The sequence below is a fragment of the Streptomyces sp. FIT100 genome, assembly GCF_024584805.1.
Taxonomy (GTDB): domain Bacteria; phylum Actinomycetota; class Actinomycetes; order Streptomycetales; family Streptomycetaceae; genus Streptomyces.
Map to the genome: position 1 here is coordinate 6,151,824 of NZ_CP075715.1, position 56,210 is coordinate 6,208,033.

Here is a 56,210-nt window from a genome sequence, read left to right on the forward strand (position 1 = left end):
GGCACGGAGATGCGGGCACAGTCGGCCAGCCGGTCACGGACCGGCGTCCTGGGGCGGTGGAGCGCCTTGGCGGATGTGCCCGTGAGCGCGGCCAGTTCGAACAAGTCGAGCCATTCTGCCGCCGCGCTCTCGTCGGCGAGGGTCCTGGGGGAGAGGTTCTGCACCAGGCGCACGAACGCCTCGTGTGCCGGCGGGAGCCGGACGCCCGTCTTCGCGCAGGCGTTCTCGGCCCGTGCCAGCGCCTCGCCGACCGGATCGGGACGGCCACGGGTCGCGGCCAGTACCGCGCCGCTCGCCAGGTGTGGATCGGTGAGGAGCAACTCCTGCACGGCCAGGGCCCCGAGAGAGTGGCCGACCAGTGGACACGGCGGCAGCCCCAGGGCGGTGACGAGATGCCGCACCGTGTCGGCGAGTTCCACGGCAGCGGCCCCGGCGGGGCCCTGGTCGAAGGTGATCACCTGACGGCCCGCCGCTGTCAGCGCGGGTACCTGGTGGTGTTCCCAGACCCGGCCCGTGCCTCCCGCGCCGGCGACCAGGAGCACGGGCTCCCCGGCGCCGTGCACGGTGTACGCCGGACCGCCGGGTGTCCGTCCCGTCTTCCGCGAGGTGTCAGCCGCGTCCGCCGTCCCTGCCGTCCCTGCCGTATCTGTCGCGTCCGCCGCGTCCGCCGCGTCCGCCGTATCTGTCGCGTCCGTCGGGCCCGTCGGGCCCGTCGGGCCCGTCACGAGGCCATCCTGCCCAGCGCCGTCTCCACCCAGGCCGGGCGGCCGGTGTCCAGGCCGCGCAGCGCCACGTGGATCCAGATGAAGGAGGCACGGGCCAGGATGTGCGACCGCATGCCGTGGCGGACCTCGCCGCCCGCCGACCGGTAGGCGTCCAGGAGCCGGTCGAGCACATCGGGGCCCCCGGCGTAGAGCATGTCGGTGAAGTCGGCGGCGGGATCCCCCACACCCGCGTTCGCCCAGTCCAGCAACCCCGACAGGACCGGCGGCCCGGTCCGCGGGCTCATGACGAGGGTGTGCCCGGGATGCACGTCGCCGTGGACGAGTACCAGCCGGCCGGGCCACATGCCGTCGTCGTCCAGCCAGGCCCGCCAGCGCCGCAGCCGGCTAGCGGGCAGCCGCAGCTCGGTCCGGGCCCGGGCCAGCTTCTCCGCGATACCGGTGCGCACCGTCTCTGGATCGGTCGGCTCCGCCATGCCGTCCAGGGGAGTGGAGTGCACCGCGACCAGGGTCCGGGCCAGCGGCTCCAGATAGTGGTCCGGACGGGTCAGGGGGTTGATCCACCAGTTGTATTCCAGGGTGTCCGGATCCTCGCTGCCCGCCGGTTCCCCAGGAAGGCGGGGATACGCGACCAGGTACGGGGTGTGCAGCCGCCAGTCCGGCACCGGCACCGGAATCCGGTCGCGTACGGCGGCCAGCACGACGCCCTCCGCGGCCAGTAGCTCCGAGGCCTCGGGCCGTCGCGGCTGCCGCAGGATCCACGGGGTGCCGTCGGTAGCACGGACATGCGTGACGTGGAAGTCCCAGCCGGTGTCGTCGGCTCGTGCCGACGCCGGCTCGAGTGTCACGCCCAGCCGCCGCGAGGCGTACGCGGCCAGCGCCGCGAGCCCGGCGCCAGGCGTACCGACCGGCGTTCGGCCGGAGGCCGCGGCGCTCATCGGGGCGCCGCCGTGGCGTCCAGGTTCCGGTCCCGGGTCGCGTTCCGGTCCACCTTGCCGGTACGGGTCTGCTCCAGCGCCTCGACCGGAACGATCAGGCTCGGTATCAGATGCGGCGGCGCGGTCCGCGCCAGTCCTTCCCGGATCCCCGTGGCGATCTCGTCGGGCTCGCGGTGCGGCAGGGCTACGAAGAACGCTGCCAGTACGCCGTGTTCGGTACGGTCCACCCTGGCGGCCGCGACCGCCGCCACCCCCTCGCACCGCCCGATCAGCGCCTCGACATCCAGCAGGTCCACCCGGAAGCCGCGGATCTTGACCTGGTGGTCGGAGCGTCCCCGGAACACCAGGATGCCGCCCGGCGCCTCGGTGACGAGGTCCCCGGTGCGGTACCAGCGGGTGCCGTCCCGTTCCGCGAAACGGGCGGACGTCGCTCCGGGGTTGCCGTGGTAGCCCAGCGCCAGCCCCGGTCCGGCTATGGACAACTCACCTCTGTCGTCCACCCGTTGGCGGACATGTGGCAGAGGATGCCCGATGGGCAGGTCCAGGCCCGTGCCCGGCAGCGCGGGTGCGCCCGGACCGGCCAGCTGTGCGGCGTGCGTGACCAGCGCGGTCTCCGTCGAGCCGTAGGTGTTGAGCAGCCGCACCCCGTCCGTGCCGGGCAGCCGGCGCCACCGCTCCAGCATGTCGGCGCGCACCGCCTCCCCACCGATCACCACGGTCCGCAGGGACTCGGGGAGCCGGGCGCCCTGGTGCAGCAGATCCCCCGTCAGACTGCTCCAGAACCCGGTCGGCAATACCGCGACCGAGACCTGCTGTTCCTCCGCGACCCGCGCGAACCCCTCCGGCGCCGCGTCGTCGATGACGAGGGTGGCGCCGCCCGTCAGGGCCGGCAGGATCTCCTCCAGACTGGTGTCGCCTCCCGCCCCGTGGAAGTGCAGCACCGTTTCCTCCGGGTCGATGCCGTACAGGTCGCGCAGCAGCGGTACCACGGCGGCCGGTGCCCTGTGCGGCACCACGACCCCCTTGGGCTCTCCCGTGGAGCCCGAGGTGAACAGCATGTACGCCGGGTCCTCGGGCCGGGCACCGGACTCCGGGAGCGTGCCTTGCAGCACCGTTGTCACCGGGGTCTGCGCCCAGCGAGGCCGGATCACCGTCTCGACGGGTGGCTGCCACCCGGTCTCGGCGGTCGCCACGGCCTCTCGGCAGCCGGCCAGCGCCAGGACCGACTCAAGCCGGGCCTCGGGGTGGCCGGCCTCCAGCGGCACGTACGCCCGCCCGGTGGCCAGCACGCCCAGGATCGCCGCCACGTCCCGGGCCGTGTGGTGCACGACGATCCCCACGGGCGGCTGCGGGTCCACCGTGCGCGGCGCGACGGCCCCGGCCACGGCCAGCGCCCAGGCGGCGAGGGTGCCGTAGCCGATGACGAGCCCGTTGTCGACCACGGCGGGGCGGGCCGGGTCGGCGCGTGCTGTCTCGAAAAAGGGGTCCAAGAAACGGACTTCGGGATACTGCATTGTGAATTTCCTCGTCCTGATGGAATATTGGCGGGTGCGTATTGTTGTGGAACACGATCTGAAAATACCCGTACGTGACGGCGTGTTATTGAGTGCCGATCTCTATCGCCCGGAGACCGCCGAAGCGGTGCCTGTGCTCATCCGCCGTACGCCCTACGGGAAATCGGGGAGCCCGGGCGGAGCGTCCGTCGACGGCCTGCGGCTGGTGCGGTCCGGATACGCCCTGCTGGTGCAGGACGTGCGCGGCCGGTTTTCCTCCGGCGGCACCTTCGAGCCGTACTGGAACGAGGCCGCGGACGGCGCGGACACCGTCGCCTGGGCGGTGCGACAGCCGTGGTGCGACGGCTCGGCGGGCCTGTTCGGCCGCTCCTACGAGGCCATGGCCGCGCTGCTCGCGGCGGCCGAGCGGCCGCCCGGCCTGGCCGCCGTCGCGCCTCACGTGGGCGGTTCCGGATTCGACGAGGGCTGGACGCGCCAGGGCGGCGCATTCCAACTGGGCTTCGTCCTCTACTGGGTGCTCTACGACCTGCTGCTCGGCGGGGCCGGGCTGGCCGGTCCCGACCTCGCCGACGTGTCCGCGGCGGTCGACCGGATCGACGACCTCTACCGGAACCCCGACGCCGCCGCGGACCTCCTGGACCGGCACGCCCCGTACTACCGGGAATGGCGCGAGCACCCCGGCGGCGACCCGTACTGGCGGCGCGCCGCTCCCCGCGAGTCGTATCCGGCGATAAACGTTCCGGTGCTCAATCTGACGGGCTGGTACGACATATTCCTCGCCGGTGCCCTGGAGAATTACCGGGGAATCAGGGAACAAGGCGTGGAGACTGCTCTGGTGGTCGGCCCCTGGTCCCATTGCGTCACCGGCGGGGTATTTCCCCAGCGCCACTACGGGCTGGCCGCCGACGAACAGCACCTCGATGTGACCGGACTGCACTTGGGCCATTTCGACCGCCATGTGCGCCGACGGGGGAGTGGTGCGGCCCCCGATCCGGTGAAGCTCTTTCTCACCGGCACCGACGAGTGGCGCACCTTCCCCGACTGGCCGGTTCCCGGCACCGTGGAGTACGTCCTCCAGCTGGACGGCCGCGGCCTGACGCCCGGTCCGGCCGGTCCGCCCGGCACGGCCCCAACGGCGTCCGGCAGCGCGCGGATCCACCACGACCCGGCCGACCCGGTGCCCTCCACCGGCGGCGCGACCGCTCTGCCCGGCCAGTTCACCGGCGGCGACTGCGGCCCGCTCGACCAGCGCGATGTGGAGCGGCGCGCCGACGTGCTGTGCTTCACCGGCGCCCCGCTCACCAGCCCGCTGACCATCATCGGCGACACGGCCTTGACGGTGTTCGTCACCCCGGACCCCGCTGGAGCCGATGTGACGGGCAAACTCGTCGACGTCCACCCGGACGGCCGGGCGGAGTTGCTGTGCGACGGCATCCTCCGGCTGGAGCCCGCAGAGCCCGCAGAGCCCGCAGAGCCCGCAGAGCCCGCAGAGCCCGCAGGGGGCGCGGTGGACGCGGCGGGCCCGCGAGGCACCGGCGGGCCGAGGGCCGGCACGGCACCGGCCCCCGGCGCGCCGGTCGAGGTCACGGTCCGGCTCGGCGCGATCGGCCATGTGTTCCGCTCGGGCCACCGGATCCGGCTGGAGATCGCGGGCAGCAACACGCCGCGCTTCGACGTCCATCCCCCGGTGGTCGCGCATCACACAGTCCACTACGGCGGTGACCACCCCTCACGCCTGCTGCTGCCGAGACTCGTCGGCGGCTGACCTGACGTCCGGGCCGGCGGCATCCGGGTGGAAGACCGACAGATCGGCCACCCTTTCGATCCGCCGGCCCGCCTCCCAGTGCGCCCGCCGCAGCCGCCGCATCTGGGCCTTGGTCAGGCGGGTGCTGTGCTGCGGGATCGACCGCACCATCCGGGTCCGCTTCGCCGAGACCGGGTAGCGGTCGCGCACCTCGTACGGGTCGTTCAGCAGGTGGTGCACGGTGCCCGTGTGGAAGGCGGCCTTCAGCAGTCCGTAATAGGCGGCCGCGCCCACGCCCTTCACGCGGGCGCACTGAGCCAGTGTCCTGGACGCCTCGAACAGCCGCCACACCACCGGTACTGCCGGCGTGGTGAACACGCCCGTCTCCTGGGCGATGCCCTCACCGACGCCGTAGCGGAAGTAGCTGCGCATGTTCGCGAAGCCGTGCTGCGCGTCGTGGAAGATCCGGGCCTCGGGCAGGTACACCACGGGGATACCGGCCAGCTGGAGCCGGAAGTCGAACTCCCGGTCCTCGCACCAGTGGATGAGCTCGTCGAAGTGGTAGCCGCCGATGTGGCCGACGATCTCGCGGTTGTAGATCAGCGGCGGGGACAGGGCGCTGATGTAGTCCCCCTCGTCGAACTCCCTTACGCGAGCGGTCAGCTTGCTGAGAACACCGTCCGACTCGCCGTACACCACCTGCCCCTTGACCACCGGGGCGGTGAGGACCGCACGGACCATGGCCCGGACCACGCCCGGGGCGAAGACGCAGTCGGAGTCCATCAGCAGCAGGTACTGCCGGTCGGTGGCAGCGGCCCCCGCGTTGTAGGCCGCGCCCAGGTTGCCCACGTCGTCGATCTCGGTGACCGTCAGCGGCCGCGGGTGGTCGGCGATCAGTTTCAGCACCGCGTCGCTGGGTCCGTTGAGCGCCAGGACGATCTCGACGTCCTCGTCGATCGACGCGATGCAGTCGGCGATCCGCAGGTCGTCGCGCAGAGCGATGACCACGCTGGTCCGGGCGACGCCCTTGTCGACCACGGCCTCGTCCACCGGGTCGTTCGCCATTCCGTTCTCCCTCGTCTCGGTCGTGTCACTGCGGTGTGCGCCCTCCGCGCGGGCCGTATGGCCCGCGCGGAGGGACTGGTGTGACCAGTGCGCTCGGCGCGATGGTGCCGCCCGGCGCGGTGGGTGGATCGCGGTCAGCCGGCCGCGTCCTTGAACCGCAGCGGCAGCGCTCGCAGCGTGCGCTCGGCGATCGCCTCGGCCGCCGCCTGCTCCGTGGCGTACGCGATCACGCCTGCGAGGACGTCGGACCCGCCGCGGTACGGCGGCACCACGGTGCCGGGCGCCAGCTCGGTGCCCCAGAACACGTCGTGCACCCCGGGCCGGCGGGTGACGTGCCATGGGTCGCCGACCCACTCCACCACCCCGCCGTCAGCCGGCAGGAAACGCTGGACCGCCGCCCGGCTGCGCGTCGGCTCCAGCTCGGCCAGTTCCAAGGGCCGGCCCAGCGCCAGCCGGACCACGTTGGGCAGCGGGTCCACTCCCGTGGCCAGCCGCATCACCTCGGTGGCGATCCGGGAGCCGGTGAGCCGGCAGGTGATCTCCAGGAGCACCACCCGGCCGTCGTGCGTGCGCAGGATGTCGGTGTTGATCACCGCCGGGTCCAGGCGCAGGGCGCGCGCCCCGCGCCGTACCGTGTCGGTGATCTCCTCGATCTGCTCGGCGGTGAGCCGGCTGGGAAGCGTGTCGCCGCCCTCGAAGAAGTGCGGGGCGAACTCCTCCTTGCGCCCGTACTCCCGGTCGGCGAAACCGAACCGGCGCAGCTCGCCGTCGACCATGAACGCCGCCAGCGTGTGCTCGGTGCCCTCCAGGAACTCCTCGATCACGATCCGCCCGGCAGGGCTGAGCCGCAGCGCCTCCTCGGCCAGCTCGCGCACCCGGTCGGGAGACTCCACCTTCAGCACGCCCAGCGACCCGGTCTGGTCACAGGGTTTGATCACCGCCGGAAGCCCGATCTGAGCCACCGCCTGGACCGCCTCGCCCACGCTCTCCGCGGTGGCGAAGGTGGGCACATCGAGCCATGCCCTGCGCAGGATCGCCAGCCGACGGTCCTTGAGCGTGCAGTTGAGCGCCGTCTCCATGGGCAGACCCGGGCAGCCGAACCGGTGCGCGAGTGCGCTGATGACCGGGGGGTTGTCGGCGCCCAGTGAGAACACCCCGTCGATGCGGTCGATGCCTGCCGCCGACAGCTCCGCGAGGACCGCCACGGCGTCGTCCGGGTCGCACACCAGCAGGACGTCCGCGGCCGCCCGCGCCCGCTCCGTAGGGGTGTCCGTCACCACGATCAGCTCCAGCCGGGGCGAGCGCAGTTCGGCGAGCGAGCGGTCCATGCCGGTGCCGACCCCGCAGACCAGTAGCCGGTCAGCCACGGCGGCCTCCCTCCGGGCCGGAGGCGGGCGGGAGGCGCAGGCTCAGCACCTGGAAGACCTCCGCGTCCCCCGAACCGGCCGACACAGCGCCTCGGTAGCGGGCCAGCCCTCGGATGCCCTCGTCCCAGGCGGCGTGCCGCAGCTGGGAGACGTACGCGCGCATCGCCTCCACCTTCGTATGGATGTGTTCGCCTATGTCCTCGGCGTACTGGTACCGGGCCATCGGCGACCACACCTCGTAACCGAGCACCAGCCGGGGCGCCGGCATCGGACACTCGCCGGCCTCCTGGAAGAACTCCGACTGCGCCATCCACAGCGCCTCGGTGGTCAGCCGGTGCACCATGCGGTGCTCGACGTCGTCGTCGTTGTCGTGCGGCAGATAGACCACCTGCGGCCGCACCTCGCGCAGCACCCGTACGAGGTCCAGGTGGATCCGGCGGGACAGAGCGAAGTCCCGGGAGGACTCGTCGAACCGGACACAGCGGTGCACACCCAGGATCTTGGCGGCGTTCTCCGTCTCCGCGGCGAACTCGGCTTCGGTGACGGCGTCGTCGAGGGCGCTGCGCTCGCGCCCGATGACGACGACCACCGTCACTCGGGCGCCTTCGCGGACGTGCTTGGCCATGGACCCGCCGCAGCCGATGACGTCGTCGTCGGGGTGCGGTGCCACCACCAGCACATCGGTGACCCCGGTCATGCCCCCGCCTTCGGAAGGTGCCCGGCCCAGTCGGCCCACTGCCTGGTCAGTGCGATGCCCTCCGCGAAGGACGTGCGCGCGGTGAAGCCGAGCATGTGCCGGGCCTTGTCGTACTGGGCGCGGGCGGCCGAGCGGTACAGCTCCAGCTCCCAGTCCGGCACCGGGTCTCCGGCGGACTGCGCACGCGGCCCGCCCAGGCCGCGCAGGGAGCGGATCGCGTCGAAGTAGCCGCCCCAGCCGAGCGGTTCGCCGTTGCCGACGAGGAAGCGCTGGCCGGCGGCCGCTTCGGCCTCGATGGCCAGGAGGACCGCGTCCGTCAGGTCGTCGACGTACACGGCGTTGCACACGCCGGTCCCACCGCCCGCCGGGAGTGCGGCGAAGTCCCCCTCCGGACGCTGCAGCTGGGCGGTGGTCCACTGTCCGCCCCACGGGCCGTAGACCACGCCGGGCTGGAGCACAACGGTCTCCAGGCCGAGGCCGTGGGCATCGAGGACCAGCCGCTCGGCCGCCAGCTTCTGCTGCTCGTACTCGCGGTCGGCGGGGTCCGCCGGACGGGCCGGTGACTCCTCGGTCAGCTCACCGGTGACGGTGGGGTCGTAGACGTCGACGGTGCTCAGGTGCACCACCCTCCGGACTCCGGCGGCGCGGGCGGCGGCCAGCACGCCGGCGGTGCCCTCGACGGACATCGCCCAGCGTTCCGCTTCGGTGCCTGTGTTGCCGAAGGCGCAGTGCACGACGGTGTCGCAGCCCTCGAAGGCCGCTCGCAGTCCGTTGGTGTCCAGCAGGTCCGCCTGGCGGAACTCCAGCCGCTCCTGGGGCAGTACGGACAGCCGCGCGGCCCGGCCGAATCCGCGGACCACCGGCCGGACGCGGGCCTGGGTGCCGAGGATCAGCCGCTCGACGAGCCGGCCGCCTATGAAGCCGCTCGCGCCGGTGACGGCCACGGTACGGCCGGCGAGCGCGGGGCCGGCCTTCGCATCGTCGCCGCGCGTGGTCCACGGCTGCGGTGCGGAGCGCTCGTCGGCGGTGCCGCCGCCGTAGCAGTCCTGGATCAGTTCGACGACGCGTACGCCGTCCTCGGGGCCGGAGTGCACCGGGGCGCTGCCGCGGATGGCGGCGGCGAAGTTGACGAGCTGCTCCGTGAACAGCAGCTCCCACTCGTCCTGCGCAGGGGCCACCCCGTCCACGTCGCCGCGGTGCAGCTCCACGCCGTCCGCGGTGATCAGGCTGCACTCACCGGCCGGGAAGTCGGTGCCGATGGTGGCGGTCGCCTTGGTGCCGGTGACCTTGCAGGAGATGCCGAGATCACGCAGTCGGCTGAACTCGCAGTGCACGTCGACGGAGCCGAAGCGCAGGTGTGAGGAGGCGTCCGTCTCCACACCGCCCAGGGAGTTGTCCTCGTAGCGGACGACTTCCACATCGGGGCCGAGCCACCACAGCAGGGTGTCGAAGACGTGCGAGCCGGTGTCGGTGAGCACGCCGCCGCCCGCGAGCCGCCGGTCGAACATCGACCAGGTCACCGGCTCCCACGCGTACGGGTGGCCCTCCGCCCAGTCGACGCGCACCACTTCGCCGAGGTCGCCGCCGTCGATGAGCCGCTTGACCCAGGCGTAGGCGGGGAAGAGCCGCCGGGGGTGTGCCATGGCGAGCACCGGCGTGACGGCTCGGGCGGCGAGCCGCCGGGCATCCTCGGCGGAGGTGCTCATCGGCTTCTCCAGCAGCACGTGCTTGCCGGCGGCGAGGAGCGGCTCGACGGTCTGTGCGTGCAGGGTGTGCGGGACGACGACCACGGCGGCGTCAAAGGCGTCGGCGACCTCGGCCGGGTCGGTGGCGATCACCACCCGGTCGGCATCGGCGCCGCCGAGCTCGCGGTAGAGGTCGAGGGCGGCCCGGGCCTGGCGCGGGTCGCGGTCGATGAGCGCGGTCAGCTGCAGGTCCCCCACCAGCGGGGGCAGGGCGGGCACATGGCAGCCCCGGGCGGCTGCGCCGCACCCGACGATCGCGAGGCGTATGGGAGTCATGGTTCTCTCCAAGGGGTCGGAGAAGCGGATGGCCGTGACCGGGACGGTCAGGGCCCGTCCCGGTCACGGCGCGTGGTCGGCAGTGGCGGGGTGATGGACCCAGACGTTGGGCTCGGCGTATGTGCCGTATCCGTCCTCGGCGACGCGCAGCGGCACCAGGGCGCCGAGCAGCGGGTAGTCGCCCGGCCCGGGCAGCGGGTGGCCGAGGTATTCCTCCCAGCGGGCGACCGGCTGGCGGATCACCAGGGACCGCTCGGCGATGCCCAGCCGGCGGGCCCCCAGCCGCAGATGGGTGCGCAGCCACGGATCGAAGCTGCGGCCGTCGGGGAGGCGCCAGGCGGCGTACTCCTCCATGGGGATCAGCGGGTAGTGCGGTTTGCGGGTGGGCCGCACCGGGATGATCACGCCGCGAGGGGCGTGCTGCGCGGCCCGTCGCAGGGACTCGGTCAGCAGCCGTTCGGCGTGGCCGGCCGCCCGGTGTGCGGGATCGACGGACACCGACAGCATGCACACGGCGTCCGGGCGGTCCGGTGGGCCGTGGTCGACGGCCTCCACCAGGACCTCGTCGCTGCCGGACGGCAGCGACGAAGCGGCGCCGTCCCAGGCGACCGGCAGTCCGTTGGCCGCCGCCACCAACCGCCCGTTCCCGTCCAACAGGCAGAGCTGGTGGGCTGGATAGCGGTCGTACATGCCGTGCCAGCGCCAGTTGCCGGGGGACTCCCAGCTCATGAACTCAGGCATGTTGGCGCTGATCAGGTCATCCACCTCGGCCAGCAGCCACGGGTCCCGGGACAGATCGGTGAGGGTGAGGGACATGGTGCGCTCAGCCCAGCAGCCGGGTCGCGGCCGTGGCCCGCATCTCGCGGGAGCGCCGCAGATCGGCCGTCACACACACCCGCTTGAGCCAGCGGTCGGTGCCGTCGTAATGGGCCTTGAACGGGAGACGTCCGTGCACCGCGCGGTGGTTGTCGATGAACAGGACGTCGCCCTGGTCCGCGACGACCTCCCGCATCCCCGCGTCCACGAGCTTGTACAGCGCGTCGTAGGCGCGCCGGGCGTCGGTGTCGCCCTCCGGCACCGAGGTGAAGTACGGGTCGAGGCGCATGTACGGGTCCAGCCGCGAGCCGTAGAGCAGTGGGCCGAGCGGCCGCTCGTCGATCATCCGCTGGATGGTGGCGAACCGGGCCTCCTCTTCCTCGCCGGTGATCGTGTTGTTCTTCGGCAGATGGGACTCGTCGGGCGCGATGGAGAAGCGCGGTTCGAAGAGGATGTCGATGTCCTCGGCGGACAGCGAGGCCACGTCCAGCCCGCCGAGGGTGGTCGGCACACGGTCGGGATTGCGCAGCGCGCCGAGGATCAGGTAGTCGCTGCGGTAGGGGTGGAAGGCGTCCTCGGTGTGCCAGGTCAGCAGCTCTTTGCTGCCCATCCCGAGCTGGTCGTTCTCGTGCTGGCGGATGGGGAAGATGTCGTGCACGAGGTGGCCGTCCTGCTGGGTGGCCCACCCGAAGGGTTCGCCGAGCAGCGCCGCGTACAGCATCAGCAGAAGCTCCTCGGGGAACTCCGGGCCGGGCCGCTGACGCCCGCGCCAGTGGTCGGGGGTGGGGCCGATGCGCTGCTGGTCGAACTCGTGCCCCCGGATCACGGCGTGGCCCTCGTGGTCGGTCAGCTTGAACTCGCGCAGGAACCGCTGAACGCCCTCCGGCAGCCGTGCCGCGAGCCGCGGCGCGTCGCGCAGCAGTACGGGGTCGTTGAAGGACGGGTAGGAGTCAGTCAGTTCGAGGCTGAGCGCCGCGATCGCGGAGGCCTCTTCGGCCGTCAGGCTGTAGTCGGACGTGGACTGGTCGGTGAGGTTCGACATGCCAACTCTCGCTGAGTGGTTCGGGATGGTTGCTGCCCGCGGATGGGTGGAACGGGACCGCGGGCCCTCGGATGGTGCTGGGTGTGCGGTGGTCCGGGATGCGTGTTGCGTGGGGCGTCCCGGAGCCGGCCGGTGGACTCGGAGGCCGGGACGGCTCAGCGCTCGGCGGCCTCGCGGTCGCTGAGGACCTCGGCCAGCAGGCGCGGTGTGGGGTGGGCGAGCAGCGCGCTCGCCCGCAGCCCGGCCGCCGCGGGGAAGGTCTCCCGCAGCCGCGCGAACAGGCGCATGGCGAGCAGGGAGTGTCCGCCGTGGTCGAAGAAGTTGTCGTCGGCGCCGAGCTCCGGGGCGCTCAGGACCTCGCGGAACAGGCCGAGCACGGTGCGCAGTGGCTCACCGGGGTCCGGTCCCGCCGCACCCCCGGAGGGGTTCGGCGTCGCGGATTGCGTCGCGGCCGCCGGCCAGGTCGCCAGCCGTCGCTTGTCGATCTTTCCGTGGAGGTTCTTCGGCAGGACGGAAACGCGGTACAGCACCCGGGGCACCGCCCAATCGGGCAGCCGCGCCTCCAAGGGCGCCACCAGCGCGTCCCGTTCGGCGCCCGTCAGACGGACCGCCTCGCCGGGCGGCGGGGCGGTTCCGGGGCCGGCCGGGACGGTGAACGCCCACAGCACGGTGCCGGTCTCCGGGTCGGGAAAGACCACGGCCTGGTCCACACCCGGGGCCTCGCACAAGGCTCGCTCCACCGGCCCGGGGTGCAGCCGGTGACCGCGGATCTTCACCTGGTCGTCGGTCCGCCCGAGGAAGACCAACTGCCCGTCGGTGTCGATCCGCCCCAGATCGCCCGTCGCGTACAGGCGCGCTCCGGGGCCGGCGGCCGGGTCGGGCACGAAGCGAAGCGCGGTGGCGGCCTCGTCGTTGAGGAAGCCGCGGGCCAGCAGAGGCCCGCCGATGTGGATCTCCCCCGTCTCGCCGTCGGACACCGGCCGCCCGTCGCGCCGGACGCTGATCTCGACGTCCCGCAGCGGCGTGCCGAGCGGCACCTCCTCGGCATCGGCCGGGAGCAGTCCGGTGTAGAAGGTGGAGCTGACGGTGCATTCGGTCAGCCCGTACACATGGGCGAGGGCGGCGGGATGGCGGGCCTGCCATTCCCGGTAGGGCCGGGGGTCCATCCGCTCGCCGCCGACCACCACCATGCGCAGCTCCGCCGGTGTGGTCAGGCCGCTGGTGTCGAGCCAGTGGGCATACTCCAGCCAGTACTGGGTGGACAGCTCCACCACGGTGGTCCCGGTGCGCACCATCGTGGTGTGCAGTTCCTCGGCGTCCAGGGCGTGGGTGTTCGCCCGGCACACCACGGCCGCCCCGGCGGTGAGGGCCGGGAACACCTCTTCGATGAGGACGTCGAAGCCGAGCGAGGCGACCTGGAGCCAACGGTCCCGCGACGTCAGCTCCAGCCGTTCGGAGACCGCGGCCGCGAACCGGCGCAGCGCGTCCCGCTCGATGACCGTGCCCTTGGGCTGCCCGGTGGATCCGGAGGTGAACAGCACGTACGCCACGTCCGCACCGCGGGCCCGCCGCGCGGGACGGGCGGGGCGTCCGCCGTCCGCCGAGGCGGCCGGCACATACACCCCCTCGGGTGCGTGGCCGCCGTCGCCGAGCCACACCGTCGCCTCTGTCCGGCGTACCATCGCGGCCCGGGCGGCGGCGGGCAGCCGGTCGTCAAGGACGGTGAATCCCGCCCCGGCCTTCAGTGCGGCGAGCATTCCCAGCACGGTGCGGGCGGGGTCGGCGAAGGCCAGGCCGACCAGCCGTCCCGGGCCGGCGCCACGCCCGGCGAGGGAGGCCGACCAGACGTCGGTGAGCCGGTCCACGTCCCGGTACGTCAGCACCCGGTGCGGGGTCACCAGGGCCGGCGCGTCGGCGTGGTCGCGGACCGAGCGTTCCCAGAGGTCGAGCACGTCGGGTCCGGTCACCGCGGTCACCGGGCGGCCTTGTGCGTACGCAGGAAAGCCGACAGCTCCGCGAGCCCTGCGCGGAAGCACGCCGCGGGACCGCCGAAGCCGAGCCGGGCACCGTGCGGCGCGCCGAAGGCCGTACCCGGCACCAGCAGGGTGCGATGGCGGGCGAGCAGCTCCCGGCAGAACGCTTCCACCGCCTGCGGCCCGGCCTCGGCCCGCTCCAGCTCGCGGAAGACGGGCAGCGCGCACACGCCGCCCTCCGGCGGCGTCCAGCGCACCACGTCCTCATGCTCAGCCACCCAGTCGTTCAGATGCGCGAGGTTGTCCCGTGCCTCGGCGGCCCGCATTCCGATCAGCACGTCGGCGCTGCGCATCGCACGCTCGGCGATCAGCTCCACCAGCGGGGACAGGAACAGCGTGGTCCGGTCGCGCAGCGGGAAGGTCGCGGTGAGCAGCTCCTTCGGCGCGACGGCCCAGCCCACCCGCAGCCCGGGGAGGCCGAAGGTCTTGGAGAAGGTCCCGTAGGAGATCGTGTGGGCTCCGGCGACGCCGGGGTCCGGCAGCACCTCCCAGCGATGGGCGATCTCGGCGGTGGCCGCGTCCCACACGAGGACGGCCCCGGTGGCCGCGGTCCGCTCGGTCAGCGCGTCGAGGCCCCGCGGGGACAGCGTGATCCCCGTCGGGTTGTGCGGGAAGTTGACGATCACGGCCGCGGTGCGGGGCGTGATCAGGGCCTCCAGCACCTCCGGGTCGATCTCGCCGTCGCGGACGGCCGCGGCCGGGAGCCCGGTGACCTCGCAGCCCGTCGCCACGGGGTAGTGGCCCAGCGAGTGGTAGATGCCCTCCTGGACGACCACCCGGTCGCCGGGGCGCAGCAGTGTGCTCAGGGTGAGCGCGATGGCCTCGCTTGAGCCGTGGGTGACCAGCACTCGCTCGGCGTCGCCCCCCGCGTAGCGGTCGGCGATCGCCTGGCGGATCCCCGCCCCGCCCTGGGAGACGCTGTCGTCCATGACGATCTTGTCGAGGTCCTCGGCCGGAATCCGGCACAGGTCGCGTATCTCGGCGAAGGTGTACGGATGGACGCCGCTGGAGCTGATGTCATGGACGTCGGGGGCGAGATGCCGGCGGTACCACTCCTCCAGTACCGGAGGGTCTTCACGCCGCGGACGGAGAATGTTCATGGCTTGCAACTGTCCCTTTCTCTATCCCTGACGGATGTCCCGCCACCACCGCTGCCCGTCGAGCGGGAGCGTGTCGATGGGGTCGTAGTAGTGGTAGGTGCCGTCGTGGGCGTCCCGGTCCGCCGCTTCCAGCGGGGTGAGATAGCTCTTGCTCCAGTGCGATACGCCGAGTTCGCGGTCGTAGGAGTCCGTCTGGTCCACCCAGCGCTTTCCGGCCATCGGCACGTCGCACACGATGCGGGGGGTGGCGAAGCCGGGGAGGTAGCCCATGATCTGACGCTGGATCAGCTGCGCCCGGTGCAGCGGTACCCGCCAGTGCTCGGCGTTCGGGATCATGTCGCACATGTAGAAGTAGTACGGAGTGATGCCCGCGTGGTCGGCGAGCGCGAAGCACAGGTCGAGCAGGTCGTGTGCGCTGTCGTTGACCCCGCGCATCAGCACGCCCTGGTTGCGCACGTCGTGCAGGCCGGCGTCCAGCAGCGCCCACGCCGCCCGCGCCACTGCCGGCGTCACCTGCTGGGCCGCGTTGGCGTGGGTGTGCAGCGCGATCCGCACCCCCCGGGACCGGGCCTTCCGGGCGATCCGCGCGACACCCTCCAGCAGCGGACCGGAGTTCCAGTGCTGGGGCAGCCCGATCAGGGCCTTGCTGGCCAGCCGGATGTCCCGGATCGAGTCGATCTCCAGGAGGTCGTCGAGGAATTGCTCCAGTCGCGGCCAGGGCATGTTGGCCAGGTCGCCGCCGGAGACCACCACGTCCCGGATTCCGGGAGAGACGCGCAGGTGCGCCAGTATGCGGTCGGCCCGGTCGACCGACTTGAGCTGGAGCCTGCTCTTCGTGACCTGCGGAGTGGAGTTGCCCACGAGGTCCATCCGCGTGCAGTGCCCGCAGTACTGGGGGCAGGTCGACAGCAGCTCGGCCAGGACCTTCGTGGGGTAGCGGTGTGTCAGCCCCTCCACCACCCACATGTCCTGCTCGTGCAGTGAGTCCCGGCTGGCCATCGGGTGGGAGGGCCAGTGCGGGTGGCGGTCGGACATCACCGGAATCATGTAGCGGCGTACGGGATCGTCGTAGAAGGCCTTGGTCAGCTCTCCAGGACGGGCGGCCGCCACCTCGGGGGCCATGGTGTTGATCATCTGGGGCGGCAGCAGCACCGACATGGTGGCGTAGTGCGACCGGTCCCACTCCCAGTCCTCGTAGAAGCCCTCGTCGAGCAGGTCGCCCATGACGGCACGCAGCCCTTTTTCGTCCTTCACACAGTGCGCGCGCTGCCACTGGGGGTCCGCCCACTCGGCTTCGGTGGTCTCGCGCCATCCCGGGAAACGCCGCCAGTCCGGCTCCATGAGCGGACGGCTGCGGTACTCGTAGACGCCCTCGAGCGCTGCTGAATCCGTCTGGTTGCGTGCTGTCTCCACCAACCGCCACCCAATCCCGTCCGTTTCGGCCGTATCGCCTGACAGCAACCGATCTTGCAGAGTGCATGGGTTGTACACGAGGGGAGGCCGTTGTACGGGGTGCGCTCCCGGTGCGCTCCTGTACAACCAGTGCAGGTCCGGTGGGAAGCGGAAGCGGCGCGAGTGGCGCTGACGTGCTGCGCTGGGCCGCGAGTTGAAACCGGTCGAGTATTTCTGGAAGTGGCCGGAACCATGAGAGAGCGACTTGATAGGTATGTCAGAGGCATGTACCAATTTTCAGGAGATCCGGTGCGGAGGCCCTTTCTGCCGGTTCCGGCAGCCTTCGGCTGGTGGCGCCGCCGGGCCTTGCACCGCAGACCACGGTTGTACGGCTCACGGAACGTGCGCTCCGTCGGGACAATCGATTACCCAGGGGGGAATGTGCCCAGGCCAGAGCGGTTGTTGGACCCCACAGCCGGACCGCTGGAGAAATTCGCCCATGATCTGCGCAGTCTGCGGAGGCAGGCCGGGAACCCCGCCTATCGCACCATGGCGAAAAGTGCCCACTACTCGGTGGCCACGCTTTCGGAGGCCGCCCGGGGACTGCACAAACCTTCGCTGAAAGTGACTCTCGCCTATGTAGGCGTGTGCGGTGGTGACTTGCAGCTGTGGACGCGTCGTTGGTACCGGGTCAGCAGTGAACTGGAAGCCCGCGGCGTACCTGCGCCTCGCCGACCGGAGAGGTCGGACCCGGAGCCCGCACGGTCGCTTCGCGGGCACCGCCGTTCCCCGCAGCGTGTCCCGGGCGGACCTCCGGACCGGGACACCGGTGCGGCCGCCCCGCCCGCCGCCGCGAGCGGCGCCGGCGCGGGTGCCCTGACCGACGGCGAGCGCGCCGAACTGCACCGGCTGCGCTCCGAGGTCGAGGAACTGCGGGAAGCGAACGCGGTGCTCAAGGCCGCGTCGGCGATCTTCGCCGCGGATCTCCGCACAACGTCGCAGGTCGTGTACAACTCGGCGGGCAGGAAAGATCGGTTGGCGTGACCGGACGCCGAGCGGCCCCTGGCCCGAGGCGGAACCGGACGATCCAGACCGACCTTTGAGGACTGACCATGCGTGTGCTCGGAGTCAACGGCTGGCCCGGGGCCAGCCACGACGGGGCCGCCTGCCTCGTCGCGGACGGCGAAGTCATCGCCCTGGCCGAGGAGGAGCGCTTCACCCGCAACAAGCACGCCTACGGGGAAGCACCACTCAACGCCGCTGCCTACTGCCTCGCGGAGGGCGGTCTCACCCTGGACGACATCGATGTCGTCGCGCACGGCTGGGACCTGCCCACCCTCTTCAAGGACCGCGATCTGGACTGGTTCGCGGATGACGCGGCGGCCCTGGAGCACCTGCTGCCCAGGGCGCTGTTCCCCCGTACCCGGGACCCCCGGCTGACCTTCGTCGACCACCACATCGCCCACGCCGCCAGCGCCTACCACCTCTCCGGACGGGACCACGGCGCCATCCTCGTCCTGGACGGTCAGGGCGAGAACGAGAGCACCACCCTCGCCGTCGGCATCGAGGGCGAGATCAAGATCCTGCGGGCGTACACTCCCGGCTGGTCGCTCGGCTACTTCTACGCGGCGGTCTGCGAGTACGCCGGCCTCGGAGCCGACGCCGCAGGCAAGATGATGGGCCTGGCCTCGTACGGCACCCCCCAGGACGTCACCTTCGGGGGCGCGTTCGGCTTCACGGACGAGGACTTCACCGTGGGCGTGGTCCCGCCCGGCCTGCGCTCCACCGGCAGCACCGACGAGGAGACCGCCACCATCCGGTGCTGGCTGGAGCACCTGGAGAAGACCCTTCCGGACGCCCCGAACCACTCGGTCCGCCGCTTCGATCCCCGCGCCGGCCGCTACACCAGGGTCACCGACCGCGACCCGTACGAGTACCGGGACGTCGCGGCCACCGCCCAGGCGGCCCTGGAACGCGCGGTCATGGGCCTGGTCCGTGGTCTGCTCCGGGACACCGGCGAGACCACGCTGCTGATCGCGGGCGGTGTCGGCTTCAACGCCACCCTCAACGGCAAGCTGATGCGCATGCCCGAGGTCCACGACCTCTTCGTCCAGCCCCTTGCCGGCGACCAGGGCGTCTCGCTCGGTGCCGCGGTCTGGGTCGCCGCCCAGGAGGGCGACCGGATCCGGCCGATGCAGGGGTCAGTGGCCTGGGGCCCGCAGTGGAGCCCGGACGAGATCCGGCGCGTACTGGACGCCTCCGGCACCGCCTACACCGAGCCCGCGGACATTGCCGTCGCGACCGCCGAGATCCTCGCCGCCGGTGGGGTCTCCGGCTGGTTCCAGGGCCGGGCCGAGGGCGGACCCCGAGCCCTGGGCAACCGCAGCATGGTGGCCGTGCCGAACCCGCGGACCACCCGCGACTGGGTCAACGTCCGTATCAAGCACCGCGAGGCATGGCGGCCGTTCGCCCCGAGCATGCAGGAAGAGGCGGCCGAGGCCCTGATCGGCACCGCCACCCCGCTCCCGTACATGATCGTCACCACTCCGGTCACCGAGGCCGGCGCCGAGGCCATGCCCGCCGTGGTCCACAGCGACCGCACCACCCGGCCGCAGACCGTCTCCGCCTCCGTCGACCCCCTCTACCACCGGCTCATCGGAGAGGTCGGCAAGCACACCGGCACCGCGGCCGTCCTCAATACCTCCTTCAACGGCCGTGACGAACCGGTCGTGTGCAGCCCGGGCGACGCCCTCGCCACCTTCCACCGGCTGCCCATGGACGCCCTCGCCCTCGGGCCGTTCCTGGTCCGCCGTCCCGTCGGCGACCCCGCGGACGGCGGCGCGTGACCGCCCCGGCCCGGCCGGACGGCCCGGCGGACCAGGCCCTCACGCCGGACGTCCCGGTCGTCGAGGAGATCCGCACCCCGGACGTCCCGGTCGTCGAGGAGGTCCGCACCCCGGACGTCCCGGTCGTCGAGGAGGCCCCCGCCCCGGACGTCCCGGTCGTCGAGGAGATCCGCACCCGGCTCGCCGACTGGCTCGCCGAGGCGGTGCTCACCCCGGCTGCCGACGCGTCGGCACCACTGCGCGACCTCGGCGTGGACTCCCTGGACCTGATCCGCACCGCCCGTCGCATCGAGGCCGCCTTCGGCGTCCAGGTGCACCTGCGCGAGCTGTTCGCACCGGAGCTGACCACGGGCCGCCTGGCCGAGCTCGTCGCCGAGCGGGCCGCGCGACGTGCCACCGCCGATTCCGCCCCGCCCGGCGCCGCCCACGGTCCGGTCGTCCTGACCCCGTCCCAGGAACAGGCCTGGGAGGAACAGAGCGGCGACCGCGGGCACTGGAACCAGGCGATGCTCTTCACCACCCGGCGTGGCCTCGACGCGGGGCTGTTCGCCGAGGCCGTCCGGCGTCTGGTCGCCGGTCACGCCTCGCTGCGCCTGGCTGTTGAGGCCCGCCCCGCACGCCGGCCCCGGCAGCTGGTGGCGGCCATGGTCCCCGACGGCCCGCCCGGCGCGGCCCTCGGTGCCGTGCTCGACACCGTGGACGTCTCCGAACTCGCCGACGCCGAGCTGTCGGCCGCGGTCAGCCTGCGCAGCGCGGTCGAACAGCGTTCACTCGATCCGCAGGCCGGTCCCGTGGTCCGGTTCGTCCGGTTCGACGCGGGCCCGGCCCGCCCGGGCCGGCTGCTGATCGTCGTCCACCAGCTCGCGTTCGACATGGTCTCGTGGTCCATCCTCCTCGCAGACCTGGAGGAGCTGTACACGGCGCTCGGAGCCGGCCGCTGGGATGTGTGGTGTACGGAGGGCACTCCGTACACGGGGTGGGCCGAGGCCCTCGCCGCCCACGCACGGACCCCCGAGGCGGAGGCGGAGGCCGAGTGGTGGACGGAGGTGGCCCTCACCCCCGCAACCGTCCCACTGGACCACGCCGCCGCCGACCCGCGAGCGGCCAACACCGCAGGCACCGCCGCCACCCACTGTGAGGAGTTCCCGGCCGACCTCACCGCCCGACTTCGCACGGTGGCCCGCACCCATCCCGGCGACCTGGTCCTGCACGCCCTCGGCGAGGTGCTGGCCGGCTGGCTCGACGAGCCGGCCGTCCGGGTGGACATCCTGCGGCACGGCCGCGAGGAGACCGTCGGCGGCACCCATCTCGCCCGGACCACGGGCTGGTTCACCACGACCGTGCCCGTCCGCCTGGACCTCGCCCCCGGCACCCCGTCCGAACGGCTCGCCCGGACCGTGGACCACCTCAGGGCCCTGCCCGGGGGAGGGGTTGGCTACGGCGCGCTCGCCCGCCACGGCCGTCCGCGGATCTCGGCCGCACTGCGGTCCGCCCCGCCCAGCGATGTCTCCTTCGACTTCGAGGGCGACGACGCGGACACCCTGCCGCTGGGCGCCCTGCTGCCGGAGGTGGCCCCGGAACCGGTCGGCGACATCACCGCTCCGCACTGGACGCGTCCGCACCTTCTCGAGGTCATCGCCACCACCGACGACGGAACGCTGCGCGTCGAGTGGTGGTACTCCACGGCCCTGCACGACGCGGCGACCGTACGGGAACTCGCCGCCCGCCACCGGGCCGCCCTCACCGCCCTCGTCGACGCCGGTGCCGACCTCGGCGTGACCGCGACCCGCAGTCGCTGAACGACCCACGGAAGGACGGAAGAAAGACGTCTGCCATGTACCTGCCCAGCGTGCTGGACCCCCTCTTCGCCGTCGCCCGCTCGGAACCCGCCCGGCCCGCGGTCATCGACAACGGAGTCACGGTCGGATACGGCCAACTCGCCCGCTGGGCGGGGGCGGTGGCCGAACTCCTCGCCACCCCCCGGGCCCTCGGGCCGCACCCACCCGTGGGCATCGCCACCCACCACAGCGTCCGCGACATCGCCGCGATACTCGGCACCCTCGCCGCCGGCCGCGGCTTCGTCCCGGTCGCCGACGGACCCGCAGGCACCACCGACGAAGCCCTGCGCACCCTCGGCTGCCGGGAGCTGATCGCCACCGCCGAGACCGGCCGGCTGCCCGCCGTGGACCGTGTCCTGCACCCCAACTGGGGCAGCTCCCGTGCCGCGGTCCGCTCCGGTGGCGAGCCCGTGCGCGCCGAGGACCCCGCGTACGTGCTGTTCACCTCCGGCTCGACGGGCGCCGCCAAGGCGGCCGTGGTCCCGCACCGCGCACTGCACGCTGTCCTGCCCCAGCTGCGCGAGCTGTACGGAACCGGCCCGGACACCGTGGCCCTCAACTTCCATCGCGCGGACGGTGACACCTGCCTGGAGGAGATCCTGCCCACCCTCCTGGCCGGCGGACTCGTCGTCCTCGACGAGGACAGCGAACCGGAACTCGACCGCGTTCTCACCGAGCACGAAGTCACCCTCGTCAACCTGCCTGTCGACTACTGGCACCTCTACACCGGCCACCTGCTGGAGACCGGCCGGAGACTTCCCGGCACCGTCAGGACCGTCGTCATCGGTGGCGAGGCCGTTCGCCAGGACATGCTGGACCGCTGGCACCGGCTCGGAGCCGAGGACGTCCGGCTGCTCAACACCTACGGAGCCACCGAGACCGCCCTCGTGACCCACAGCGCCGTCCTCGCCGGCCCTGGGGCCACCGGCCCCTTCCCCGAGGGCGTCCCGATCGGCCGTCCACTGCCGTCCGTGCGGCAGGCCGTGGTGCCCCGCCCCGACGCGCCCGACGGCCCCGGCGAACTGTGCGTGGCCGGTCCCCAGCTTGCCACCGGCTACATCGACGACCCCGCACGCACCGCCTCCCGCTTCGTCGAGGCCGATCTCGGCGACGGCACCACCCGCTGGTACCGCACCGGGGACCTTGTCCACGAGGCCGCCGACGGCACGCTCGTCTTCCGCGGCCGCATCGACCACCAGGTGAAAATCCGCGGCCACCGGGTGGACCTGCCGGACGTCGAGGAGGCACTCGGCCGCCTCCCGGGCGTGACGGCGACCGCCGCCGCCGCGCACCTCAAGGGCGAGCACACCGTCCTGGTCGCCTTCGTGGTACTCGCCCCCGGCACCACGAGCCCGGGCGAGGGCGCGGCGGACGAGGACGCCGATACCCCGGCCGACCCCACCGCGCTGCGCGGGCGGCTGCGGGCCGTACTCCCCGGCCACATGGTCCCCGACCGGATCGTCGCGGTCCCCGAGCTGGTGCGCACCCGCACCGGCAAGGTCGACCGCTCGGCCACCCGGGACCGGTACCTGTGACCAACCGGCTCTTCGACGCATCGACAGCACCCGCCGCCGTACCCGAAGCGGACGCCCGGGGCCCCTGGCGCTATCTGTGGTGGCTGGCGCGGATCAGGCCCTGGCCGCTGGTCCTCAGCGCCCTGCTCGGCACCGTCTGGATGCTCCCCCTCGCCCTCATCCCACTCGTCATCGGGCATGCCATCGACGAAGCGGGGCAGGGCGCCGGCCAGGCCGGCCTCTACGGGTGGTCACTGCTCGCACTCGGCCTCGGCATCCTCCAGGCGCTCGCCGGCGCCGGCCTGATCCAGGCCGCCGTCGGCGCCGAAGCGCACGCCCTGTCGTACACCCACCGGGTGCTGCTTCGCCACGTCGTCCGACTCGGCGCCACCCTGCGCGGCAAGGCCCGCAACGGAGACGTGGCCGCGTCCGCCGCCGCCGACGTCGAGAGCATCGGCAACGCCTTCGAGGTCGTCGGCCGCACGGTCGGCGCGGTGATCGCCGCCGTCCTCGTGGCCGTGGCGCTCACCGCCACCTCACCCCTGCTGGGGCTCGCCGTGCTCATCGGCGTCCCCGCCGCCGTTCTCGGCATCGGCCCCCTGCTGCGGCCACTCCAGGAGCGCGACGAGGCCCAGAGGGAACAGATGGGCATCGCCACGGCGCAGGCCGGCGACATCGTCGCCGGACTGCGCATCCTTCGAGGAATCGGCGGAGAGGCCGGCTTCGCCGAGCGCTTCCGCCGCACGAGTCAGCAGGTGCGCCGCGCCGGGGAGTCGGCCGGCCGGATGGAGGCATGGCTCCAGGCGGCGGGCGTCTTCCTGCCCGGACTCGTCACCGTCGGCATCGTCTGGTTCGGTGCCCGCCTGGCCCTGAGCGGCACCATCACCGCCGGTGAACTGGTCGCGTTCTACGGTGCCTCGGCCTTCCTCACCCTGCCGGTGAGCACCGCCACCGAAGCCGCGGAGACGTTGAGCCTGGCCAGGGTCGCCGCCGCCAGGATCTGCGCCCTGCTGCGCCTCACGCCCGAGACCACCCAGCCCGGGAACCCCGAGCCCCTGCCCCGCGGTGCCCTCACCCTGGCCGATCCCGACACCGGTATCACCGCCGAGGCCGGCCGGCTCACCGTCGTCACCGCCCACGCCGACCGCACCGGGGACCTTGCCGGCCGGCTCACCCGCTCGGGCGGATCCGGCGGCACTTCGGCCGTCCTCCTCGGCGGCGTCCCGCTGGACCGGGTGGACCTCACCGAACTGCGCTCCCGGGTGCTTCGGTCCGGGCCCGCCGACACCCTGTTCAGCGGCACGGTACGGGAGGAACTGACCGCCGGGTCCGCCCGGACCCGGGAGGCGCTGGACCGCGCGCTGTTCGCCGCCGATGCCACCGATGTGATCGACGCGCTGCCCGGCGGCCTGGACGCGCACCTCGACGAGGGCGGCCGGAGCCTGTCCGGCGGCCAGCGCCAGCGCCTGGTCCTCGCCCGGGCCCTGCTCGCGGCCCCCGAGGTCCTGATCCTGGAGGACCCGACCGCCTCGGTCGACGCCCACACCGAGGCTCGTATCGTCGAACGCGTGGCCGCGCTCCGCGCCGGCCGGACCACCGTGGTGTTCAGCGACAGCCCGCTGTGGCGCGGGGTCGCCGACCACGAGGTCCGGCTCGACTCGGACGGTGTCCCCGGCAGTCCCGACCGCGCCGCAGGAGTGCCCTCATGACGACGCCCCCCACCCCTGTCCCCGCGGATCCGGGCGCCACCCCGGTCGGCCCACTCGGCCCACTCGGCCCGCTCGGCCCGCTCGGCCCGGTTGGCCCGGTTGGCCCGGTCGGCCCGCTCGGGCCGCCCGGACGACTGCCGCTCGCCGACCGGGCCGAAGTCCGCGCCTGGACGGGCGCCTTCGTCCGCGGCGAGGCCGCCCGTCTGTCCCTCACCTTCGCGCTGTTCGCCGCCGCACTGGTGACCGGCCTCATCGGCCCCCGGCTGCTGGGCCACCTGGTCGAGTCCGTCAAGACCGGCACCTCGGCGAGCCGGGTCGACGTGCTCGCCCTGATCTTCGTCGGCATTCTCGCCGGACACGCGCTCCTCGCCCGGGCGGCCCGGACCCAGGCCACCCTGCTCGGGGAACGCGTCCTGGCCCGTACCCGCGAGAACTTCGTCCGCCGGGTACTCGGGCTGCCGCTGTCGGAGGTGGAGAGCGTCGGCACCGGCGACCTCCTCAGCCGTGCGACCACCGACGCGGACCGGCTCAACGAGAGCATCCGGCAGGCCGTCCCGCGCATCGCGCTGGCCGCCGTCACCCTGGTGTTCACCGTCGCGGCGGTCCTGGTGACATCGCCGCTCCTCGCCCTCAGCCTCCTCGCCGGCGTTCCGTTCGCGGTCCTGTCCACCTGGTGGTACCGGCCGCGGGCGACCCGCGCGTACGAACGGCTGCTCGCCCACGAGTCCGACGTCCTGGCCATCACGCACGAGACGGCCCGGGGAGCCGCCACCGTCGAGGCCCTGGGCCTCGGTCCTCGCCAAGCGGCGCGCCACGGTACGGCCGTCGACCGGGTGGTCCGCACCCGGCAGCGGACCACCTGGCTGCAGACCGTCTGGTTCCCGAGCCTGGATCTCGCCACCATGATTCCGATGGCGCTCACCCTGCTCGTCGGCGGACTCGCCTACCAGCGCGGTGCGGTGGGCCTGGCGGAGCTGACCGCGGTGGTCCTGTACGTGCAGGCGCTCGGCGAACCCCTCAACGACCTACTGACATGGACCGACGAACTCCAGATCGGCAACGCGGCGCTGCGCCGGATCCTTGGTGTCGAGCGCCTGCCGCGCGAGCAGCCGCGGCCCCCCGTGCCCACCGAAGGCCGAGCCATCCGCCTCGAAGGCGTCGGCTTCGGCTACGGACCCGGCCGCGAGGTCATTTCCGGAGTCGACCTCGACATCGCCCCCGGTGAACGCCTGGTCGTGGTCGGTGCCTCCGGCGCGGGCAAGTCCACTCTCGGCAAGCTGCTGGCGGGCGTTCACCACCCCACCCGCGGGGTCGTGCGCATCGGCGGCGCCGATCTCACCACCCTGCCCGTGGGCCAGCTGCGGCGCGAGATTGTGCTCGTGACCCAGGAACAGCACGTGTTCACCGGCACGGTGCGCGACAACCTCACGCTGGCCCGCGACGGCGACGGCGACGGCGACGGGGACAGCGGGAAGGCCCTTCCGGACGAGCAGCTGTGGCGCGCGCTCGATTCCGTACTCCTGGCGGACTGGGTGCGGTCCCTGCCCGACGGTCTGCACAGCGAGATCGGCCCGGGCCGCGCCCCCATATCCCCCTCCGCGGCACAGCAGTTGGCGCTCGCCCGGCTGCTGCTGTCCGACCCGCACGCACTGGTCCTCGACGAGGCCACGGCGCTGCTGGACTCCACCGCGTCGCGCCGTGTCGAGCGGTCCCTCGCGGCGCTGATCGAGGGCCGTACGGTGATCTCGATCGTGCATCGCCTCGAACCCGCCCGTGACGCCGACCGCATCGCTGTCATGGATCGCGGCCGGATCGTCGAACTCGGCAGCCACGAGCAACTCCTGGCCGCCGACGGCGCCTACGCGGCCCTGTGGCGTTCCTGGGACGAGGCCCGGCGCGCAGACGCCCGGCGGGAAGCGCCGCCTGGCGGATGACAGCGTTCCGCTCCGGCGCTCCGGGCGGTTGCTGAGGGTGGTCGACCGGAGTGGCGCCTCGGGGCGAGCGAGCCGTTCCGGTCTCGGCCCTCAAGGTCACGACCCTGCTGCGGTGGAGCAGCGACCTGCTCCCTGTGAACCGCCTGGTTCATCGTCGAACGCGTGGCCGCGCTCCGCGCCGGCAGCGTGCCGGTGGTGTCTACGACACGGGCAGGGAGTCGTCCGGGGCGGCCCGGCCGCGCCCTCCTCCAGGACAGTGGAGAACACCCCGGGGGAGGACGTGCCGCGCTTGGTCCGTGGGACGGCTGGTCCGTCAGAGCCTGGTGGCCCAGAGTGCGAACGCGGCCCTGGTGCCGCTGCCGGCGATGCCGTCGATCGCGCCGTTGTAGTAGCCGTTCTTCTGCAGCAGGCGCTGCACGGCCTTGATCGTGTCGGGGCCGGCGATGCCGTCGATCGCGCCGTCGTAGCCATGGTGCTTGTCCAGGCAGCGCTGGAACGCCTTCCAGCTGTTGGTTCCGAGGTACCCGTCGATCGCACCGTTGTACTCCCAGTGCGTCGCCAGCCAGCGCTGGACGTTCCTGGCCTGCGCCCGGGTCAGACCCAGGTTGTTCACCGCGAGCGGCGCGACCTCGGCGCTCGCCGTCTGCTGCTGGGCCGGGGCGGGCGCCGCCATGGCCGGACCGGCGGTCGCCACGCCGCCGGCGGCGATCCCGACGGCGGTGGTGGCACCGAGGAGTGCCTTCGTGAGAGCTCGCATGCTGTTTCCTCCGTTGACGTGCGATGTGCGGAGCCGAGTGCCGCCTGCGAGGGCCGGGACCCGATGCGCCTGATCTGCGGCATCGGCCCTGACACCCTCACCACGTACCGCACCGCCACCGGCACCCATGTGGAGCTGCGCTACAGCCCGAAGTGCGGTGCGAGCTGGGCCCGGACCTGGGGGACCCGGATCGGCGACCGGGTGGAGGTCACTGCGGGCGGCCCGACCCACGGCGTGCGCATCGGGACCGAGGACGACACGGAGACCTACGTCTACACCGGCATGGCCGCGGCCCGCCCCGGCAGCACCGTCCGGGCCTGCTTCCGGCCCGCGTCGGCCGAGGGCGAACGGGAGTGCGTCGAGGCGCGCGTGGCCGAGGCCGCCACCACGGCCCGGCCGCCGTCACCCACGTAGCCTCAGGCCCTCGGGCACGCCGACACCGAAGCCCTCCGCCGACACCCGGCGGTGTCCGCGTACGCCGCCGTTGTCGTCAGCCCTCGGGGCGGAGCAACCCGCGCTCGTACGCCTTTGCCAGGCGCTGCGGCACGAGGTACGAGACGCCGTCGACGGTGATCGGTACGAGTTGGGGCGTGGTGGCCTTGCGGGGGGTCGCGGCGGACTCTGGCGGCATGAGCCATTCACTGCGTGACGCGGTCGCGTTGGGGGCCGCTCTGATCGGTCCGCCGGCGGTGGCGGCCGCGCTGGTGCCGTTGCGGGCGGAGCTGGCGAACGCGACGCTCGCGCTGGCCCTCCTGCTCCTGGTCGTGGGCCTTGTCGTGTCGCAGCTGGCCGCTCGCGCGCGGCGGCTTCAGGTGATCACGGTGACCGACGCCGGCCATCTCGCCCGTATCCATGAGACGGCCCGGCTCGTCCAGGCCGCCGGTTCGCCCGACAAGGTCGTCGAGCAGGAACCGGTGACCGAACTCGGGATCGTCACGGTGAGCGTCGAACAGGGCGTTGGCCCGGTACGCCCCGGCCAGTTCGGCATCGGTGACCGGGCAGGCCAGCTGCGGCGGAGGGTTAGGAGTTGTCGTTGAAGTGTCGGGCCCGCATCAGGAGTGATGCGAGGGTGGCTGCCATGGAGGACCGGGCGGTCTTGTCGTAGCGGGTGGCGATGCCTCGCCATGGCCCGGCCCGATTCGGGCACCCGTACCGACTCCATCACGGCAGTGAACCGGGTGCGGCCGTTGGTGTTGCCGCCGGTCAGGACGAACGCGAACGGGCGGCCGACCGCGTCGCAGCGAGGTCGATCTTGCCCATCTACGAAAGTGCCGACGGCAGCCGATGTGTTGACGGTGCTGGACCGGTTATGCGCCACGAACCGTCCTCGCGGGTTCGGAGCGGAAGTCAGTCGACCCGGCAGGAGTTCCTGGTCGTACCCCTGAGTCGCGACCGTCAGTCCTCCAGCGGCAGGAAGTCTCTTTCTTGGTAGAAGGAAGCTGCGAGCATGGCGGTTGTGGTGATCACAGCCTCCAGGCGACCGGTCGCGGTGACAGCGCGTCGGCTCAGTTGTTCGCAACGTGTCAGGCGATGGTTGAGCTGCTGCTGGATGGTCTGCCGGGCGGTTCGCAGGGCGGCAGACGGAGGCATTCCGCGGGCGAGCGCTGCTTGTTCGAGAATGACCACGGCGTTCACCGCGCCCTCTCTGGCCTCTTTGGCCTCGCTGCGCAGATCATTGGCGAGCCGGACAACCAGGCCGGCCTCCTTTTCCAGGCGGACCAGGAAAGGCACATGCTGCGGGGTGCTGGCCTCACCGAGAGTAACGAGCACGGTTCGCACGTGAGGGAGGACTCCAATGGAGCGGTACGCGGAGCGCAGGTAGCGGTTGAGACCAGGCAGGGCGGGGACGCCGCGGCAGCGATACTCATGGGCCCACCGGGCTTCATCAACCATGCCCTTCAACATGTGGACGATGCCTTCGCTCCACAGATCAGCCAACGATGCGAAGAGTTGATAGCGGGCCACTTCGGCATGGATCTCGGTCAGAGCGTCGAGAAGTGCGGTGGAACGGTCGGCACCATGGTGTCGACTGAGGACGGTTGAGCAGGATGTGGCGAAGTCTCGGAGTTCCGACACGGTCGCGGTGCCGCTGTCGAAGAAGTCGTCGACAGCGAATACCCACGACGTCGCGCGGACTTGCGTGGTGAGCGCTGCCGCGTCGGCGAACGGTGCCGCGGTCGCGAACAGGCTGACCAGCGGAGCGATACGAGGAGCCTGGATAAAGGGTCGGGTGGCAGCCCACTCGAGTGCGGTGGCTGTGACCCGGTCACAGCGCTCATCCAAGGCGAGCCTCCGCTCCGGTGAGCTGCTGGGCAGCACGAATGCAAGCGTCGACCACACGGGTGGGGCAGTAGAGGTCCTTGTCGTGCCACAGAGGTGGAGGCGTGGCCGTCATGTCGTTCGACAGAAGGCGGATCCGAGCATTCTCCGCATCCCTTCGCTGCAGCGCGCCGCAGCGGGCCAAGGCGAGGAGGGCGTAGGCAGTCTCCTCGGCGGTTCCGCCCCAGCGCCCCCAGGAGCCGTCTTCTCGCTGGGTGGCGCGTAGCCATGCCAAGGCCTGGCGCACCGCTGCGCTCGCCGTTGCGCCCGTGCCGTACCGGTGCAAGGCCGCAGCGCAGCAGTAGACAGCGTAGTAAGGGGAGGCATGCCACTTGTCGGACCATGAACCATCGGGATGCTGGCTGGCCGACAGCCAGTCGCTGATCTTGCGGCGAGTGGTGTGGTCGCTGGGTGAGGCTTCCCCCAGTGCCTCAAGCACGTGAGCGTTGGCTGATGGGGATGGGGTGTCCTCTCCCAGATAGCAGGCAAAGTGACTGGGCGTCTCGAATCTGCGTAGCACCTGCGTATCCACCGGTCGGCCAAGTCTGGCGAGCAAGTAGATCGCGGTGGCTGTGTCATCGGCATCGGGTGCCAGCCCGGGGGCACCGCTCACACCATCCGGACCCAGCAGGGAAGCGAGTTCGGTGGCGGCTTGTGAACGGTCTTGAAGCTGCCCGGCGCCCTCCTCGGCGTAGCGGATCCACAATCGCTCGAAAGTGCTGATGGGGGTGGGGCAAGACACCGGACCACCACCGTGCTCCGCCGTGGATGCCTCCAGACGCCGAACGAGCGGGAGGTTGCGACTCGGACCGCCGGAGGCGGCGATCCATGCCGCCGTGGCGGCCGGAGAACTGCCCACCAGAGAGTTGCCGCCTCCCAGGTGCGTACCGAGCGGCGGGCAGTAGGGGGCGATGGACTCGTACGAGTGCAGCAGCTTGCCGGGGATGGAGCCGCGGCGCCGGACCCGTTCGGCCGTCCTCCGGTGCATGACGGGATCGATGCCATGGGGTAATGCAAGGTCCACACCCACACGCTGCCCCAGGCTCTCCCTCAGCGAGGGGACAAGGAGCTCGGCAGCGACAGTGTCGGGCAAGGCACCACGCGGGGCTCTCATGGCGAGATAGCGCAGCCCCGCAGCGGCTGCCTCGGCGGCGCACGGCCAACCGCGGTCGGCGGCGGAAAGGAGAGCGTCGACCGCGCTCAGCGTCGGCACCCACGCGTATGCCCCTTGGGCTCCGCCCCAAGACCCGTCGCGTTCTTGGGCCGCCATGAGGAAATTGATCCGTGCGGCATCGCCGCCGAGCCATGGAGCCAGCGCCACCAGCCGTGCGGTCTCGTAGACCGAGGGAGTCGACGCAGGCGCGGCAGCGCCCGGCACGGCGCCGTCGCCGGGGCGAGTCATGAGGTCCACCGGGTAGCGGCCAGCCGGTGCGGAGGGACAGCGGCCGTCATGGCGGGAGCCTTCGCGGCGATGCTGCTCGACTCCTGACAATCAGGGCCGGGCTTTCTGTCGAGGCCTCCCTGGTGTGAGCGGCGTTGCGGGTATGTCTCTCGTCGTCCCGGTTCACCATGCACCTCCCAGTGCGATGATGCTCCTTGGCCCAGGGCGATGGAAGCGCGTTCGAGCCAGGGTGCAACGCTTTCAACAGCTTCGCGAGCGAGTGCGGAGAGTCGGCCCGGGCATGTCAGCCTTCGCGACGGGGCTCTTCAGCCGGTGGAATGTGGCCGGCTCGTGGCTCGTCGTGGCTCCCCGCGGGGCTGCGGCGCAGCGGTGCAGGGTTTCCGTGGTTGCCCCTTCGTCGGCGTGACCGAGGCGACCGGGCACTCGGCATCCGTCGGATGCACGCTGCGCCCACCAGGGCATCCATGATGCGCGACTATGGCACCGTCGCGATGCCCTCGCCGTAACGGAAGAAGGACGCGGAACGCGCGGAGGTCTTCTGGCGGGAGGACTCCATTGTGGGCACATGCAAGGTGATGTCGTCAGGGAGTCCCGTTACGACGGTGACGATCTCTGCCGCTGCTCTGGCAGCAAGCGGTTGGAACTTCGTGGATGTCGGGCTCCGCGCTGCAGGCGGGTCGGTTTGTGGGGGATGTATCCGCAGATGCCGCTCGAATGGCCGTCAGTGGTCGCGAGGTCAGACTCTGTCGACTCGGCGGGAGGTGAGGGTGTACGCGAGGGTCAACTGGACGCTCCGGGCGGACACTTGGCGAACGCCGGGCAGTTCGTCAGACGTGGCGTCCCACCGCAGTGAGCGCCTTTCGTTACAGCGCGGACACGCCGCCGTTGTCGTCAGCCCTCGGGGCGGAGCAATCCGCGCTCGTACGCCTTTGCCAGGCGCTGCGGCACGAGGTACGAGACGCCGTCGACGGTGATCGGTACGAGTTGGGGCGTGGTGGCCTTCCACTGGGCGCGGCGGTGGCGGGTGTTGCTGCGGGACATCTTCCGCTTGGGTACGGCCATGGTTCCGGGTCCTTTCCGAGGTGGTGCGACACCAAGGCTATATGAAAATGGATCCCATTTCTAATTAGTGATGAAAGGCAGACCGCCGGGCAGTCGCGCCGCGGGACGCCTTCCTGTCAGGGAGTCGTCAAGGTCTTCGGGTTCGGTGGCCTTGCGGGGGGTCGCGGCGGACTCTGGCGGCATGAGCCATTCACTGCGTGACGCGGTCGCGTTGGGGGCCGCTCTGATCGGTCCGCCGGCGGTGGCGGCCGCACTGGTGCCGTTGCGGGCGGAGCCGGCGAACGTGACGCTGGCGCTGGCCCTCGTCGTGGTCGTCGTGGCTGTCGCCGCGTTCGGGAACCGCGTGGCGGGCGTGCTGGCGGCGTTGTCGTCGGCCGTCTGGTTCGACTTCTTCCTCACGCGGCCGTACCAGCGGTTCACCATCGACGGCGCCGACGACATCGAGTCGGCCCTCCTGCTCCTGGTCGTGGGCCTTGTCGTGGCGCAGCTGGCCGCTCGCGCGCGGCGGCTTCAGGTGATCACGGTGACCGACGCCGGTCATCTCGCCCGTATCCATGAGACGGCCCGGCTCGTCCAGGCCGCCGGTTCGCCCGACAAGGTCGTCGAGCAGGTGCGGCGGCAGCTCATCGACGTACTCGGGCTGTGGGACTGCCGGTTCGAGTACGGGGCTCTGCTGGGGCATCCGCCGCAGCTGAAGCAGGACGGCGGCGTGGCCGTGGGGCGGGGGAAGTGGGACATCGAGCGGCACGGCTGGCCGGAGGGCGAGATCGAGCTCCGCGTCATGGGCAACGGCCGCTACGCCGGCCGGTTCATGCTTCGACCGGGCCCCGGTGCCGTCCCTCCGCTCCGGACGAGGCTGGTCGCGGTGACCCTCGCCGACCATGCCGGCGCGGCCCTGGATACGGACGGACAGGTTCTGGAGCGCTGACCCCCGGCCGCGGCGTGCCGGCGCGGCGAGCGTGAACAGGCCCACCGCCCAGGGCCGCCGACCGGGGAACCGCCAACTGGCTCAGCGTCCCGGAACCGGGGCCGGTCGAGGCCGGTCTGACGACGCTTCGGCGGGAGCGCGCCACCAGGGGCGCGACGCCAGCGCGGCCAGCCCGGCGCCGGCGGCGTTGAGCAGTACGTCGTCCACGGAGGACACCCGGTCCAGCCGCAGGACGTACTGCGCGGTCTCGACCAGGACCGAGCAGCCCGCCGCGAGCGCCAGAATCCGCGATACCGAGGCCAGCGCCGCGAACCGCAGCGGGGCGAGGAGCCCCAGCGCCGCGAACAGCAGCAGGTTGCCGAGGATCTGGAACGTCGCCCCGGCTTCGAAGACCGTGTGAAGGTCCCGCAGCGGTGCCAGGCTCACGACGGCGCCGGACTCGTCGCCCGGCAGCATGGTGATCCAGACACACGGCACCGTGCCGTAGGCGATGCCGACCTCTGCCAGCGACATCCGCCACGCCGATGTGACGCCCGTGGCGAGCCGACGGCGTGCCAGGGCCCATACCGCCAGTGCGGCCAACGGCAGTGCGGCCACCGTGATGAGTGCCACGCCGTTGAACGTACCGACCCAGACGTGCCACCCCGGCCTGCGCAGCGGCATGGACAGGATTCTCAGTACGCCGTGGCCGGGGCCGAACGCCACGACCGCCGCAGCGAGGATCGCCAGACCGATCACGATCCTGCGCGTACGACGGGTCGGGGCTGACGGTGATTCGCTGTGGTCCATGCCGCCATTGAAGGCGGAAGGCCATATCGCGGGCGTATCGGTTTCTCGATGTGCCCGCGAACCGCTGCCGCGTCCCTGGCGGAGGACCAAGTGGGGCAAACGGTAACGTAACCACAAGGGCCAGGCCGGTCGGCCAGTCGGCCAGTCGGTCGGCCGGTCGGCCGGCGGGCCACGAAGGAGAAGCTGATGGTGCGGCTCACCGACAAGGTGCGCGAGCTGTTCGACGGCAAGAACTTCGCCGTGCTGTCGACGCTCGAACCGGACGGCGGACCGCATTCGACCGTCGTCCGGGTGAAGCGCGAGGGCGATGACATCCTGTTCGCACTGCCCAGGAGCCGCCGCAAGACGGCCAACCTGATGCGGGACCCGCGTGCGGCCGTGGTGGTCTTCGATGCCGCCCGCCCTTACGAGAGCGTCCAGGTGCAGGGCACCGCGACCCTCCAGGACGACCCGGAGGGCGTCCTGGTGGATGAGCTCTCGCGCACGTACACGGGCGGGCCGTACCCCGGCTTCGCGGGACCGCATCCGCAATGGGTGATCGCGAGGATCACGGCGGACAAGGTCACCACCAGCTGGCCGGATTGACGAGCCGTCGGCCGGTGGCGGTCGCGGCACGAGGAGCGTGGTCAGTCGTCCGTGGTGGAGAACCTCGTGGCGAGGCCCCGATGCCGGTCCGCGACCAGCCGTGCCTGGCCGACGGTGAGGGTCGACCCGGGCATGCTCCCCAACCGCTCGACCTCCTCCGCGGTGCGCAGGTGCTGACGGCGGGCGTGCTCCCGGCAGGACAGGCACGTGACGCTCTCCGGCCGTGGGGAGGTCATCGCGTACGGCACCCGGATCCCGCATCCGGTGGCGACGACGCGGGGCAGGTCGCCGGCGAGGCCGAACGTGGCCGCCACCACGTCGCGGACCGCGGAGCCGGCGCGGACCACGTCCAGCTCGACGTGGATGTGCGGATCGCCGGCGTCCATACGTCCTCCCGCCTCACGGGCCGTCACCGTGCCGCGCCTCCAGGGGACTGCCGCACCGGAGGTTCCAACGCTCGGCCCGGCCGCTGAGTTCCGTGGCGGTGAGGGGACGGACGTCCAGACGCCAGAAGGTCTGGGCGGGGGCCGCGAGGGCATGCAGCACGGCGGCGCGGACGACGTCCGGTTCCGTGACGGCGATGATGCGGCCGGTGCGCGTGTGGAGGGTGTCGAGCCAGGCGCCGACGCGCGCGCGGAGGTCCAGCAGTGATTCGCCGCCGTGGGGGGCGGAAGCGGGGTCGGCCAGCCAGGTGGCCACGGCCTGCCCTTCGGCCGACGCGACGGCGTCCAGCGTCCGGCCTCGCCAGCGGCCCATGTCGCAGCCGGCGATGGCGGCCAGCGGTTCGGCGTCCAGGCCGAGGGCTCGGGCGGTCCGGCGGCAGCGAAGGGACGGCGAGGTGTAGGCGTGCGCGGCCGGGGCGAGGGTGTCCGCGAGGGCCTCGGCGCGGGCGATACCGGCCGGGTCGAGCGGGCCGTCGTCGTCGAACCGGACGTCTCGCAGTGCTTCGCCCGTCGCGGGGGAGATCAGCGTCACCCGCACCGTCATCGGTTCCTCCGGTCGTCCGTGGCACGGCAGTTGTCGGGCGCGCACCCTACCGGCGGGGGCGTGCGGACGTGATACCGGACTCACGCCCTTGGCCGCAGGTCCGGCGCGCGGTACGGTCACGGACGACATTTCAACAACGCGACGACGGCGAGACGGAAGTCCGGTGGAAATCCGGCACGGTCGCGCCACTGTATGCCGCAGCGGTATCCCGTGAGGGAGGCCGCCGCGGTGAGTCAGACCCGTGGGCCGTCGTCCTGCACCACCGTATGGGACGCGTGTTCCCGAGGAGGTTCCCACCATGGCCGAGGCTGTCGTCTCCGCTGCCGTACCCACCCCTTCCGTTCCTGTGCCGGCCCCTCTCCCTGTGCGCGCGGTACTGCCCTGGGCGGTGTTCGTCGGCCTCCTGGCGCTGATCGCGCTGTACTTCGTCGGCGCCGAGCAGGGCGCCACCTCGGTCTTCGCGGGCGCCGGAGTGCACGAGTGGGTGCACGACGGTCGTCATCTGCTCGGCTTCCCCTGCCACTGAGAGGCGACCGCACGTGTACGCCTCAACAGTTAGAAGTCTGCTGGTCCGCGGCATGCTCGCGGGCTTGATCGCCGGACTCTTCGCCTTCGCCGTGGCCTATACGGTCGGTGAGCCCGCCGTGGACGGTTCGATCGCGGTGGAGGAGGCCCAGGCCGCGCAGGAAGCCCATGCCGGGCACGGCGGCGCCGCGCCCGCGGAAGCCGACGAGGCGGCCGGGGAAGCGGCCGGGGAGGAAGAGGAGCTGGTCAGTCGTCCGGTGCAGTCGACCGCCGGTCTGGCCACCGGTGTTCTCGTGTACGGGGTCGCGCTGGGCGGCATGGCCTCCCTGGCGTTCTCGTTCGTCCTGGGACGTGTGGGCCGGTTCAGCCCGCGGGCGACCGCGGCGCTCATGGCGGCGGCCGCCTTCACCACCGTGTACCTGGTGCCGTTCCTGAAGTACCCGGCGACGCCGCCCGCGGTCGGGAACCCGGACACGATCGGGAAGCGCACCACGCTGTTCTTCCTGATGATCCTGCTCAGCGTGCTGCTCGGCATCGCCGCGGTCATCATCGGGCGCAGGCTGGCACCGCGGATGGGCAACTGGAACGCGACGCTGGCCGCCGGGGCGGGCTTCATCGCCGTCGTGGCTGTCGCGTTCGTGTTCCTGCCGGCGAACGACGACGCGGTCAAGCCAGGCTTCCCCGCAGCCCTGTTGTGGGAGTTCAGGGTTGCTTCGCTGGCGGTCCAGGCCGTGTTGTGGACCGTCTTCGGAGTCGTCTTCGGCGTGCTGGCCCAGCGTCTGCTGGCCCCGCGCACGGTCGGTGCCGAGGCGACGTCAGGGCAGGGTTCGCCGGTGCTCGGCTGACCCGCGCGACACCGACCGCGGCTCTTCGCCTCGCCTCGTCTCGCCTCGCCGCACCGCTCAGCCCGGTCGCCCTTCCCGGGTGACCGTGGCCGCGGTGGTGGCGGCATGGATCAGGTACTCCAGGGGCCCGCGCCGGAAGGCGCGGGCCCAGGCGAGGGCCGCCGCCATCGCCGCCACGGCGAAGAGGAGCAGCACCGGCAGGTCGGCGGAGTACGGCGGCTCGACGACGTCCAGGGCCCTGATCGCGAGGATGTGGCCGACGTAGGCGGTCAGCGCGACCGAGCCGAGCGCGATGACCGGCGTGGCCGCCCACCGCAGCTGAGCCGAACGGTCGGTGGCCATGACACAGAGGGCCAGGACCACGAGGGCGACGCCGGCGTTGCCCAGGACGGACCACGTCGTCTGGCTGTGCGGCGCGGCCACCAGCAGCCAGGCGGGCATACCGGGGACGGGGTGCTCGCCCACCGCGTCGGACCACCAGGCCGAGGCCGCGGCCGTGGTGCCGGAGGCCGCGTTCACACCGGTGAGCGCGCCCGGGACCAGGTGCAGGGCCAGCCACGACCCTCCGTAGCCGAGCACGGCCAGCGCCCCGCCGCACAGGGCGACCCTGGGCAGGACTCCCGGCCGGCCGAGATCGAGCTTGGCCACGGCCATGCCCGCCACGACGAAGGGCAGCCAGGTCGGCACCGGATACGCACCCGTGATGAACAGCTCGACCAAGCCGTCCGAGCCGGTGACCCGGGCCAGGGGATCGTGGGCGATGACCGAGTCGGCCCAGCTCCCGCCGTCGACCGCGGCCCGGAGCCCGAAGACGACCAGGGGCATGACGAGCGCGGCCGACGCGGCGACGAGGACCAGGGTGGACGCCCGCAGCCGGCGCAGCGGGAGCGCGAGGACGAAGAGCACCCCGAACTGGGCGAGGATCACGTCGACATCGGTGTCCACCCAGGTCAGGGCGTATCCCAGGGCGATCAGGACGCCGGAGCGGACCACCACCCCGACCACGGCCTGCCGGCCCGCGAGCCCGGTCCGCGGCTCCGGCCGGCCGGTGAGCAGGATCAGGGAGAACCCGGCGAGCACCGCGAACAGGGCGGAGGACCGGCCGCGCGCCACCTCCATCACCCAGCCCAGAGGGCCGCCCACCGACGGGCCGGGCCCGACGTGTGCGGCGAACATCCCCAGGATCGCCAGACCCCGTGCGAGGTCCAGGCCGATCAGCCTCCCCGTCGACGGCGTACGGGGCGGGCGAGCCGCCTCGGCCGAGGGCACTGCCTCAGGGGCCATGGGGAGTGACGCGTTCCACCTCATCTGCCCAGGGTCGGGAACGATGCCGGTTTCAACCACCCGGCAGGCGGCTGGTGCCACCCCGCCGAACGGCTGACGAGCGGCCGGGGACCTGCCCGGAGGCGGCGGTCCCGGCGCGGGCCGCCGGCGCCGGCGGCGGACATTCCCGGCGGCGGACGTCCCGGCAGCAGGGGCCGGCGGGGCGGGGCGGCCGGCGTCCGGTGCGTGCCATCGCACACCGGGGGATCATCCTCGGGCCTGGATGTACTCGGATGCTCCGACACCGCGGCCTGGGCCGCCTCCTGTGCGAAGGGCCGGCTGCCGGGACGGCGTGCCGGGCGTCGCGCGCCCGGCGGAATGTGTCGGGCGGAATGTGTCGGACACGGCCTACGAACGCACCGGAGCGTACCGGCTGCCGGGGCGGGGCAGGCCCAGATGGCCGCGGAGCGTCATGGCCTCGTAGGCGGTGCGGAAGGCCCGGCGCCGGTGCAGCTCGGGGACCAGGCCACGGGTGATCGCGACGAGGTCGTGCGGCAGCGTGCCCGGACGCAGCCGGAAGCCGTCGAGCCCGGCGGAGCGCCAGTCCAGCAGCAGGTCGGCGAGGTCGCCCGGGGTGCCCGTGAAGACCTCGGCGTCCGAGGCGAGCTCCGCGCCGGCCAGGGCGTCCAGACGGGCCTTGCGCCGGGCGGCGGAGCCCGGCTCGGCGTCCAGGAAGACGAGGAGGTCACCGAACCTCTTGAGGGGCCTGGCCCGTACGTCCCGGCCGCTACGCGCCACGGCCTCGTCGACCTGCGCGAGGACCGCCCGGGTGCCCGCGCGGTCGTGCGGCGTGACGAAGACGACGTCGGAGGCGCGGGCCGCGAACTCGTACGGCACGGAAGCGTGCGCGAGGCTCGCGACGAGCGGCTGGCCCTGCGGCGGGCGGGGTGTGATCGAGGGGCCGCGCACGCTGAAGTGCGGGCCTTCGAAGTGGATGGGGTGCAGCTTGTCGCGGTCGATGAAGCGGCCCGTCGCGGCATCCCGTATCTCGGCGTCGTCCTGCCAGCTGTCCCACAGCCGCCGCGCCACCTCCACCACGTCTGCGGCCTCCGCGAACAGCGGGCGCAGCCGCGCGGCGATCAGCTCCGGGTCGCGCACGTCGTCGTCGGTCAGCCGCGGAGTCGTACGGCGGCCGAAATGCGTGGCGTCGGCGGCGCGTGCGGAGATCTGCGGGCGCCAGCCGGCGCGGCCCCTGCTCGCGTGGTCGAGGGTCGCGATGCCGATGGCGAGGTGGAACGGCTCCGTATGGGTGACGTTCGTGGTCGGCACCAGACCGATGCGCGTGGTGAGCGGGGCGATGCGGGCCGCGAGCAGGACCGCGTCGAGGCCGCCCCTGACCTGGTCGGTGCGGTCGTCCGTGCGGTGGAAGGCGGCTGACTGGAGGCCGAGGGCGTCTTCGAGCGTGACGAAGTCGACGAGGCCGCGCTCGGCCTCGGCGACCAGGTCCGCCCAGTATCCGGGCGTGAACAGATCGCCGGGACGGGCGCCCGCGGCCCGCCACGCGGCCGGGTGCCAGCCGGCGCCGTCGAGGGCGACGGCGAGGTGCAGCGGCGAGCCGGTGCCGGTGTCGGTGTCGGTGCCGATGCCGGTCCCGGTGTCCCGGGTCATGACGCCTCCGTCGTCGACGGGCGCGAATGCCGCCGGGTGAGGTCCGGCCGTCGCAGGCCCAGATGGTCCCGCAGTGTCGTCCCCGCGTACTCCTCGCGGAACACGCCCTTCTCCTGAAGCAGCGGCACCACCCGGTCCACGAGGTCGTCCAGACCGCCGGGCGTCAGATGCGGGACGAAGACGAAGCCGTCGGCCCCGTCGGTCTGCACGAAACGGTCGATGGCGTCGGCGACGGTGCGCGGGCTGCCGACGAACGTCTGGCCGCCGCCGACCTCGATGACCAGCTCACGGATGGTCAGTCCCCGCTCCTCCGCGAGCCCGCGCCACCGCCGCGCCGTCTCCTCCCGGCCCTTGCGGAACACCGAATGCCCTTTGAGGACCTGCGCGTCGGGCTCCGGGTCGACATCGGGCAGCGGCCCGTCCGGGTCGTACGCGGACAGGTCGCGGCCCCAGACGGCCTCCAGATGGGCGATCGCGGTCTGCGGGCTGACCTGGGCGCGGGTGATCTCGTCGGCGTACGCCGCGGCCTCCTCGTCGGTGTCGGCGACGACGGCCGTGGCGGTGGGGATGATCCTGAGCTCGTCGGGCGCCCGGCCGTACCGGGCCAGGCGCCCCTTCACATCCCGGTAGAAGGCGCGGGCCTCGCCGAGCCTGTTGTACTTGCTGAAGATGACGTCGGCGTCGGAGGCGGCGAACTCCCGTCCCGCGTCGGACTCCCCGGCCTGGATGACCACGGGGTGTCCTTGCGGGCCGCGCGGTGTGGCGAACCGCCCCGAGACGTCGAAGTGCCGGCCGCGGTGGGCGAACTCCCCGGCGCCGGGGCGGAGGAACTCCCCGGCACGGGCGTCGGCGCGTACGTCGTCGTCGGCCCAGCTGTCCCACAAGGCGCGGGCGGTGGCCAGGAATTCGGCGGCGCGTGTGTAGCGGTCGGCCTCCGTGAGGAAACCGCCGCGGCGGAAGTTCTCGCCGGTGAACGCGTCGAAGCTGGTGACCACGTTCCAGGCCGCCCGGCCTCCGCTCAGGTGGTCGAGGGTCGCGAGCCTGCGCGCCACCTCGTACGGCTCGTTGAAGGTGGCGTTGACCGTGGCGGCGAGTCCCAGATGCGTGGTGACGGCCGCGAGTGCGCTGAGCACCGTCAGGTTCTCCGGGCGGCCCGCCACGTCCAGTTCGTAGATGCGGCCCTTGTGCTCGCGCAGCCGCAGCCCTTCGGCGAGGAAGAAGAAGTCGAACCTGCCGCGTTCGGCGGTCTGCGCGAGCCGCACGAAGGAGTCGATGGCGATCTGGCTCTCGGACCGGGGGTCCGACCAGACGGTCACGTTGTGGATGCCGGGCAGCTGCGCCGCGAGGTGCAGCTGCTTCTTTCCGACGGCGGGCACGCGTACTCCTTCTGGGAAGGGCCGGCCGGGTCACGGCCGGCCGCTCGACCACGAGCGTGCACAGGCGGGTGCACGCGTGCACAGGCCAACGGGCCCTATTTCATGAGCTGTTCACGACACTCCGGTGGTGGCCGCGGGGGAGAGCGGAGCCGGGGAGACGTACCGCACCGTGTTCTCGAAGGCCACGTCGTGGCTCTTCACGTCGATGGCGATCCGGTCGCCGTCGGCGATCCGGAAGCCGTCGTGGAAGCTGGCCTCGTCGGCCCCCAGGAGTACGTAGTTGACCAGGCCGGGGCGCCGCACCGCCGGGAACGAGAACAGGTGCTCCGCCATGTCCCGCACCCGGAAGTACAGGGCGTCGGCGCCGCAGTCGAAGTTGCCCTCCCAGGCGGTCGCGCCGTCCCGCACGATGGTGACCCGGCCGGTCACCGAGAGCGGCGGCTCGCCGAGGAACAGCCAGGGCGTGAGCGCGGTGTCGCACAGCTTGCAGTACGGGTTGTAGCCGGGGTCCTTGCGGTGCAGGCCGATGTCGCACAGGTCGTTGCCGAAGGTGTAGCCCGCGTAGTGCGGGGTGCCCTCGGCGTCGTTGACGTAGACGAGGGCGACCTCGGGCTCCTCGATGAGGGCGACCGGATCCGCGGGCACGTTCAGCGTCTCCCCCGGCAGCCGGACCCAGTCGCCGAAGCCCTTGAAGAACCAGCGGGGCGGCGTGAAATCCCCGCCCTCCGGGGCGGTCTGCCCGCCCCACTTCTTCTTGTGCGTGCCCATGAAGCCGCTCAGCAGCGCGTTCCCGGTGGCCTGCGGCAGCAGCGGCGGCAGCGGCCGCACCTCGGGGTCGCCGGCGGTGACGGTGACCGTCTCGGCTCCCTCGGCGACGGCGGCCCTGACCGCGGCCTCCGAGCCGTCCGTGGCGATGAACGCCGCGGCGAGCTGCCCGTCGGCCACCCGGTACAGGGTCTGCGGCGCGCCGGACTCGGGCCTGCCGAAGCCGACATGGCGGCTGCCCTTGTACATGGCCTCGAAGAGGGTCGGAAGTGGCATGGGGAAGGTCCTCCTGGAACTGGTGGGAATCAGGACTGCGGAGCAGGAGCAGAGGCAGAGGCAGAGGCGAGTGGGGAGGCGGGGGCGGGGTCGGGAGCGGTGGTGGTCAGGGCCGCCAGGACCTCGCCGACCCGCTCGACGTCCCTCCGGATCCACGGCAGCCCGAGCGGGTCCGGCGCCGTGAGCGCGGCCGTGCGCTGCTCGTCGGTGTCGCCGTAGAGGCGGCTCGTGGCGGCGCGTATCCGCAGTGCGTCCTCGGACTCGCCGAAGGCGCTCGCCGGGAGCACACCGACGCCGTGGCGTTCGCTGAGGAGCCGGGCCAGGTCGGCGCCGCCGTGCACGCCGTGGGCGCGGGCCAAGTGGTCCCGGAGCGGCTCGAAGTCCGGGTAGAGATAGCAGGTCGCGCGTACGGGGGCGAGGACGGCCCCGGCCGCGGTGAAGCGGTCGGCCACGGCGCCCACCACCGTCCGGTGCAGCCGGCGGCTCGCCGCGACGTGCTCGGCGATCTCCGGCGGTTCGCCGAACGCGTACGCGGCCGCGGACTGCACGGGCGCCGGCGGGCTGGACCAGATCTGGCTGGCGACGGAGACGAGCCGGCTGTGCAGGGCGTGCCCGACGGAGCTGTCGGGGAGGCGGGCCACGCCGGTGCGCCAGCCGCCGAGCGCCAGGTTCTTGGTCAGTCCGGTGGTGACGACGGTGCGCTCGGGAGCGTGCACGGCCGGGGACTCGGCGGGCGCCGAGGTGTCGTAGACGAGGTCGCAGTAGATCTCGTCGGACACGATGACCAGGTCGAGCTCCCGGGCCGCCGCCGCCAGGCGCCGCACCGTGCCCGGCGAAGCGACGGTCCCGGTCGGGTTGTCCGGCACCGTCACCACCACGGACCGCGGATCCTGTCCGGCGGCGCGCGCCGCGGCGACCGCCTCGCGCAGCCGGTCGGGATCGGGCACCCCGCCCTCGCCCGGGAGGGTCGGTACGGGGACGGGGCGCGCCCCCACGAGCCGGGCGTGCGCCGCGTAACTCACCCAGCTCGGCACGGGCACGACCACGTCGCCGCCGACGGCGAGCAGCAGCGCGAACAGGAGCGGCTTGCTGCCCGGTCCCGCCACGACGAGCTCCGGGTCGATGCCGAGGCCGCGCCGCTCCCAGTAGCCGGCGGCCGCGTCGCGCAGCGCGTGGCTGCCGGCAACGGGGCCGTACGCGTTCTCGCCCGCCGCGGCGGCGAGCCGTTCGCGCAGGGCGGGGTGCGCGGGGAGGCCGATCTCCCCGCTGGCCATCGAAAGGACCCGCTCCCCGGCTCGGCGCCTGCGGGCCAGGGCCTCGTCGGCGGCGAGGGTCGCCGACATGGGGACCGGTGCGGATTCGGGCATTCGGGCTCCAACGATGAAGAGACGGACCCGGTCGGTCCGGCTCGAAAGACGGTCGCTCGGGCGGTGGTTGAGGCGATGGCTGAGGCGGTGGTTCCGGTCGTGACTCAGGTGGCCGTCGCGGCGTACCGCTGCCGGAGCTCCGCCTTGCGGACCTTGCCCGTCAGGGTCTTGGGCAGGGCGGGCACCAGCTCCACGCGGTCCGGCAGGAAGCGGGCGTCGTGGCCGGACTCCCCGAGGTGGGAGCGGATCTCGTCGAGCGAGGGGCCGGCCCCGCCGGACGGGACCACCACCGCGCAGATCACGGTCCCGTGCCCGTCCACGGCCTGCGGAAGCCCCACCAGCGCGGCCTCGACGGCCTTCGGGTGGCCGGCGATGACCGCCTCCAGCTCCGTCATGGGCGCCACGAGGCCGTCGCGGAGGATCGCGTCGCGTGCGCGGCCGATGATGCGGATGCCGCCGCGGCCGTCGTCCCGCGCCAGGTCCCCGGTGTCGAACCAGCCGTCCGCGCCGAGCTCTGCCGCGAACGCCTCCTCGCGCCGGTGGTAGCCGAGCGCCAGGGACGCGCCGCGCACCTTGAGTCCGCCCACGACATCGCCGCCGCCGTCGACGTCCGACGGGTCGATGTGTGTCTCCATGGCGTCGATGGCGCGGCCGTTGCTGTGCGCCGCCCAGTCCGCGGGGTCCCCGGGACGGGTCATGGTCACGGGGCCGTTCTCGGACATGCCCCACAGCGAGTAGGTGCGTGCGCCGAGCGTCTCGTGGACCTCGTCGGCCAGTTGGGCCAGGACCGGCGCGGAGCCGATCACCACGTGCCGCAGCGTGCTGGTGTCGCGCTTCTCGGCCCGCTGCGAGGCGGCCACGTCGGCGAGCGTGGCGGGCGGCCCGTACAGGAGCGTGGCGCCGTAGCGCTCCACCAGGTCGAGCAGCGCCTCGTTCCTGCGCACGTCCTGGAAGGCGACGGTGCCGCCGAGCATGACGCCCGCGAGGACGCCCTGCGCGAAGCCCGAGTAGTGCACGAGGGGGGTGGACACGGCGGCCACCCAGTCCTCGCCGAGCCCGAACGCGTCGACGTAGCCGCGCACGGCCGAGTGGACGGTGTTCTGGCTGTGCAGGACGCCCTTGGACTCGCCGGTGGTGCCGGAGGTGAACAGGACGACGAACGGCTCGTCGGCCGTCAGCGCCGAACCGTCCGGCTCGGCGCCTCCGTGCTCCTCCCGCTCGACGGCGACGAAGTGGTCGTGGAACGAGAGCGCGCCGTCCGGCACCGGCCCGTCCACGACCAGCACGTGGTCCAGGGTGGGGAGTTCGTCCTTGAGCCCCGTGACGATGTCCGCCAACGGCGTGCCCGACCACTCCGGGAGCGTGATGCACACCCGGGCCCCGGTGAGGCCGAGCCGGTGGCGCAGCTCGCCCTCCGGGCAGATCGGCGAGATCGGGCAGATGACGGCGCCGACGCGCATACAGGCGAACATCAGCGGCACCATCTCCCACCGGTTGGGGAGCTGGACGGCGACGAAGTCACCGCGCCGCACGCCGAGTTCGAGCAGTGCTCCGGCGAACCGGTCGGTCAGCCGTGCCAGCTCGGCGTAGTCGAGGGTGTCGGTGCGCGATTCGGCGATGCGGCGGCCCGCCACGGCGAGCTTGTGCGGGTGCTCGCGGGCCTGGCGGCGCAGGTCGTCGAGGAAGGTCTCGTCCCGCCACCAGCCGCGCCGCCGGTACTCGGCGGCGCGCTCCTCGGGCGACGCGGCCGGCGTACCCGCCGCCGTACCCGCCGGCGTGGTCGCCGCCGTACCCGTCGCCGTGCCCGCCGTGGTCACCGCGCTCATCGGCGGTCCTTGCGGCGGGCCGTGAGCAGCTCCGGCAGCGGGTCGCCCGCCCCCGCGGCGGCGATCTCCAGCAGATCCCGGGTGTTCTGCCGCACCCGGTCGCCGACCCAGTCGAAGACCCATGCCTTGCGCGCGTCCGCCGCCAGGTCGAAGGGGACGACCCTGGTGACGGCCAGGGCGGCCGATGCGGCCCCGCCGATGTTGGCGATCACACCCGGGACCAGGGTGGCGCCCGCGGCCCGCACCTTCTCCTTCGCCTCGGCGCTGGAGGCGAGGTTCGCGCCCTCGACCACGAGACGGGCGCGCAGACGGTGCGCGTTCTCGGCGCCCAGCGCGTACTTCTGCGCGGCGAGGACGAGCAGGTCGGCGTCGACGTCGAGCCAGGCGTCCGGTCCGCCGGAGACGGTGACGTCCTGCGGCAGACGGGTGCGGTCGATCCGCCCGAACTCATCGGTGATCGCGACGAGTTCGGCCACCGGAAGCCGCTCCGCGCTGATGGTGCCCTGCACGTCGGCCACGCCCACGACGGTGTGCCCGCGCTCCTCAAGGAACCGCGCGACCGCGCGGCCCACCGCGCCGAAGCCCTGCACGACCACCCGCGCCGGCCCGGTGCGGCCGCTCGCCTCCAGGGCGGTGACCGCGGCGACGCCGACGCCGTGCCCGGTGCAGTCGATCAGCGGCTCGTAGTACGTGCGCCAGTCGACCGGCATGTCCGGGGCGCCCAGCCGATAGCGCGGGTCGTAGCCCGCCTCGTCGAAGAAGACGGCGCGGTCGGCCGGGGTGACGCCCATGTCGATGCCGAGGTGGATGCCGCCGAACAGCAGCGGCTTGACGGTGCGGCCGAAGGTGCGGAAGGTCTCCTCGCGGTCGCTGCCGTCGGAGACGATGCCGGCCTTGGCGCCGCCGATGGGCAGGCCGGCGAGGGTGAACTTCTGTGTCATGTCGCGGGCGAGACCGGCCACCTCCTCCTCGGTGACACCGGTGGTCATCCGGGTGCCGCCCATCGCCAGGCCGTCGTACAACGAGTCGACGACGACCCAGCCCTTGATCGTGCCGCCGCTGCCGTTCAGATGGACCGTGAACGCCGGGTCCTGCGGGTTTTCCAGCTCACTCATGGCCAAGTCCTTGCGTACGTAGGGGAGTTCAGGGGGTACGTGTGGGCTACGCCGGGTCGGTGCCCGGCGGCCGTCACGGGTGGAGGGGTGGAGGGGCCGTCACTGGTACAGCTGTGCGAAGCCCCGGAGGATCTCCAGGCCGTCGCTGCGGAACTCCAGATGCGCCTGGGCGCCGAAGATCCGGCCGTCGTCGGAGCGCAGGAACTCCACAGGCGCGTGCTCGGAGCGGCCGATGGAGCGGAAGCCCTCCGGGGCCTCCTGGAGGTAGAGGGTGTGGCGGTGGAAGACGGTCACCGTCGGCTTCACATGGGTGAAGATCGGCTCCTCCTTGTCGACCTGCACCTGGTAGCCGCCGACCCGCTGCGGCCCCTCCGCCAGACGCCCGCCCGCGGTGACCGCGAGGATCTGCATGCCGCCGCAGATCCCGAAGACCGGGACGTCGGCGCCCATCACGAGGTCGGTCAGCGGCTTGTAGTAGTCGCGGTCATAGGCCCGGACCTTGGTGCCGCTCAGGACGATCGCCTGGTAGCGGCCGTCGAGCCGGGCGGGCACCGACGCCACGTCGACCGCCTCGGTCTCCGAGCCCAGCTCCTCGAAGCGCCGGCGGAGCTGTTTCAGGGACAGCGTGCCGTTGTTGATGACCAGTACACGGGGTTGCGCCACGAGCTGTGCTCCTCACGTTCGCGTGATGACAGTGCCGGTACGGGCGGCGAGCAGGTCCGTGACGGACGCGCTGCCGATGGTGACCCGCTCCACGCCGCGTTCCAGGGCCTCGCCGGCGGCCCGCAGTTTCTTGCGCATGCCACCGGTGGCGCCCTTGTCGCGGAAGTCGGCCGCGGCCTGCGCGGTGATCCGGGACACGGGCTCCCCGTCGATCAGCAGATGTGCGACATCGGTGACGAGGACCAGGTCGGACGCGCCGGTGGCCCCCGCGACGGCGGCGGCGGCCCGGTCGGCATCGGTGTTGACCTCCTGGCCCGCCGCGTTCCGGGCCAGCGGGGTGATGAGGTGGGCATGGCCAGGCCGGAGGCTCTTCAGCGGCGCCGGGTCCACCCCGGTGATCGGGCCGACGAGGTTCTCCAGCTCGACGAGCTGCTTGCCCTGCCACCACCAGCGCTCGCCCTCGCCGGCGCTGACCAGACCGTCGCTGCCGAGCAGCCGCTCCGCCGAGATGCCCCGTCGTTCGAGCCGCCCGAAGACCTCCTCGGCCATCCTGGTGCTGACGGTCTTGATGTCGGCGATGACCTCGGGCGTGGTCCAGCGGCTCTGGTTGCCGTACCGGTCGCGCAGGATCGCCGACGGCTCGCTGTAGCGGGGGCTGAGCCGCTTGAGCGGCTTGGACCAGCCGTGCACGAGGACCAGCGGCCGCTCCTGTCCGTGCCGGGCCAGGTCGTCCCACCAGGTGCCGTCGAGGTCGTCGAGGCAGCTGCCGCCGAGTTTCACCACGGTCGGGGGCGGGCTCTTCCGGTCCTCCCGGCTCTCCGGGCTCTGCGGGCTCTTCCCGGTGGCGCTCATGCGGGCATCACCGGATGCATCGTCAGGCCCGTCTCCTCGGGCAGCCCGAACCGTATGTTCGCGGCCTGCACGGCCTGGCCCGCCGCGCCCTTGACGAGGTTGTCGAGGGCGGCGAGGACGACGACGCGGCCGCCCGCGTCCTGGTCCTCGTCACACAGGACCGTCACATCGCAGAAGTTCGAGCCCAGGACGGCCTGCGGGTCGGGCACCGGGATCAGCGTCTCGGCGTGCCGACGCACCCGCACGAAGCGGCTCCCCTTGTAGAAGCGTGTGTACGCCCGCTGGAGCTCGCGTTGGTCGACGGCCTCGTCCATGAACACGTACGAGCTGGTGAGCAGGCCGCGCACATGCGACACGCCGTACGCGGACATGGTCAGCGAGCCGATGGTGCCCGGCTTGCTCCGCTCCAGGAAGTCGCGGACCTCGCCGGCGTGCCGGTGCCCGGTCGGGGCATACGGGGCGATGGCGCCGTTGCGCAGCGGGTGCAGATCGGCGGTGCGCAGCGACAGGCCGCCGCCGCTGGAGCCGCTCTTGCCGTCCACCACCACGGTCTTGAGGTCCAGACCGAGGCCGAGGGTGAGCGGTGCGAGGCCGAGGGTGATCGCGGTGGCGTAGCAGCCTGGCAGCGAGATCAGCGCGGCGTCCGCCAGCTGGTCGCCGACCAGCTCCGGCACCCCGTACACGAAGCGGTCCGCGAGGTCGGTGCGCCGCTTCACCTTCGGGTACCAGCGGTCGTGCAGCTCCGGCGTACGGATGCGGAATGCGCCGCTGAGGTCGACGACGGCCGGGACCCGGTCGGCGAGCAGCGCGGCCAGCTCCGCCGAGACCGGCGCGGGGGTGGCCAGGAAGAGCACGTCGACCTGGTCGGCGATGTCCTCGGTGACGGGCTGCACGGTCAGGCCCAGGTCGATGCGGAGTCCCGGATGCAGCTCGGCCGGGCGCCTGCCGATGTGGGAGGAGCCGCCGAGGAAGGTCAGCTCCAGGTCGGGGTGTTGGGTGATCAGTCTGATGAGTTCGCCGCCGGCGAGCCCGGAGGCGCCGACGACTCCTGCACGGATCATGCGAGTAGCTCCTGGAGGTGACGGCCGATGGCCGACGGGATGTCCGCTCCGGTCGCGGAGGCCACCGCCCGGAAACCGGGGGCGTGGTTGACCTCGTTGACGACGTAGCCGTCGGGGGTGCCGAAGAGGTCGACTCCGTAGATCCCGGTGCCGAGTTCCGCCACCACGCCGTCGATGATCTTCAGTACGTCGGGGTCGTGGGCGACGGCGCGGCTGCTGTTGCCGAGCGCCGCGTTGTTGCGCCAGTCGGTGCCGCCGCTCTCGAACTCGGCGGCGGCGACGAGCTCGTGCCCGACGACGAGGCAGCGCACCGATGTGCCGCCGCCCAGGTACGGCTCCACCAGGCAGGCCTGCTCGAAGGCGTGCCCGAGGTCCTCGACGTAGTCGTACACGGACTGGGCCGTGTCGGCGTGCCGGATCAGCGTGACCCGCTTGCCCATGCCGCCGAAGACGGGCTTGAGGACCAGCGGGAGCTCCAGCTCGCCCAGGGCCTTCTCGAAGTCCTTGCGGGAGAGCACCAGCCGGAAATCCGGCACGGGGACGCCCGCGGTGCGCAGCACGGTGCGCAGGACCGCCTTGTTCTCGCAGGCGGTGATCGCTCCGGCCGTGTTGAGGGTGGGCACTCCGGCCGCCTCGGCGAGCGTGGCGACCAGGCCGCCGCGGGTGTAGCTGCGGCTGCGCACCAGCACCGCGTCGTAGCCCTGGACGGACGGGGCGTGCGGATCGCCGAGGCACAGGGACTCGTCGTTGACCCAGTCGATGCGCAGGCCGAAGTCGGGTGCGGTCTGCATCAGTTGGCGTTCCTCCCAGCTGATGCGGTCCGCGACGATGGCAACTGTCGTGGTCATCTCACTGACCCCAGTCGCGCAGCTGCACCTCGACCATCTGGAGGGACAGCCGGCCGTCCTGGACGTCCTCGACGCGCAGCGTGAGCATGCACTCGGGGCAGGACAGGGTCTCGCCCTGGACCATCGACGGGACGGTGAGATCGGTTTCGCACTCGGGGCAGACGCCGGAGAGGGTGGCGGTGGACATGAGTCAGCTCCATAGGTCGTCGCGGGTGACGTGAATGAGGTGGAGGTGAATGAGGTGGAGGAGGATGAGGTGGACCGGCGGATGGCCGGGGTGGCGGGCGAGGTTCAGGCGGCCTGGAAGTCGACGGCCGCCTTGCGGATCCCGTCCCGGTCGAGCAGCGGGTCTCCGTCGCGCTCCTGCCGCTCGGCGAGCCACGGCGTGAAGGAGTCGACGTCGACGGAGACGCCCGCGCCGTCGAGCGCCCACTTGACGAGCGCGGAGGTGAGACGGGTGCGCACGCGCAGCTCGCGGGCGTTGCCGACGAGTTCGGCGGGCAGCGTTTCGTACGCCTCCGGGTTGCTGAGCTGGCCCGGCAGTTCGTAGGCGAAGGCGTGCGGGGTGGTCGGCCCTGACTGGAAGGCGTCGCCCAGGCCGGAGCCCTGGAGCGCGACCCGCGACAGCTCGGTGAGGTGGGTCAGGTCGAAGCGGGTGTCGCCGTGGATGACGCGCAGCGAGGTGAGCAGCTCGGCCAGCGGGGCGTTGCCGCCGCGTTCGCCGATGCCGCCGACGGTCGCGGAGATCCACCGGGCTCCCGCACGGACGGCGGCGAGGGAGTTGGCGACGGCCATGCCCAGCATGTTGTGCGAGTGGATCTCGATCTCGGAGCCGTCGATCGCGGTGATGTCGCCGACCACCTCCTCCATCTGCCAGGGCGACAGATACGCGACGGTCTCCGCCAGCCGGAACCGGTCGGCGCCGGCCTCGAAGCCCGCGGTGACGTAGGGGACGAGCCGCTCCCTGGGGGTGCGGGCACCGTCCTCGCCGCTGAAGGTGACGTGGAAGCCGCGCTCCTTCGCCTGGGAGATCGCCGAACGGGCCAGTGTCTGGAGGAACTTGGCGCTGGGCGAGCCGAGCTTCAGCTCGGCGTGCTGCTCGGAGGTGGGGATGGAGTACATGATGTGGCGCACACCGAGGCGCTCGGCCTCGTCGAGGGCCGTCGCGACCTGCTGGCGGTCGCGCACCACGACGAGCGTCATGCTGCGCTCGGGGCCGACGGCCTCATGGGTGGCGAGGACGAGGTCGGCGTCCTTGGAGCCCGGGCCGGAGACCATGCCGACCTCGACCAGGTCGATGCCGGTCCTCACCAGCAGGTCCGCGATGACCGCGGCGTCCCTCGGGCCGAACTCGACGCCGGCCATGTGCGCGGAGTCGCGCAGCGTGGCGTCGGATATGCGGGGCAGCCCCGGCGCTTTCTCCAGGGTTTCCGTTTCTGCCATTTCCTTCACTCCTTGTTCCGCACGTGGTCGGTGAACCGAGATGAAAGGGTTCGGCGGGCGGTGATCCCTACACTCCAACGAACTGCGGTTCAGAACAAGGAGATTCGGGTCAGGGCTGTGTGCGGAACTGTCAAGGAATGTCAGGAAGGAAAGGCAGTGCAAGGCGGTTGTGCGCGGGGCGTCATTTCCGGCGGGCTGGGCCGCCGTGATGGCAGCGCTCGCCCTACCGTGCCGCCATGGACCTTTTCTCACTGCCCAGGCTCGGGGTCGTCGTGCCGCCGGAGAACCCCACCGCGGAACCGGAATTCACCTGTCTTCTCGGAGCCCGCCTCAATGTGTACACGTCCCGTTTCCCGATGGTGCAGGGAACGGGTCTCAGGGAAATGCTGGAGACGTACAACCGGGTACTGCCGGAGACCCTCGGCGACTTCGGCGCCATGCGCCTGGACGCCGCCGTGGTGGCGTGCAGCGCCTCGCACTACCTGCTCGGCCCCGAGGGCGACCGCGCGCTGTGCGACGACCTGTCGGCGCGCGCCGGCTTCCCCGTGCGCTCCTCGACCCAGGCGATCCTCGCGGCGTGCGAGGCGCTCGGCGTGACCCGTCTGACGCTCGTCTCGCCCTACCAGCCGTGGCTCACCGACACGTCCCGCGCCTTCTGGGAGCGGGCCGGGCTCACGGTCGACGGCGTCGTCCTCGTCCCCGCGGCGCGTCACCCGGACGGCGCCGAGCACTACGACCCGTACGAGGTGACCACGCAGGCGATTCTGCGGCGCATACGGGAGAGCCGGCTCCCCGGCGGCACCGCGCTGCTGTTCACCGGGACCGGCATGGGCACGCTCGCCGCCCTCGCCGAACTCGCCGCGGAGGACGCCGGCCGCCCGCTGCTGTCCTCGAACCTGGCCTCCGCCTGGTGGGCGCGGCGGGCGGTGGGCACCGGCGCCGGCGACGCGCACCCGCTGCTGCGGCGCCTGGACGGCCAGTCGGGCGGTGCCCGGGCGGTGTGACGCAGGACAGTGCCCCGGGCGGCGCGACATACGACAGTGCCCCGGGCGGCGCGCTGCACGGCGCGCGGTCCGGGGCACTCGGCACGGATCGCACCAGGGCTCGTACCTCGTACGGAGTCGGCCCCCACGAACGCTCAGCCCGCGGACACCTCCGGCACCCGCCAGGCGTGGCCCATGCGATAGCCGATCCCGCGGACCGTGATGATCCATCCGCTGGATCCGAGTTTCGCCCGGAGGCTGCTGACATGTGTGTCGATGGTGCGACTGGTCTGTTCCCAATTGCTCCCCCACACCTTGGCCATCAACTCCTTCCGGGACACCACGGTTTCCGGATTGGCGGCCAGTGTGTAAAGGAGCTCGAATTCCTTCGACGTGACGTCGATCACCTGGTCGCGGAGGCGGACTTCCCGAGTCCGCGGATCGATGTGGAGCGGACGCAGGGAAATGCTCTCCGCAATGCCCGACGCGGGGCGGGAGCGGCGCAGCACCGCCTCGATACGGGCACCTAATTCCCTGGCCCCCCAGGCTTTGGCGACACAGTCGTCCGCGCCGGCCTTGAGCGCGAGTATCCGCTCCAGTTCGTCGTCGAGGTGAGTGAAGGCGACCAGGGGAATATCGCTCTCGCCCCTCAGGGAACGGCACACCTCCAGTCCGTCGATGTCGGGCAGCTCCAGGGAGAGCAGCACCAGATCGGCGTCACGGTAGGTGCGCAGGGCCCGTGCCCCCGTGTCGACGCTGCGGGCGGCGTATCCGAGCCGGCGCAGATCGCGCACCATCGCTTCGGCGGCGGAGGCTTCCCGCTCCACCACGAGTACGTTTCTCACGTCCCGGACCTTCCTCTTCGGCGTCTCGTCAGCTCGCTGCTTCGGCCGGCGCCGCGGGCGGCGCCGCCGCGGACAGGGGAACGGGGCCGGGTGCGCCGTAGAGGTGCTGGTAGACGTACGCGGCCGAGGTCATGGTCATGTGGTGGTGCCAGCCGGGGAAGGAGCGGCCCGCGAAGTCGAGTACGCCGAACCGTTCCTGCAGTGTGGCGACGGTCGACCGGACGGCGGCGCGGCTGCGCACCAGCGCCATGACCTCCTCCACGCGCCGGTCCGTGAGGCTGGTGATCCAGTACCGCGCGGCCGCCGGGCCGCCCGGGTCGGGGAGCTCCAGTACCCGGTAGCCGCGCGAACCGTCCCCGCCGGCGCGGCGCCCCGGCAGGCGCACCGTCCCGGCATACGCGTGGATCGGCACCGCCTTGGAGCGGCCCTCCGCCGTCTGACGCGCGATCACATGCGGCTCCCGGGCGTGCCGCGCCTCCATCAGCCCGCCGACGGTCATCACGGTCGGGGTGCGCCCGGTGATCACGACCTGGCCCGGCTCGACCTCGCACACGATGTCGAGCCGGTGCCGGGCGAGCCCGGCCAGCACCCCGCCGGCGTCGTCGGACCGGGTGAGGTCGAGGACCCAGGGGATGGGGTGAAGCCGTGGCTGCGCGGCGACGTCGGCCGCGTAGTCGAGGACATGGGCGCCGACGGGGCGGGTGGTCTCCGCCTCCGGTATACGCGCCCGGAGCCTGCGCTGCCGGTCCCTGCCCCAGGCGTCGTCGAGCACGAGGCTCCAGCCCACGGGGAAGCAGTGGGAGTCCGTGGCGAGGAAGAGCCCCACGGCCCGCTGGCAGTTGACGGTCCGTCCGGTCGCGGTGTCCAGGCGGCGGTGCACGCCGACCGAGTGTTCGCCGCGCTTGGGGATGATGAGTTCGGCGACGGTCCACGCGTACGGCGCCGCGCTCGCGGCGACCCGCAGGGCGAGCCTGCGGCGGACCGGCTCCCACTCCCACGGGCTGGCGTTGATGAACTGGTGCAGGCCGTGCGCCGCCGCCGCGGGCAGCAGCTCGGTCCGCGCCATGCGCCGTGGGGTCTTCTTGCCGGAGACATGGATCAGGCCCCGAAGATACGCCCGTGCCCAACGGCGTTGCTCCGCCCGGTAGAGCGGTCTGAAGATCTCCTCCAGGAACGTCTGCATGCGCGTGCCCTCGTCCGCCGCCGCGGACACGGGCACCTTGCTTGACGACATGTAACGCTACGCCCCCTCGTATTCGCATCGCTCGCACCGAAGCCGGTGCACAGCGCTCGCTACGAGGCACAAAAATACCGTCTCGAAGGAAAAATTCACGGGCTGCTGGCCGACTTTGCGACTTCACCCTCTGACCAGCAAGAACGTGGTCGGGCGGGGTGCGTGGCGGTTGCGGCTCACCGTGCGGCGCCGGCCCGCGGGCGGTGGTACGGCCGGTCCTCGCTGCCGTCCGCAGGCGCCGTCACGGCACACGGGGGCCGCCGAAGGCCCGGGGGAGCGGTAAGCCTTCGGCGGCCGTTCAAGGGGTCTGGGCCGGGCGGGGGCAACCGGCCGTTCCCGCACGCGAGATGGTCATGACGTCCCGATATCGGTCGATGGGCGGACCCTGAACTCCCGCTGGAAACAGGGAGGGTCAGGGGCCGCCCACCGCCTTGTGCGGCCGCGCTACTTGCTCGCGCTGCCTGCTGGCGCCGCCTGCTCGCGCGGCTTACGCCGAGGGCCGCTTGGCAGGGAAGCCGTGGCTGCGGGCGAAGACGACGACCGCGATCACCGGCAGCAGGAGCAGCAGCACGGTCCAGGGGAAGGAATCGCTGCCGGCCACGTCGAGCAGGATGCCTCCGATGACACCGCCGCCCGCCATGGCGACGTTCCACAGCGTCACGAGCATCGCCTGGGCCGCGTCGGCGGAGTCGCCGCCCGCGTCGCCGACGGCCGTCTGCAGCAGGGTGGGCACGCCGCCCCAGCCCAGACCCCACAGGGCGGCCGCGACGTACACGAGCGCCGTGTTGTCGGCGAGGACCGCGAGCAGCGCCGCGGCCACGGCGACCAGCAGGGCGCTGGCGATCGTCAGCGAGCGCAGCCGGTGGTGGATCTGGGCACCCACGATCCAGATGCTGACGAGCGAGGCGGCGCCGAAGACGAGCAGCACCAGGTCGGTGTTGCCGCCCATGCCCAGGTCGTCGAGGAACGTGGCGATGTAGGCGTACAGGATGGTGTGGGCCAGGACGAAGACGAGGGTGACGAACAGGACCGGGCTCACACCCGGGACGCGCAGCGCCCGCAGCATCTTCGGCCGCTCACCGCGCTCCTGCCCCGGGTAGTCCGGCACCGTCACGAAGATCCACAGCAGCAGGAGCACCGTGAGCGCCGTCATCGACAGGAAGGCCACGCGCCAGCCGAGCGCCGTGCCGAGGAAGGTCCCGGCGGGCACGCCGAGCGAGAGCGCCACCGGGATGCCCGCCATGGCGACGGCGATGGCCTTGCCCTGGAGGTGGACGGGCGCCATGCGCCGCGCGTAGCCGGCGAGCAGGGCCCAGGCCAGACCCGCGGCGACACCCGCGACGAAGCGCGCCACCATCGTCAGGCCGTAGGCCGACGACACCGCCGTGATCGTGTTGGCGACCGCGAAGCCCGCCATGGCCGTCAGCAGCAGCCGCTTGCGCCGCCAGCCCGCGGTGGCCGCGGTCAGCGGGATCGCGGTGAGGGCGGTGCCGATCGCGTAGATCGTGACGGTCTGACCGGTCGCGGACTCGCTCACATGGAGGTCGTCGCTCATCGCCGGGAGGAGTCCGGCGGGGAGGGTCTCGGTGAGGCTGGTGATGAAGACGGCGGTGGCGAGGGCGAGCAGGGCGAGGAGCGGGAGCTTCTGCTGCTCCTCGCCCCCGCCCTTCGCCCGTGGCGCGGCACGGCTGTCCGTACCGGGAGCGGCCGCGGTGTCGGGTGAGGTGCTCATGTGATGTGCTCCGGTTCTTCGGGGGACGTGGTGTCTTCTGCTCGGACGGGGTGTCCGAGTGCTTGCGCGGGGTGGCCGAGGCCGCCGTCGACGGGGAGCTGGGCGCCCGTCGTGAAGGTGGCGTCCGTGGCCAGGAAGAGCGCGGCGCGGGCCACCTCCTCGGCGGAGCCGCGACGGCCGAGCGGCGGCAGCGGCGAGGCGCCGCCCGCCGGTGCCTCGATACAGCCCGGCGCCACCGCGTTGACGCGGATGCCGCGGGAGACCAGCTCGGCGGCGAGCGCGTGTACGGCGGCGGGGGACGGGGCGGGGGCGGTGAGCACGACCGCGCCGCCGTCCCTGAGGTGCGGCAGCAGCGGGCGGGCCGTGACCATGGCGTCGGCGAACACGAAGTCGAGGTCGAGG

The 56,210-nt window shown here is 72.4% G+C and carries 51 protein-coding genes and 1 riboswitch (2 of these 52 cut by a window edge); of the genes, 14 read left to right on the forward strand and 37 right to left on the reverse strand.

The annotated features are described in order from the left end of the window. The 3 genes in view from KK483_RS27710 to KK483_RS27720 are tightly spaced (each overlapping or abutting the next) and all read right to left on the reverse strand, a layout consistent with a single transcriptional unit that may run on beyond the window. Positions 1 to 725 carry the 5' portion of an alpha/beta fold hydrolase gene (locus tag KK483_RS27710; RefSeq protein WP_262007933.1) on the reverse strand. The gene continues 211 nt to the left of window position 1, outside the view, so only the first 725 of its 936 coding nucleotides appear in the window; its start codon is at positions 723 to 725; the stop codon falls past the left edge of the window. Continuing rightward, positions 722 to 1,660 (reverse strand): macrolide 2'-phosphotransferase, encoded by a 939-nt coding sequence (locus tag KK483_RS27715; RefSeq protein ID WP_262007934.1) that lies wholly within the window; start codon positions 1,658 to 1,660, stop codon positions 722 to 724. The genes KK483_RS27710 and KK483_RS27715 overlap by 4 nt, the downstream gene beginning before the upstream one ends. Further along, on the reverse strand, positions 1,657 to 3,150 hold the full coding sequence (locus KK483_RS27720) for an AMP-binding protein (protein WP_262007935.1): 1,494 nt from the start codon (positions 3,148 to 3,150) through the stop codon (positions 1,657 to 1,659). The genes KK483_RS27715 and KK483_RS27720 overlap by 4 nt, the downstream gene beginning before the upstream one ends. Before the next feature lie 43 nt (positions 3,151 to 3,193). Here KK483_RS27720 and KK483_RS27725 point away from each other — a divergent pair, with 43 nt between their 5' ends. Continuing rightward, positions 3,194 to 4,939 (forward strand): CocE/NonD family hydrolase, encoded by a 1,746-nt coding sequence (locus KK483_RS27725; protein WP_262009713.1) that lies wholly within the window; start codon positions 3,194 to 3,196, stop codon positions 4,937 to 4,939. Here KK483_RS27725 and KK483_RS27730 read toward each other — a convergent pair. The 9 genes from KK483_RS27730 to KK483_RS27770 all read right to left on the reverse strand — a co-directional run bounded on the left by KK483_RS27730 (position 4,904) and on the right by KK483_RS27770 (position 16,472). Further along, on the reverse strand, positions 4,904 to 5,983 hold the full coding sequence (locus KK483_RS27730) for a glycosyltransferase family 2 protein (RefSeq protein WP_262007936.1): 1,080 nt from the start codon (positions 5,981 to 5,983) through the stop codon (positions 4,904 to 4,906). The genes KK483_RS27725 and KK483_RS27730 overlap by 36 nt on opposite strands. A 134-nt stretch (positions 5,984 to 6,117) precedes the next feature. Further along, entirely contained in the window at positions 6,118 to 7,350 is a 1,233-nt protein-coding gene (locus tag KK483_RS27735; protein WP_262007937.1) for an acetyl-CoA carboxylase biotin carboxylase subunit family protein, read from the reverse strand. Continuing rightward, entirely contained in the window at positions 7,343 to 8,047 is a 705-nt protein-coding gene (locus KK483_RS27740; RefSeq protein WP_262007938.1) for a PIG-L deacetylase family protein, read from the reverse strand. Before KK483_RS27740 ends, KK483_RS27735 begins: the two co-directional genes overlap by 8 nt. After that, positions 8,044 to 10,068 (reverse strand): NAD-dependent epimerase/dehydratase family protein, encoded by a 2,025-nt coding sequence (locus KK483_RS27745; protein WP_262007939.1) that lies wholly within the window; start codon positions 10,066 to 10,068, stop codon positions 8,044 to 8,046. The genes KK483_RS27740 and KK483_RS27745 overlap by 4 nt, the downstream gene beginning before the upstream one ends. Before the next feature lie 63 nt (positions 10,069 to 10,131). After that, positions 10,132 to 10,884, reverse strand: coding sequence for a hypothetical protein (locus tag KK483_RS27750; RefSeq protein WP_262007940.1), 753 nt, complete (start codon positions 10,882 to 10,884; stop codon positions 10,132 to 10,134). 7 nt (positions 10,885 to 10,891) lie between these two features. Next, on the reverse strand, positions 10,892 to 11,926 hold the full coding sequence (gene vioC / locus KK483_RS27755) for an arginine beta-hydroxylase, Fe(II)/alpha-ketoglutarate-dependent (RefSeq protein WP_262007941.1): 1,035 nt from the start codon (positions 11,924 to 11,926) through the stop codon (positions 10,892 to 10,894). 155 nt (positions 11,927 to 12,081) lie between these two features. Then, positions 12,082 to 13,893, reverse strand: a complete 1,812-nt coding sequence (locus tag KK483_RS27760) for a non-ribosomal peptide synthetase (protein ID WP_262007942.1) — start codon at positions 13,891 to 13,893, stop codon at positions 12,082 to 12,084. 5 nt (positions 13,894 to 13,898) lie between these two features. Continuing rightward, entirely contained in the window at positions 13,899 to 15,059 is a 1,161-nt protein-coding gene (gene vioD, locus KK483_RS27765; protein ID WP_262007943.1) for a capreomycidine synthase, read from the reverse strand. A gap of 21 nt (positions 15,060 to 15,080) precedes the next feature. Beyond that, positions 15,081 to 16,472, reverse strand: a complete 1,392-nt coding sequence (locus KK483_RS27770; protein ID WP_262007944.1) for a KamA family radical SAM protein — start codon at positions 16,470 to 16,472, stop codon at positions 15,081 to 15,083. A 528-nt stretch (positions 16,473 to 17,000) separates the two neighbouring features. Here KK483_RS27770 and KK483_RS27775 point away from each other — a divergent pair. From KK483_RS27775 to KK483_RS27800, 6 genes are all read left to right on the forward strand, one after another. Next, the gene (locus tag KK483_RS27775) at positions 17,001 to 17,495 is read left to right on the forward strand and encodes an XRE family transcriptional regulator (RefSeq protein ID WP_262007945.1); all 495 of its coding nucleotides are present in this window, start codon (positions 17,001 to 17,003) and stop codon (positions 17,493 to 17,495) included. A gap of 68 nt (positions 17,496 to 17,563) precedes the next feature. Beyond that, the gene (locus KK483_RS27780; protein ID WP_262007946.1) at positions 17,564 to 19,297 is read left to right on the forward strand and encodes a carbamoyltransferase C-terminal domain-containing protein; all 1,734 of its coding nucleotides are present in this window, start codon (positions 17,564 to 17,566) and stop codon (positions 19,295 to 19,297) included. Next, positions 19,294 to 21,096 carry a condensation domain-containing protein gene (locus tag KK483_RS27785; RefSeq protein WP_262007947.1) on the forward strand — a complete coding sequence of 601 codons (1,803 nt, stop codon included), beginning with the start codon at positions 19,294 to 19,296 and terminating at the stop codon, positions 21,094 to 21,096. Before KK483_RS27780 ends, KK483_RS27785 begins: the two co-directional genes overlap by 4 nt. A 35-nt stretch (positions 21,097 to 21,131) precedes the next feature. Next, positions 21,132 to 22,670: an AMP-binding protein gene (locus KK483_RS27790; RefSeq protein ID WP_262007948.1), complete on the forward strand. Its 1,539-nt coding sequence runs from the start codon at positions 21,132 to 21,134 to the stop codon at positions 22,668 to 22,670. Then, positions 22,667 to 24,358, forward strand: a complete 1,692-nt coding sequence (locus tag KK483_RS27795; protein WP_262007949.1) for an ABC transporter ATP-binding protein — start codon at positions 22,667 to 22,669, stop codon at positions 24,356 to 24,358. The genes KK483_RS27790 and KK483_RS27795 overlap by 4 nt, the downstream gene beginning before the upstream one ends. After that, positions 24,355 to 26,292: an ABC transporter ATP-binding protein gene (locus tag KK483_RS27800; protein WP_262007950.1), complete on the forward strand. Its 1,938-nt coding sequence runs from the start codon at positions 24,355 to 24,357 to the stop codon at positions 26,290 to 26,292. The genes KK483_RS27795 and KK483_RS27800 overlap by 4 nt, the downstream gene beginning before the upstream one ends. Positions 26,293 to 26,605: 313 nt before the next feature. On the opposite strand, the gene KK483_RS27805 is transcribed toward KK483_RS27800, so the two are convergent. Continuing rightward, the gene (locus KK483_RS27805; protein WP_262007951.1) at positions 26,606 to 27,049 is read right to left on the reverse strand and encodes a peptidoglycan-binding domain-containing protein; all 444 of its coding nucleotides are present in this window, start codon (positions 27,047 to 27,049) and stop codon (positions 26,606 to 26,608) included. A gap of 63 nt (positions 27,050 to 27,112) precedes the next feature. On the opposite strand from KK483_RS27805, the gene KK483_RS27810 reads away from it, so the two are divergent. Further along, positions 27,113 to 27,463, forward strand: a complete 351-nt coding sequence (locus KK483_RS27810; protein ID WP_399015106.1) for a DUF2690 domain-containing protein — start codon at positions 27,113 to 27,115, stop codon at positions 27,461 to 27,463. A 76-nt stretch (positions 27,464 to 27,539) separates the two neighbouring features. On the opposite strand, the gene KK483_RS27815 is transcribed toward KK483_RS27810, so the two are convergent. Beyond that, positions 27,540 to 27,680 carry a hypothetical protein gene (locus tag KK483_RS27815; protein ID WP_262007953.1) on the reverse strand — a complete coding sequence of 47 codons (141 nt, stop codon included), beginning with the start codon at positions 27,678 to 27,680 and terminating at the stop codon, positions 27,540 to 27,542. Between KK483_RS27815 and KK483_RS27820 the strand changes: the two genes are divergently transcribed. After that, a complete protein-coding gene (locus KK483_RS27820) occupies positions 27,679 to 28,086 on the forward strand; it encodes a hypothetical protein (protein ID WP_262007954.1) in 408 nt (135 codons plus the stop codon). The genes KK483_RS27815 and KK483_RS27820 overlap by 2 nt on opposite strands. A gap of 358 nt (positions 28,087 to 28,444) precedes the next feature. Here KK483_RS27820 and KK483_RS27825 read toward each other — a convergent pair whose 3' ends face one another. The 3 genes from KK483_RS27825 to rpmF all read right to left on the reverse strand — a co-directional run bounded on the left by KK483_RS27825 (position 28,445) and on the right by rpmF (position 31,832). Continuing rightward, the gene (locus KK483_RS27825) at positions 28,445 to 29,368 is read right to left on the reverse strand and encodes a terpene synthase family protein (RefSeq protein ID WP_262007955.1); all 924 of its coding nucleotides are present in this window, start codon (positions 29,366 to 29,368) and stop codon (positions 28,445 to 28,447) included. After that, positions 29,325 to 30,770 carry a prenyltransferase/squalene oxidase repeat-containing protein gene (locus tag KK483_RS27830; RefSeq protein ID WP_262007956.1) on the reverse strand — a complete coding sequence of 482 codons (1,446 nt, stop codon included), beginning with the start codon at positions 30,768 to 30,770 and terminating at the stop codon, positions 29,325 to 29,327. Before KK483_RS27830 ends, KK483_RS27825 begins: the two co-directional genes overlap by 44 nt. 891 nt (positions 30,771 to 31,661) lie before the next feature. Then, complete coding sequence (gene rpmF, locus KK483_RS27835; protein WP_242330402.1) at positions 31,662 to 31,832, reverse strand: 50S ribosomal protein L32; 171 nt, start codon at positions 31,830 to 31,832, stop codon at positions 31,662 to 31,664. A gap of 181 nt (positions 31,833 to 32,013) precedes the next feature. On the opposite strand from rpmF, the gene KK483_RS27840 reads away from it, so the two are divergent. Continuing rightward, positions 32,014 to 32,760 (forward strand): DUF4118 domain-containing protein, encoded by a 747-nt coding sequence (locus KK483_RS27840; RefSeq protein WP_262007957.1) that lies wholly within the window; start codon positions 32,014 to 32,016, stop codon positions 32,758 to 32,760. Between the two features lie 81 nt (positions 32,761 to 32,841). On the opposite strand, the gene KK483_RS27845 is transcribed toward KK483_RS27840, so the two are convergent. Beyond that, positions 32,842 to 33,549 carry a VanZ family protein gene (locus tag KK483_RS27845; RefSeq protein WP_262007958.1) on the reverse strand — a complete coding sequence of 236 codons (708 nt, stop codon included), beginning with the start codon at positions 33,547 to 33,549 and terminating at the stop codon, positions 32,842 to 32,844. 186 nt (positions 33,550 to 33,735) lie between these two features. Between KK483_RS27845 and KK483_RS27850 the strand changes: the two genes are divergently transcribed. Continuing rightward, on the forward strand, positions 33,736 to 34,134 hold the full coding sequence (locus tag KK483_RS27850; RefSeq protein ID WP_262007959.1) for a PPOX class F420-dependent oxidoreductase: 399 nt from the start codon (positions 33,736 to 33,738) through the stop codon (positions 34,132 to 34,134). Positions 34,135 to 34,175: 41 nt separating this feature from the next. Here the strand turns inward: KK483_RS27850 and KK483_RS27855 are convergent, their stop codons facing one another. Beyond that, positions 34,176 to 34,520 carry a hypothetical protein gene (locus KK483_RS27855; RefSeq protein ID WP_262007960.1) on the reverse strand — a complete coding sequence of 115 codons (345 nt, stop codon included), beginning with the start codon at positions 34,518 to 34,520 and terminating at the stop codon, positions 34,176 to 34,178. A 13-nt stretch (positions 34,521 to 34,533) separates the two neighbouring features. Then, the gene (locus KK483_RS27860) at positions 34,534 to 35,121 is read right to left on the reverse strand and encodes a histidine phosphatase family protein (RefSeq protein ID WP_262007961.1); all 588 of its coding nucleotides are present in this window, start codon (positions 35,119 to 35,121) and stop codon (positions 34,534 to 34,536) included. A gap of 154 nt (positions 35,122 to 35,275) precedes the next feature. Then, positions 35,276 to 35,360: riboswitch (cobalamin riboswitch) on the forward strand. Between the two features lie 59 nt (positions 35,361 to 35,419). Here KK483_RS27860 and KK483_RS27865 point away from each other — a divergent pair. Further along, positions 35,420 to 35,647 carry a CbtB-domain containing protein gene (locus tag KK483_RS27865; protein ID WP_242330407.1) on the forward strand — a complete coding sequence of 76 codons (228 nt, stop codon included), beginning with the start codon at positions 35,420 to 35,422 and terminating at the stop codon, positions 35,645 to 35,647. A 13-nt stretch (positions 35,648 to 35,660) separates the two neighbouring features. Beyond that, positions 35,661 to 36,491: a CbtA family protein gene (locus KK483_RS27870; RefSeq protein WP_262007962.1), complete on the forward strand. Its 831-nt coding sequence runs from the start codon at positions 35,661 to 35,663 to the stop codon at positions 36,489 to 36,491. A 57-nt stretch (positions 36,492 to 36,548) separates the two neighbouring features. On the opposite strand, the gene KK483_RS27875 is transcribed toward KK483_RS27870, so the two are convergent. The 13 genes from KK483_RS27875 to KK483_RS27935 all read right to left on the reverse strand — a co-directional run bounded on the left by KK483_RS27875 (position 36,549) and on the right by KK483_RS27935 (position 51,014). Next, positions 36,549 to 37,775 carry a DUF418 domain-containing protein gene (locus KK483_RS27875; protein WP_262007963.1) on the reverse strand — a complete coding sequence of 409 codons (1,227 nt, stop codon included), beginning with the start codon at positions 37,773 to 37,775 and terminating at the stop codon, positions 36,549 to 36,551. Between the two features lie 387 nt (positions 37,776 to 38,162). Continuing rightward, entirely contained in the window at positions 38,163 to 39,422 is a 1,260-nt protein-coding gene (locus KK483_RS27880) for an LLM class flavin-dependent oxidoreductase (RefSeq protein WP_262007964.1), read from the reverse strand. Further along, positions 39,419 to 40,798 (reverse strand): NtaA/DmoA family FMN-dependent monooxygenase, encoded by a 1,380-nt coding sequence (locus tag KK483_RS27885; RefSeq protein WP_262007965.1) that lies wholly within the window; start codon positions 40,796 to 40,798, stop codon positions 39,419 to 39,421. Before KK483_RS27885 ends, KK483_RS27880 begins: the two co-directional genes overlap by 4 nt. A 111-nt stretch (positions 40,799 to 40,909) precedes the next feature. Then, positions 40,910 to 41,839, reverse strand: coding sequence for a fumarylacetoacetate (FAA) hydrolase (locus KK483_RS27890; protein ID WP_262007966.1), 930 nt, complete (start codon positions 41,837 to 41,839; stop codon positions 40,910 to 40,912). Between the two features lie 29 nt (positions 41,840 to 41,868). Next, positions 41,869 to 43,206: a pyridoxal phosphate-dependent aminotransferase gene (locus tag KK483_RS27895; protein WP_262007967.1), complete on the reverse strand. Its 1,338-nt coding sequence runs from the start codon at positions 43,204 to 43,206 to the stop codon at positions 41,869 to 41,871. A gap of 104 nt (positions 43,207 to 43,310) precedes the next feature. Further along, positions 43,311 to 45,032, reverse strand: a complete 1,722-nt coding sequence (locus KK483_RS27900) for an AMP-binding protein (protein ID WP_262007968.1) — start codon at positions 45,030 to 45,032, stop codon at positions 43,311 to 43,313. After that, positions 45,029 to 46,147: a Glu/Leu/Phe/Val dehydrogenase dimerization domain-containing protein gene (locus KK483_RS27905; RefSeq protein WP_262007969.1), complete on the reverse strand. Its 1,119-nt coding sequence runs from the start codon at positions 46,145 to 46,147 to the stop codon at positions 45,029 to 45,031. Before KK483_RS27905 ends, KK483_RS27900 begins: the two co-directional genes overlap by 4 nt. A gap of 99 nt (positions 46,148 to 46,246) precedes the next feature. After that, entirely contained in the window at positions 46,247 to 46,810 is a 564-nt protein-coding gene (locus KK483_RS27910; protein WP_262007970.1) for a type 1 glutamine amidotransferase, read from the reverse strand. Positions 46,811 to 46,822: 12 nt separating this feature from the next. Further along, positions 46,823 to 47,662, reverse strand: coding sequence for an acetylglutamate kinase (locus KK483_RS27915; protein ID WP_262007971.1), 840 nt, complete (start codon positions 47,660 to 47,662; stop codon positions 46,823 to 46,825). Beyond that, positions 47,659 to 48,723, reverse strand: coding sequence for an N-acetyl-gamma-glutamyl-phosphate reductase (gene argC / locus KK483_RS27920; RefSeq protein WP_262007972.1), 1,065 nt, complete (start codon positions 48,721 to 48,723; stop codon positions 47,659 to 47,661). Before argC ends, KK483_RS27915 begins: the two co-directional genes overlap by 4 nt. Next, positions 48,720 to 49,571, reverse strand: a complete 852-nt coding sequence (locus KK483_RS27925; protein WP_262007973.1) for a RimK family alpha-L-glutamate ligase — start codon at positions 49,569 to 49,571, stop codon at positions 48,720 to 48,722. The genes argC and KK483_RS27925 overlap by 4 nt, the downstream gene beginning before the upstream one ends. A 1-nt stretch (position 49,572) precedes the next feature. Then, positions 49,573 to 49,758: a lysine biosynthesis protein LysW gene (locus KK483_RS27930; protein ID WP_262007974.1), complete on the reverse strand. Its 186-nt coding sequence runs from the start codon at positions 49,756 to 49,758 to the stop codon at positions 49,573 to 49,575. Positions 49,759 to 49,862: 104 nt separating this feature from the next. Next, positions 49,863 to 51,014, reverse strand: a complete 1,152-nt coding sequence (locus tag KK483_RS27935; protein ID WP_262007975.1) for a LeuA family protein — start codon at positions 51,012 to 51,014, stop codon at positions 49,863 to 49,865. Between the two features lie 236 nt (positions 51,015 to 51,250). Here KK483_RS27935 and KK483_RS27940 point away from each other — a divergent pair, with 236 nt between their 5' ends. Beyond that, complete coding sequence (locus KK483_RS27940; RefSeq protein WP_262007976.1) at positions 51,251 to 52,018, forward strand: arylmalonate decarboxylase; 768 nt, start codon at positions 51,251 to 51,253, stop codon at positions 52,016 to 52,018. Positions 52,019 to 52,152: 134 nt separating this feature from the next. Here the strand turns inward: KK483_RS27940 and KK483_RS27945 are convergent, their stop codons facing one another. The 4 genes from KK483_RS27945 to KK483_RS27960 all read right to left on the reverse strand — a co-directional run. Next, complete coding sequence (locus tag KK483_RS27945; protein WP_262007977.1) at positions 52,153 to 52,842, reverse strand: response regulator transcription factor; 690 nt, start codon at positions 52,840 to 52,842, stop codon at positions 52,153 to 52,155. 28 nt (positions 52,843 to 52,870) lie between these two features. Beyond that, positions 52,871 to 54,076 carry a transposase gene (locus KK483_RS27950; RefSeq protein WP_262007978.1) on the reverse strand — a complete coding sequence of 402 codons (1,206 nt, stop codon included), beginning with the start codon at positions 54,074 to 54,076 and terminating at the stop codon, positions 52,871 to 52,873. Between the two features lie 487 nt (positions 54,077 to 54,563). After that, a complete protein-coding gene (locus tag KK483_RS27955; RefSeq protein WP_262007979.1) occupies positions 54,564 to 55,808 on the reverse strand; it encodes an MFS transporter in 1,245 nt (414 codons plus the stop codon). Further along, positions 55,805 to 56,210: the 3' portion of an SDR family NAD(P)-dependent oxidoreductase gene (locus tag KK483_RS27960; RefSeq protein WP_262007980.1), read on the reverse strand. The gene runs 326 nt beyond the window's last position; 406 of the gene's 732 nt are visible here — the last part of the coding sequence; its start codon lies beyond the right edge, outside the window; the stop codon is at positions 55,805 to 55,807. The genes KK483_RS27955 and KK483_RS27960 overlap by 4 nt, the downstream gene beginning before the upstream one ends.

Coding starts and splice junctions, on each gene's coding strand:
- KK483_RS27815 (WP_262007953.1), bottom strand. CDS start 27,680: ATGCCGCCAGAGTCCGCCGCGACCCCCCGCAAGGCCACCACGCCCCAA.
- KK483_RS27925 (WP_262007973.1), bottom strand. CDS start 49,571: ATGACCACGACAGTTGCCATCGTCGCGGACCGCATCAGCTGGGAGGAA.
- KK483_RS27940 (WP_262007976.1), top strand. CDS start 51,251: ATGGACCTTTTCTCACTGCCCAGGCTCGGGGTCGTCGTGCCGCCGGAG.
- KK483_RS27805 (WP_262007951.1), bottom strand. CDS start 27,049: ATGCGAGCTCTCACGAAGGCACTCCTCGGTGCCACCACCGCCGTCGGG.
- KK483_RS27895 (WP_262007967.1), bottom strand. CDS start 43,206: ATGCCCGAATCCGCACCGGTCCCCATGTCGGCGACCCTCGCCGCCGAC.
- KK483_RS27730 (WP_262007936.1), bottom strand. CDS start 5,983: ATGGCGAACGACCCGGTGGACGAGGCCGTGGTCGACAAGGGCGTCGCC.
- KK483_RS27790 (WP_262007948.1), top strand. CDS start 21,132: ATGTACCTGCCCAGCGTGCTGGACCCCCTCTTCGCCGTCGCCCGCTCG.
- KK483_RS27900 (WP_262007968.1), bottom strand. CDS start 45,032: ATGAGCGCGGTGACCACGGCGGGCACGGCGACGGGTACGGCGGCGACC.
- KK483_RS27950 (WP_262007978.1), bottom strand. CDS start 54,076: ATGTCGTCAAGCAAGGTGCCCGTGTCCGCGGCGGCGGACGAGGGCACG.
- KK483_RS27725 (WP_262009713.1), top strand. CDS start 3,194: ATGGAATATTGGCGGGTGCGTATTGTTGTGGAACACGATCTGAAAATA.
- KK483_RS27955 (WP_262007979.1), bottom strand. CDS start 55,808: ATGAGCACCTCACCCGACACCGCGGCCGCTCCCGGTACGGACAGCCGT.
- KK483_RS27855 (WP_262007960.1), bottom strand. CDS start 34,520: ATGGACGCCGGCGATCCGCACATCCACGTCGAGCTGGACGTGGTCCGC.
- KK483_RS27860 (WP_262007961.1), bottom strand. CDS start 35,121: ATGACGGTGCGGGTGACGCTGATCTCCCCCGCGACGGGCGAAGCACTG.
- KK483_RS27840 (WP_262007957.1), top strand. CDS start 32,014: ATGAGCCATTCACTGCGTGACGCGGTCGCGTTGGGGGCCGCTCTGATC.
- KK483_RS27880 (WP_262007964.1), bottom strand. CDS start 39,422: ATGACCCGGGACACCGGGACCGGCATCGGCACCGACACCGACACCGGC.
- rpmF (WP_242330402.1), bottom strand. CDS start 31,832: ATGGCCGTACCCAAGCGGAAGATGTCCCGCAGCAACACCCGCCACCGC.
- vioC (WP_262007941.1), bottom strand. CDS start 11,926: ATGTCGAACCTCACCGACCAGTCCACGTCCGACTACAGCCTGACGGCC.
- KK483_RS27875 (WP_262007963.1), bottom strand. CDS start 37,775: ATGGCCCCTGAGGCAGTGCCCTCGGCCGAGGCGGCTCGCCCGCCCCGT.
- KK483_RS27890 (WP_262007966.1), bottom strand. CDS start 41,839: ATGCCACTTCCGACCCTCTTCGAGGCCATGTACAAGGGCAGCCGCCAT.
- KK483_RS27740 (WP_262007938.1), bottom strand. CDS start 8,047: ATGACCGGGGTCACCGATGTGCTGGTGGTGGCACCGCACCCCGACGAC.
- argC (WP_262007972.1), bottom strand. CDS start 48,723: ATGATCCGTGCAGGAGTCGTCGGCGCCTCCGGGCTCGCCGGCGGCGAA.
- KK483_RS27930 (WP_262007974.1), bottom strand. CDS start 49,758: ATGTCCACCGCCACCCTCTCCGGCGTCTGCCCCGAGTGCGAAACCGAT.
- KK483_RS27915 (WP_262007971.1), bottom strand. CDS start 47,662: ATGAGCGCCACCGGGAAGAGCCCGCAGAGCCCGGAGAGCCGGGAGGAC.
- KK483_RS27750 (WP_262007940.1), bottom strand. CDS start 10,884: ATGTCCCTCACCCTCACCGATCTGTCCCGGGACCCGTGGCTGCTGGCC.
- KK483_RS27715 (WP_262007934.1), bottom strand. CDS start 1,660: ATGAGCGCCGCGGCCTCCGGCCGAACGCCGGTCGGTACGCCTGGCGCC.
- vioD (WP_262007943.1), bottom strand. CDS start 15,059: ATGAACATTCTCCGTCCGCGGCGTGAAGACCCTCCGGTACTGGAGGAG.
- KK483_RS27775 (WP_262007945.1), top strand. CDS start 17,001: ATGGCGAAAAGTGCCCACTACTCGGTGGCCACGCTTTCGGAGGCCGCC.
- KK483_RS27800 (WP_262007950.1), top strand. CDS start 24,355: ATGACGACGCCCCCCACCCCTGTCCCCGCGGATCCGGGCGCCACCCCG.
- KK483_RS27780 (WP_262007946.1), top strand. CDS start 17,564: ATGCGTGTGCTCGGAGTCAACGGCTGGCCCGGGGCCAGCCACGACGGG.
- KK483_RS27905 (WP_262007969.1), bottom strand. CDS start 46,147: ATGAGTGAGCTGGAAAACCCGCAGGACCCGGCGTTCACGGTCCATCTG.
- KK483_RS27820 (WP_262007954.1), top strand. CDS start 27,679: ATGAGCCATTCACTGCGTGACGCGGTCGCGTTGGGGGCCGCTCTGATC.
- KK483_RS27865 (WP_242330407.1), top strand. CDS start 35,420: ATGGCCGAGGCTGTCGTCTCCGCTGCCGTACCCACCCCTTCCGTTCCT.
- KK483_RS27745 (WP_262007939.1), bottom strand. CDS start 10,068: ATGACTCCCATACGCCTCGCGATCGTCGGGTGCGGCGCAGCCGCCCGG.
- KK483_RS27810 (WP_399015106.1), top strand. CDS start 27,113: ATGCGCCTGATCTGCGGCATCGGCCCTGACACCCTCACCACGTACCGC.
- KK483_RS27845 (WP_262007958.1), bottom strand. CDS start 33,549: ATGGACCACAGCGAATCACCGTCAGCCCCGACCCGTCGTACGCGCAGG.
- KK483_RS27935 (WP_262007975.1), bottom strand. CDS start 51,014: ATGGCAGAAACGGAAACCCTGGAGAAAGCGCCGGGGCTGCCCCGCATA.
- KK483_RS27830 (WP_262007956.1), bottom strand. CDS start 30,770: ATGACTCGCCCCGGCGACGGCGCCGTGCCGGGCGCTGCCGCGCCTGCG.
- KK483_RS27850 (WP_262007959.1), top strand. CDS start 33,736: ATGGTGCGGCTCACCGACAAGGTGCGCGAGCTGTTCGACGGCAAGAAC.